Below are 57,671 nucleotides of genomic sequence, written 5' to 3' on the forward strand. Positions count from 1 at the left end.
CAAGGAGACCTTGGAGGCCCCTGTGACAAATCAGGCGACGGAATTCGCCTCCCTCAGCCTGTGCAGTTTCAGACTTGACCGTATACCTCAATTGCGATGGAGCCCTATAGATTATCACCAGCAAAGCAACTAGACACACAGCTACTATGGCGGCAAAGACACCGCGGTAACCGAGATGGTCTTTAAGTATTCCTCCCAGGACCGGGCCAAGGCTCAAGGCTCCGTAGAAGGAGATGTCGAAGGTTCCCATGACTGTTGAGCGCCTCCCTCGAGAACAACATCGGCCGACCAGACCGAAAATAATCGGCCTGAACATGGCGCAACTTACCCCTTGGAGAATCCGTAGCGCAGTGATGGAAGCCAAGTTGTCGGTCAAAAAGTAGCCGACGGAAACCAGCAGGTAGAGGAATAAGCTCATGACCACTCCCTCTACTCCCCCGACTCGGTCCGTCCACCTGCCAATTAGTGGCCCAATGAAAACCTTCGCGAGAGAATACAGCACGAGAGGCAAAGCGAGCAATGTACCTCGCGCTCCAAGACTAAATAAGTACATGGAAAAAAAAGCGTCGGCGATTCCAAAACCAAGCGTTATCAAAAAGTTGATAAGAAACAACCGCCAGAACATATTTCCCGCGTCCATGTATGCCTCCTAGGACATAAGGAAAGCTTCGAATGCTCGGTCGTGAAGCTCTATGTGCTTGAGCCAGAGGTGCCGCGCCTCGTCAAGGTTTCTCATAAACGCCGGATCAGAAACCGAGCGGTATCGAAGTTGGGCGGTATGAACGCAAAGAGATTGATGAATCTGCCTGTGTTCTGCAGCATGGGGGAAAGCAACTAAGTCCATAACGACGTCCTCGGTGGTGGTCAGCGTAAGCACCACACTTAGCAGGCCTTCTACCTCTCTTGCCACATCGTGCCGAGGCTGCCGTTGCAACTTCTCTCTCATCCCCTCCAGGCGGCGGATGATATGTTTGTAGCGGCTGTCTTCTCCTGCACTCAGAAATTCACCAAACGAGCATGGAGTGCGAAGTGCAGGAGACTGGTATTTATCACGTTGTTCATTTTTCATGACGGTCCTCGATTGGGCAAAAACAAGGAAGTACCGGCCTCAACTTCCTTTCCCCCGGTAGCACAGATGAACCTCTGGTGAGACCGGTCGCTCCAGTTGAGCGCAAAGTGCCCCCCCCCCGGCATTTGCACAAGGGGGGGGCTCAACAACTGCTTTAAAAGTAGTAGTACGCTGCCAAACGCACTATGTTTGCCTGCCCCTGATCATTCGTAGCACCAGTAGGCTTTACGCTGTAACCGGTAGTTGCGTGTTCGTATTCGGTTGCAACCCTCACGGCAGGATTCAGGTCGTATGCCACGTTGGCGTAGATCAGCTGATTGTACCGTTCACCAGGTGTGGCTGCTGATTGACTCAAACTGCTGTAATCCAAAGCCTGCCGCCTTTCAAAACCGCTAGTTATCCCGACGTTCTCAGTGGGATAGAAGATCACCTGCCCATACGCCCCGTAGCCGCGAGCAGCGTTAAGGTTGGGAGCAGAACCGACCAGAGAGGCGCCTGTTGCCTGCTGATCGCCCAGGCCCGCAGCCATATATGCCTGAGTTTCCAGTGAGACAGTCTTGCTCCTATCCTTACCGTTTGCCGATTTAACAACGGGAACGAAGGCGTAAATCCCGTACCCGTAAACATTCACCGAATCGCTCCCTGTCACTTTTTGGTTACCTGCTTCTCCAAAGAGACAGAACTGGAATGGTTTCATCCTCTTACCACCAATTCCCGGGGCTACACCCATCATGCTGTTTTCATAGGTGAGGCGGCCAGCGACGTTTACCGCGGGACCGTAGCTGTTCGGCGTAAGGGTACTGTATTCCTGCTGGGGGTTTTGCAGACCCAACATGAGGCTCCACTTATCGTTGTCACCGCTGTGGAGCTCTCTGGTTACCCGGACCTGGGGGATGCGTGGTGCGTTTGGAGTGCCAGTGAAGGCTCCATTGGAGAAGTCCACTGTGTTCGCAGCCGCAGGGCCGAAGATGTCCCATGTCTGCCCAAAGAGGACCTGAGTTTTCTCCCAGTCCAAAGTTCCGTAGGCGTGACGCATACGTAGGGTACCGGTTTCGTTGTTTACCGCCGAACCACCACCGTAAAAATCAAATTCGATGAGGGCGGCAGTCTTTGCTCCAGACAGATCCGGGCCGTTCGCCTTGAACCACAGCCTGGATTCTCTTGCGGTAAATATGGATTCATCTTTTCTTGCGTTCACAGTCCCGTCAGCCGGCATCTGGGGAGGCAGTTTGCCAGAGCCCAGCTTTACTGAGTTGTATGCGTAGTCAAGCTTCACGTACCCACCCATCGAAATATCAAACTTGCTCTTGACCGGTTCATCTGCAAAGGACGGCGAAGCAAACAATATGGCAACAGGGATGAGTTTCATGGATTGTTTGATTGTCATTTTCTTCCCCTTAGTCGTGTTGACTACTTTACTTTCACATCTATCTTGTGACAGCGGTTACACAGCATCGGCTCAGCCGGTTTCTTGTGCACGGTGTGACAATAGGTGCACCTCACCCGCCCCTGATGCGAGTCATGGATGGCCATTTCCCTGGTTCTGCCGCTTTCGGTGTATTTCTTTGTCTCTCCTTCGCCGTGTGCGTTCAGTTTGCCTCGGTAAGTCCCATCACCAGAGTCGTGGCAACGGATGCAGACGCTGCTCATGACTATGCCGTTTGGGGCTCCGGTGACATGGCAATCGGCGCAACTCAGACCATTGTCACGATGCTTCAGGGTGGAAACTATAGGGTGGTCGGACTCGGCGGCAGATATTCCGGCAAAAAGAAGCGACAACGCGATTAACCAAAATGATGCAACTACGTTCTTTTCCATTATCGTTCTCCGTTATTTAGAAAGTTTCGTTTTTACGATGTGTTCCGCAGCAAGCTTCCCGGAGGTCAATGCAAAGCCGCTGGCCGAACCTTCAAGTAACAGGTCGTAGGTGCTGTCATACAACCCGCCTATATCCTGACCTGTCACATACAGTCCGGGAATGACAGATCCGTCTTTGTTTATTGCCTGCATTTCATCATTTACTTTCACGCCGCCTAAAGTGAGGAAGAAGGCCCGTATCCCCTTGAGGGCGTAATAAGGTCCGGTCGAACTGAACTTGAAAAGATGCTCCGGCTTACGGTTGAACTCCGGATCTTTTTTCTGGTCGGCGTACGTACCGACTTTGGCTACCGTCTCCTTAAGGGCTTGCGGATCGACCTTGATCATTTTGGCGAGTTCATCGAGGGTGTCGGCCTTGAAGGCATAGCCCTCTTTAATCCCCTTCTCCAGGCCTTCCGGCAGCGCCGTCATCTTTTGCCCGACTACCACAATAGCGTTGAACGGGGTATAGGGGCCCTCGTTCACCAGCCGGTCTTTCATCTTTTCATCAAAGATGGAATACATGAGGCCACCGTTCGCGGTCATTGCATTGTAGGTATCAGTGAAGCTCGAGCCGGCAGATTCGTTGTAGAAGCGTTTACCTGCCTTATTGACCCAGAGGAATGGCTGGGACAACGCACAACGCATCTGCTTGAGATGATCCGGACCGTTGAACTGGTATATGGGAGGTTCCTGGTCGAGATAAGGGCTATTCCCTGCTAAGGCCCCCATCCCCTCAAGTTTTGCCCCGAGATCGGCGGCCATATTGATACCGTCGCCGGTACGCCCATCGATCAGCGGACCACGATACATAACGCGCTCGAGCATTCCTTCTGCATTGATGTCAGCTACATATTTTTTCAGCATCTCCTTGTTACTCTCAAACCCGCCAGTGGCCATAATCACCCCGCCCCTGGCCTTAACGACGAAGGTCTTGCCATCCCATGAGCGTTGCGCTACTACACCGATGACCTTGCCTGTGTTATCCGTAAGTAGATTCTTCACAGGGGTCTCTGTGTAAACTTCACCACCTTTAGCCAGGATGTTGTTGTAAAGCTTCTTAACTACGGCGGCGGCACCGCCTGTGTAGAGATGCCAGACGCCGAGGCTTTTTTCAGGAGGGTACATAGTCTTAATCCCCCTGAAAGTAATCCCTTGATCCTCGATCCAGTCGATAGTCCTTCCCGAGTTCGCGATCAGGGTGTGCAGAACCGATGCGTTAACACGCCAGTGATGGAACTCGACCCCCTTGGCAAAAACCTCCTCAACCGATTTGTAGCTGCCATGAGCTTTCTGATAGCGGGTGCCAACCCCGAGAGAGCCTTCCGGGTAGTTACCCGCGCCGCCGACACCCGGCAACTTCTCAAAGATTATGACCTTTGCGCCTTTTTCTACCGCAGTCAGACCTGCCGAGAGCCCTGATAACCCACCGCCCACAATAATCACATCGGTTTCCAAAACCTCTGTCGGAGTAGGCGCGGTTGATTCTGCATGGACGACTGCCGACATGCTTGCTAACAGCATTGTTACTACCAGCACTTTTAACCATCTACACGTGTCATTCATAAAAACCTCCTATTGTTTAACCAGCGGAGTAATATTCTTATTTTTTTTAAAATTGTCATATAAAGTTCTGCACAACTTTGTATCAACTGATACAGATATGTTGTATACAATTTGAAACCGTATAACACATGATATATAAACCAGCCTTTGTCACATGTTCACACTTGTATTTATCTATTAAATACTTGTGGTTGGAACTAAGAGATATATATCATGTGATACACAGACTGACCATTGGCACTGCTCTCTATATCACCTGATATAAAAGCTGAAACTTAACTGCACCATTGAAAGGCGTCATGTTGTATAATTAATAAACTCAACATAACAGGCAGAGGTACCTAAAATGAGAATTAGATACACAGCCTACCCATGGGTCAGATCTAGGGCGGAGAAAGAGGTACAAAGGGTTATTTTGGACCACGGGAACCTTCGGAGATTCCGGAAGGGGGATTTGGTCATCGAGGCGGGGAATTTCTATCCAAACATCGCTATTGTGATCAGCGGCATGCTAAGCAAATCGTTTGGAATAGAAGGAAATTCAAAGAACCAAGCGATGAGCATCCTGCTACCTGGCGCAATATTGGGGGCTTCCTTTTTCATGTCGCGTCGCTGTTCAAACTTGGCGGTTGAGGCCATCCGCGATAGTGCCATCATTGAAGTTAATCACCAGTTCCTAGAAGCAAGAATGTGCGCAAACCCTTCATTTCTAAGACTGATGATGAACCACTTCATGCTGGATATGGAATCTGATCTGGAGGGACTCGCAACTTTGATAGCACGCACGCATGAAGAATGTTTGCGACTTCTCTTCAAGATAATCATCGTACGGGAAAAGGTTCTGCCGGAAGACGGATGGTACCAGCTTCCAATCAATTTCAGCCACAACGAACTGAGCAAGATAATCTATACCACTCCCCTTACCGTGAACCGGTTCCTGCTTGCGTGGAAAAAGCAAGGGCTTTACTTCAGAAAAGGAACACAAAGATTCGTGCACCACCAGTTGCTGGAAAACATTTCCGACTGGAAGCACGAGACTGATTTCACCACCTGCGAAGCTGTCGAAACAAGCTGTTTTTAGATGATCGAATCCGCTCGCTCCAGAGGGGACGGGTATTTGGAGAATGGCTGCAGGTATTCGGGGATGGCAAGATCATGACGGCGCTGCCGTACAGGGGCACTCATCACTATGAAATCATCGAAAGCGGGAAGACTGATGGAGGATTAAGGCCAGGACAAGAAGTGAAAACTGCTACCTGGGATGGGGCAATTTCAAACGTCGATGGTGGATCAATTATCAAAGCGGCAGGTTCCTGCCATTTCGCCCTCCAAACAAAAACAATGTTAGTTATGCATATTCCAAACTATCACCGCGCGTAAGAATCCCATGGTACACAAATTGGTACACATGGAACGAAAAAAGGGGTTAGCCATTATGGCTAACCCCTTTGTGATTTTTTGGTTGCGGGGACAGGATTTGAACCTGTGACCTTCGGGTTATGAGCCCGACGAGCTACCAGACTGCTCCACCCCGCGTCATGAACAACTCAACCTTTATACAGTAACCGCCAGACCAAGTCAATGTAAACATTACCTTGACTGCTTTTTCCCAGAGAAGACTGCTTGAAGTGAACTGCCTGCGGCTGGGGCAAATGATTATTTGCCTCTACAGGACCTTCACTCAGTTACTTCTTCACTGTAAGCCTCTGACGAACGACCTCGAACAGGAAGATACCACCGGCTACGGAGGCATTCAGCGAGTTCACGCCTCCCTGAAGCGGAATGCTCACCACCTCGTCACACCCCTTCCTGACCAGCGGACGGATCCCCTCCCCTTCCCCGCCTATCACAAGAGCCACCGGACCGGTGAAGTCCTGCTGGTAAAGGGTGTGCTTCGCGGAACCGTCGGCCCCGTAAATCCAGAAGCCCGCTTTCTTCAGACTCTCAAGCGCTTGGGAGACGTTGGTCACCTGTGCCACGGGGACGGTCTCGGTGGCGCCTGCCGATGATTTCTCGACTACGGCGGTGACGCCTGCGGCGCGGTCCTTGGGGATGACCACGGCATGGGCTCCGGCACAGGCTGCGCTACGAATCAGGGCGCCCAGGTTGTGCGGGTCCTGCACGCTGTCGAGCACGAGAATGAGGCCGTTACCGACGCCCTGCAGTCCTTCCAGCACATCGTCGAGGTCGGCGTAAGGGAAAGGTTCCACTTTCAGGGCGACACCCTGGTGATGCTCGGTGCCGCACAGGCGGCTGAGATCGCCCTTATCGCGCTGCCGCACAGGGACCTTCTTTTCGGCGGCAAGCTTCAGCAGCTTCTCAAGGCGCTTGTCGGCGCTGGTGCCGGCTACGAACAGTTCGAAGATGCGCCTGCTGCCGCGCAGCGCTTCGGTGACCGGATTGAGGCCGTAGATGATTTCTTCTTTGGACATGGTTCCCTCAAAATAGGCGGAGCTTCCTCACATGATGGGGAAGCTCCTTCATTTCCGCTTACCGCCCCTCCGGGACGGGGTGGGTGCTGATTGTTTTTGCGAGCCGCTTCGCGCCCCCTCCCTGTCCCTCCCCCTCCGGGGGCGGGAACCTGACGGCGGCGGTGCCGGTGAAGCTTGGGGTTAATGTTTATTCGCCTCTACTGGTAAATCTGCTAGCCGGCAACGATCTCGTCGACGATCTTCTGGGCGGCTTCGGCAGGGTTTTCAGCGGCGGCAATGGGGCGGCCGATGACGAGATAGTCGGAGCCCGCCTTGACGGCTTCGGCCGGGGTCATGATGCGCTTTTGGTCGTCCGCGGAGGCGAAGCTCGGACGGACGCCGGGGGTGACCACGAGGAAGTCCTTGCCGCAGGCTTCACGGATGAGCCCAACTTCCTGCGGAGAGGCGACGACGCCGTCGACGCCTGCGCTCTTGGCAAGCTTCGCAAGCTTCACCACCATCTCGGGAACCGGGAGATCGATGCCGATGCCGCGCAGGGTTTCCTCGTTGGAGGAGGTGAGCACGGTGATGGCGAGGACCTTGGGGCGCGGGGTGCAGCCGCTGAAGTTCTTGTCGAGGGTCTCCATGGTCTTGTTCATCATCTCGTAGCCGCCCATCGCGTGCACGTCGCAGAGCTGGACTCCGAGGTGGCCTGCTTCGAGGGCGGCCATGGCGACGGTGTTCGGGATGTCGTGGTATTTCAGGTCGAGGAAGACCTCGCCGCCGCACTTCTGGATCATGCGGACCGCGGCGGGGCCGCAGGCGGTGTAAAGCTGCTTGCCGACTTTGAACATGCCGACGTGCTGGGAAAGGAGCTCGGCCCAGTACTGGACGTGGCTGAATTCTTTCACGTCCATGGCGAATATGATCTTCTTGATTGCTTCTTCTCTAGTCATAGTCAAAATCCTTTAAATCAAAACCACTAGCCACGGAGAAAATCTGAGGATATCTGAGAAAACCTAGAACCGAGAAAGGCTTTTGGGTTACCCCCAAAACGCTTTCTGACTTTCGCCTCTCTCCGATTTTCTCAGATTTTCTCCGTGGCCAATGGTCTTCGGTTTTATGCCTGCAATGCCTCTTTGACGGCGGCCTTTACCTTGGCTACGGCTTCGGCTATGGGCAGGATCTCCACCTCGCCGCCCCTTCTCTCTTTCAACTCGACCTTGCCTTCCGCCAGGGTCTTGGCACCGACCACGATCCTCAGCGGAATGCCGATCAGGTCGGCGTCCTTGAACTTGAAGCCCGGGCGCTCGTCGCGGTCGTCCAGCAGCACTTCCACGCCCGCTTCCATGAGCTCGTTGTAGATCTGCTCGGAGGCGGCCTTCACTTCGTCATCCTTCGCTGAAAGCGCGGAGACGATGCAGTGGAAAGGCGCGATGGGAATCGGGAAGATGATGCCGTTCTCGTCATGGTTCTGCTCGATGCAGGCGGCGACGGTACGGCCGATGCCGATGCCGTAGCACCCCATGAAGATGATCTGCTCCTTGCCGTTGGCGTCGAGGAAGCTCGCGTTCAGGGCCTTGGAGTACTTGGTCCCGAGCTTGAAGACGTGGCCGACTTCGATGCCGCGCCAGATCTCGAGCTTGCCGCTGTCGCAGCGCGGGCAGGGGTCGCCGATCACGACGTTCCTGATGTCGACGTACCCTTCCACGTTGAAGTCGCGCCCGATGTTGACGTTCTTCAGGTGCATGTCGGCGGCGTTAGCGCCGGTCACGAAGTTGTGCATCCCCTCGAGCGAGAGGTCGGCTACCACTTTCACCTTGCCGGCGAGGCCTACGGGACCTGCGTAGCCGGTGGGGGCGCCGGTCACCTTGAGGACGACGTCGTCCTCCGCCATCTCGATCTCGGCGGCACCCAGGTGGTTCTTCAGCTTGATCTCGTTCAGGTCGTAATCGCCGCGCAAAAGGGCGACCACCGGTTCGCCGTCGGCTACCAGCACGAGGGTCTTCACCACCTGGGTCGCGTTGACGCCGAGGAAAGCGGAGACGTCCTCGATGCTCTTTTGACCCGGAGTGGCGACGCGCTCCATGGGACGCGGGTCGGCGTGCTCGGCAGCGGCACTCTTCCTGGTCTCGGCCTTCTCCATGTTGGCCGCGTACTCGCAGCAGGAGCATGAGACGATGGCGTCCTCACCGGAGTCGGCAAGCACCATGAACTCGTGGGAGTAGTTGCCGCCGATGGTGCCGGTGTCGGCCTCGACGGCGCGGAACTTAAGCCCGCAACGCTCGAAGATGCGGCGGTAGGCCTTGTACATCTTCTCGTAGGAAACGTCGGCACCCGCCTCGTTCACGTCGAAGGAGTACGCGTCCTTCATGATGAACTCGCGGCCGCGCATGAGGCCGAAGCGCGGGCGGATCTCGTCGCGGAACTTGCCCTGGATCTGGTACAGGTTGATCGGCATCTGCCGGTAGCTCCTGATTTCCTTGCGGATCAGGTCGGTGATGACCTCCTCGTGGGTCGGTCCCATGCAGAACTCGGCGTCTTTTCTGTCCTTGAAGCGCAGCAGCTCTTTGCCGTAGAAGTCCCAGCGCCCGGATTCCTTCCAGAGTTCTGCCGGCTGCACGGCGGGCATGAGGAGCTCTATGGCCCCTGCCCGGTTCATCTCCTCGCGAACGATCTGCTCCACCTTGCGGATGGAACGCAGCCCAAGCGGCAGGTAGTTGTAGATGCCGGCGGCGAGTTTCCTGATCATGCCGGCGCGCAGCATCAGCTTGTGGGAGATGACCTCCGCGTCGGAAGGGGTTTCCTTGACGGTAGGGATGAAATACTGGGAATAACGCATTCGTTCGACCTCTGAGTGAATTTAAAAGCAAAAGACAAAACCGTTAGCCACGGAGAAAATCTGAGAACTTCGGAGAAAACCCAAAACGTGAGACGGGTTTTACCCCAAAAATCTTTTGCTTCTCTCAGATTTCCTCAGATTTTCTCCGTGGCCAATGGTTTAAGGTTTTAAAACTTCTTCTATCAGCGCATCGGCAAGCTTGTCCTGGGGGACTTTGCGCAGGATCTCGCCGTGCTTGAAAAGGAGCCCTTCTCCCCTGCCGCCGGCAATACCGAAATCGGCTTCGCGCGCCTCGCCTGGCCCGTTCACGGAGCACCCCATCACGGCCACGGTGATGTTCTTGTCCAGGAACGCCAGGCGCCGCTCCACTTCCTCGGCAACCGGGATGAGATCTATCTGGCACCTGCCGCAGGTCGGACAGGAGACGAAGTTGATGCCGCGCTGTCTGATCCCGAGCGACTTCAGGATGTCATAGGCGACGCGCACCTCGTGTACCGGATCGCCGGTAAGCGACACGCGCATGGTGTCGCCGATTCCCTGGTGCAACAGGATACCCAGGCCCACCGAGGACTTGATGGTGCCGGAGAAGACGGTGCCCGCCTCGGTGACGCCGATGTGCAGCGGGTAGTCGACCGCATCCGAGAGGAGCCGGTAGGCCTCCAGCGTCCTCAGCACGTCGGATACCTTGATGGAGATCTTGATCTCCCGGTAGTCGAGATCCTCGAGGATGCGCACGTGGCCAAGCGCCGACTCGACCATCGCTTCCGGGGTCGGGTGTCCGTACTTGACCAGGAGTTCCTTCTCCAGCGATCCGCCGTTCACGCCGATGCGGATCGGGATCTGTCTTTCGGCGGCCGCCTTGACCACCTCGGCGACCTTCCAGCGCTCGCCTATGTTGCCGGGGTTAAGGCGCAGGCCGTCCACGCCGGATTCGAGCGCCTGCAGGGCCAGCTTGTAGTCGAAATGGATGTCGGCGATGAGCGGCATGGGGCTGCCGGCCTTGATTGCTGCGAGAGCCTGAGCGGCATCCATGTCCGGAACCGCGCAACGTACTATCTCGCAGCCTGCTTCGGCGAGTCTGCCGATCTGTTCCAGTGTCGCGGCAACGTTCCGTGTGTCGGTGGAACACATGGACTGAACCGAGCAAGGAGCGCCGCCACCGATCGGCACGTTCCCTATCATGATCTGCCGGGTGAGTTTTTTCATAGCGGGACATACTAGCTAAATCTATGGGGAAAAGCAAGGAGGATAACCCCTCTGCTATTGCAGTGAAGGGGTTGCGACAGCCGGCAAATTCCCGCGCCACTTATCAGCGGAGGGACTATACTGTGCCTATTGGAGGTAAAAGACACAGGAGGTAGCTGTCATGAGTAAACTCGATCTGCTGAATCCAACAAACAGCACGGTCATCTTCATAGACTTCCAGCCTCAGATGACCTTCGGGGTTGCCAGCATAGACAGGCAAACCCTTATGAACAACGTGATCCTGTTGGCAAAGGCCGCCAGGATCTTCCGCGTCCCCACCATCCTCACCACCGTCGAGACCAAGAGCTTCTCGGGCAACATGTGGCCCCAGCTCCTGGACATCTTCCCAGACAACGACATCATCGAGCGGAGCTCCATGAATTCCTGGGATGATCCGAAATTCGTGGAAGCGGTGCAGGCCGCGGGGCGCAACAAGCTGATCATGGCCGCGCTCTGGACCGAGGTCTGCCTCGCCTACCCGACGCTCGATGCCATGAAGGCCGGGTTTGAAGTGTACGCCGTGGAGGATGCCTCCGGGGGGACCAGCGTCGTCGCCCACAACGCGGCGATGCGCCGCATCGAGCAGGCGGGGGCCGTACCGATGACGGCGTTGCAGGTGCTGCTCGAGTACCAGAGAACGTGGGCGCGCAAGGAGACCTACGACGACGTGATCGCGGCGGTGAAGGAGCATGGCGGCGCGTACGGCCAGGGGGTCGAATACGCCTACACCATGGTGCACGGGGCGCCGGCAAGCCGCACCGTTTCCTCGAAGTAATCAACGGCAGGCAAGGGATCACCCCCTTGCCTGCTTCTTTTTCGGGAGGTAACGCAGATGAAGGGACCTGACCTGATCATATATAACGCCAGGATCAGCACGCTGGACCGGCAACGTCCGGAAGCCTCCGCCGTCGCGATCAGCGACGGCAAGGTGGAGGCTCTCGGCGGGGAGGAGCTGATCGCTGATGCCGACGAACATACGCAAAGGATCGACGCCGCGGGAAGGCGGATCATCCCGGGGCTGAACGACTCGCATATCCACGTCATCCGGGGCGGGCTCAACTTCAACATGGAGCTGCGCTGGGACGGGGTGCCGTCGCTGCCCCTCGCCCTTGAAATGCTGAAGGAGCAGGCGAGGCGGACCCCGCCGCCGCAATGGGTGCGGGTGATCGGCGGGTGGACCGAGTTCCAGTTCAAGGAGCGGCGCATGCCGACCCTCGAGGAGCTGAACCTGGCGGCGCCCGACACCCCGGTCTTCGTGCTGCATCTTTACGACCGTGCCCTGGTGAACCGGGCGGCGCTGCATGCGCTGGGTTACGGCAAGGATACGCCCGACCCGCCGGGGGGCGTGATCGAGCGGGACAAAAGCGGCAACCCGACCGGACTTTTGATCGCGAAACCGAACGCCATGCTGCTTTACGCGAGCCTCGCCAAGGGGCCGAAGCTCGCCTTCGAGGACCAGATGAACTCGACGCGCCATTTTCTCAGGGAACTGAACCGGCTCGGGCTCACCAGTGCCATCGATGCAGGAGGCGGCTTTCAGAACTACCCGGACGACTACCGGGTGATCAACGAACTCGCCGGTCGTGAGGAACTGCCGCTGCGCATCGCGTACAACCTCTTCACCCAGCACCCCAAAGGGGAACTCGCCGATTTTTCGCAGTGGGTGAGCATGACGGGACCGGGACAGGGGAACGACTATCTGCGCATGAACGGGGCGGGCGAGATGCTGGTATTCTCGGCGGCGGATTTCGAGGACTTCCTGGAACCTCGCCCGGACCTTCCGTCGGCTATGGAGGGAGAGCTCGTGCAGGTGGTCCGACTTCTGGTCGAGAAGCGCTGGCCCTTCAGGCTCCACGCCACCTACGACGAGTCGATCACGCGTTTCCTGGACGTCTTCGAGGCGGTGCACCGCGTGGTTCCTTTCGCGGGGCTCCGCTGGTTCTTCGATCATGCGGAGACCATTTCGGCCGGGAATCTGGAGCGGGTCAGCGCACTGGGCGGCGGCATCGCGATCCAGAACCGCATGGCCTTCCAGGGGGAATATTTCCTGGAACGCTACGGCGAGCGGCTCACCTCACACGCCCCTCCCGTAAGGTCCATGCTGGAGATGGGAATTCCGGTGGGCGCGGGGACCGACGCCACGCGGGTCTCGAGCTACAACCCGTGGCTCTCGCTGTACTGGATGGTGAGCGGGCGAACCATCGGCGGAAGCGTCCTTTACCCCGAGAATAACCGGCTGAGCCGCATGGAAGCCCTCACCCTGTACACACGCGGGAGCAGCTGGTTTTCCCAGGAGGAGGGGAAAAAAGGTTCCCTCGCCCCGGGCGCGCTGGCCGACCTCGCCGTACTCTCGTCGGATTACTTCACGGTTCCCGAGGAGGAGATCAAGGGGATCGAGTCGGTGCTGACCGTGGTCGGCGGGAAGGTGGTGTACGGCGGCGAGGAGTTCGGCAACCTGGTCCCCCCTCTACCGGTGAGCCCGGACTGGTCGCCGGTAGGTCGGTACGGGGGGTATCACAAAGCGGATGTACAAGCCGACGCGCCCCCCCTGCATCGGGGGCACGCACACAGCTCGTTGCAGAGGGGATGGCACTTCCCGTCACCCGGGTGCGACTGCTTCGTGTATTGAGGCGTTACTTGTGCGCATAGAGACCTAGCAGCTCGGTCTGTGCCAGGATTTTCCCCCTCATGGCGAGGTCGAGCTCTTTTCTAGTGCTGTTGGAGGGAAGGTTCAAACGTTCGGAGAGAGCGTAGAGGCGGAAGTAATACCGGTGCTGCCCGGACGGCGGGCACGGGCCGCCGTAGCCTTTGCGCCGCCAGCTGTTCACCCCCTGCTCGGCCCCGCGGGGAACGCTACCCTGCGCGATTTCCCTGGCGGCCGGGTCGATGTTCCAGAGGACCCAGTGCACCCAGGTGCCGGCCGGTGCGTCGGGGTCATCCATGATGAGGGCAAGGGATTTGGCTTCGCCGGGTACTCCGGAGATGGCAAGCGGCGGGCTGGTGTCGGAGCCGTCACAGGTGAAGGCGGCAGGTATGCGGGCCGAGTGACTGAACGCGGAACTGGTCAGTTTCATCTGTGACATCTTTGCCTCCTTGGCCTGCAACGGCAATGCCGCGCACAACATCCCCACCACAAGGAACAGCAGCAGTTTTTTCAGGCCGGCCATGATCACCTCCAGGTTTAAATCTCTCTCGGTTCATCTCTCTCCGGCACAATGAGAGTAGAGCCAGCGTTAGTGTATCCCTCGGGGTCGCCTATGCAAGGGAGAACGGCAGCAATTCGGCGGTTGACACGGTTGACTTTTCAATCTATGAAAGAGAGATGAAAAATACCAGCAAACCAAAGCATTTCACCGAGAACTCAAAACCTTCCCGCATGGAAAGCACTCCCGCTCCGAAGACGAAGAAGCCCGCGGCCAGGCCGGAACGGGGAGCGGCAGTCCCTTCCCGCGCCGAGAAACCTGCCCGCCCCGCAGCAGGAAAGCCACGCGACCAGCGCGAGCAACCCGCTGGAAAAGCCTTCAAGAAGGCCGATGGCAAGGCGCCCGTGAAGCCGGCAAAGGGGAAACCGGCGCGTCCGGCCGGTGCCGGGGAAGAGCGCCGGCCTGCGCTGCGCAGCGGTCAGGTGCTGGAACTCCAGATTATTTCAACCAACGAAGAAGGGTTCGGCGTCGCCATCCACGAAGGGACCCGCGTTCTGGTAGCCGGCGGGCTTGCCGGTGAGACCATCGTAGGTAAGATCACCTACGTCGGGCGCAGGGAATCCTTCGCCAACATCATAAAGCTTTTGAAGCGGTCGCCCGACCGCGCCCCCTCCCCTGCCTGCACCATGGGGAAGGCCTGCGACGGCTGCGGTCTCATGCAGATGCGCTACCCGGCCCAGCTCGCCTGGAAAAAGGAGATGGTGACCCGCCAGATCCGCAGATACCCTTCCCTTTCCGACGCCACCATTCATGACGTGATCGCCTCCCCGAGCGAGCTGGGCTATCGCAACACGGCGAAGCTCGTTGTTGCAGGCAAGCACTCCGACCCTGTGATCGGGATTTACCGGCGCAACACGCACGACGTCTTGGAGATCGAGGACTGCGCGCTGCACCACCCGCTGATCAACAAGGTGGTTAAGGCCGCCAAGGCGGGGATCAAGAAGGGGAAGGTACAGATCTACAACCCGAAGAGCGAGATGGGGCTTTTACGCTACCTCGTGGTGCGCGTGGCGGAGCCTAGCAACCAGGTAATGGTGGTTTTCGTCACCACCGAGCAGGGCTACAACGAGATGCACCACCTGGCCAAGTTCATCCAGCAGGCGGTTCCCGAGGTTGCCGTCGTGGCACAGAACATCAACACCTCCACGGGGAACGTGATCTTCGGCCACAAGGACCGCTCCATAACGAAGGCGCAGAGCCTGAAGGCCTTCATCGGGGAGAAGAGCTTCAACCTGTCGCCGCACTCCTTCTTCCAGGTGAACAGCGGCGCCGCCCGCATCATCTACGAGAAGGTACGCGAGTTCGCGCGCCTCTCCGGCAAGGAACGGGTGATCGACCTTTACTGCGGCATCGGCGGGATCTCGCTGTTTTTGGCGGATAAAGCCCGAGAAGTGGTCGGGATCGAAGTGGTCGACGCCGCCGTCGCCGACGCTACCGCCAACGCGGCGATGAACCGCGCCGACAACTGCAGTTTCGAGGCGGGCGACGCCGTGCACCTCATCGACGAGATCGGTGAGGAAGGTGGCGCCGACCTGATCGTACTGAACCCGCCGAGAAAGGGTTGCGACGAGAAGGTGCTGAAGAGCGTCGCCGCCATCAACCCCGGCCGTATCATCTACGTCTCCTGCTCACCGGAGACCCTCGCGCGCGACCTGGACGTCCTGTCCCGCCTTGGGTACCGGACCCTCGAGGTGCAGCCGGTGGACATGTTCCCGCAGACGGTGCACGTCGAGGACGTGGCGCTTTTGGAAAAGGCCAAAGAGATACAGGCTTAACGCAAAGGCGCATAGACTCCAAGACGCAAAGAGACCATCACCCCCTCTCCCGCTGGGAGAGGGTGGCCGAAGGCCGGGTGAGGGAGCTTGCAGATGCAACATCGACTCTTCGTGGCGACGCCCTCACCCCGCCCTCTCCCGGGGGGAGAGGGAGAGCCTTTAATCCTTCCGAGGGTCCATTGGAAGAGATGATCTCAAAACTCAAGAAGTTCTTCCCCCTTAAACTGCACCCTGGCATTTTCATGGTCGGCGGTATGGTACGGGACGTGCTCTTGGGTGTGCAATGCCAGGATGTGGACTTGGCGGCATCCGTACCAGCCGAGGAACTGATCGCGCTGGGATTTCGCCTCGTCGAGTCAAAGAGCACTCCCAACATCTATTTCCGCTTCAAGGAACCCTTCGGGAAGATCGAAATAACCTGGCTCCCGTCGCTCGATGCGCTCCCCGAAGATCTCTCCCGGCGCGACTTCACCGTGAACGCCATGGCCATGTCACTGGAGGGACGGCTAGTCGATCCCCTCGGCGGCAAGCCCGACCTCGAAGGCCGCGTGCTGCGCTGCTGCTCCCCCGAAAGCCTCACGGACGATCCCCTGCGCATCCTGCGCGCCTTCCGGTTCGAATGCGAGGGTTGGCGGCTCGATGCCGAAGCGGAGCTGATTCTGAAGGGACGCGACTGGACGGCATCCCTGCAGCGCATCCCGGTGGAACGGTTTTCCCAGGAGATGCTCAAGGCGCTGACCAAAGAAGATCCCTCCCGATTTTTCCGCCGCATGCTGGAGTTCGGCATCGGCGTCAACTTCCTTCCCGAAATATTCAGGATGGCGGAGATACCGGCAGGCCCGCCGAAGCACCACCCCGAGGGCGACCTCTTCACGCATTCCCTACAGGTGCTGGAACGGATGGCGCGACTGACACCGGAACCCGTCGCCCGTTTCTGTGCCCTCTTCCACGATCTCGGCAAGCTCTACACGCCGCAAGAACTGCATCCTAAGCACCACGGGCACGACACACTGGGGGCCGAGCAGGTACCCGCGTTCTGCAAAAGGCTGAGGCTGCCGGTCGCAGTGCAACGTGCGCTGCAGGCGACGAACCGGCTGCACAACAACGCCAATCGTTGGGAGGAGCTGCGGGACTCGACGAAGATACGTCTCGCGCTGGATGCCATCAAGGGGGGGATTCAGGAGTTCCTGCCGTTGCAGGTGGCGGCGGACTTTCATGCTTCCATGCCGGGATGGGAGGTGGCGCTTGAGGTGGCCAAGTTGAACGCGGCGCAGCTGGGTATCGATCCGGCGCTGCTGGACGGTAAGGAGGCGCCGCCGGAGAAGTTGCAGCAGATCATCATGCAGCAGAGGGTGAGTAAGTTCAGGGCACGGATGGGAGGATAACCCCTCCCCACCCTACTTCGATTCTGCCGGGGTCACGACCCGGTCCAGGCCCAGTTTCAGAATCGAGCTGTCGTAGATCATCTCGAACATGTGCTCGATTCTGAAGAAGGCGGCGAGTGCGGCCGGGTCGAAATGAGCTGCCGGGTTGATCCGATCATCGCCGTTTCGGAATACAGCGAGGGCCTCCTCGTGGGTCATGGCACCCTTGTAACTGCGGCGCGATCGGAGCGCGTCGTACACGTCGGCTACCTTCACGATACGCCCCGAGATGGGAATTCGCTCCCCCTTTAGCCGCTTCGGATACCCCGTGCCGTCCCAGTTCTCGTGATGCGATAGCGCAATCTCTCTGGCGATCCGAAGCCGCGGAGAATCGCCGATGATCTCGGAACCGTAGGCGGGATGCTGGCGCACCAGTTTCATCTCACGCGGTGTCAGCCTTCCTTCTTTGAGCAGGATCTCGGTGGGGATGCGTATCTTACCCACATCGTGCATCTGCGCCGAAATGGACATGTCGTTTACGAACTCGTTGTTGAACCCCATGTTGGCGGCAAGCGCGCCGGCGTAGCGGTTCACGCGCACGATGTGGCGGCCGGTGTCCGGTTCGGCGGCCTCGCAGGCCCGCGCGAGCGCATGTATCGTGTAGGTGAAAGCGTGCTCCGTCTCACGCATCCCGTTGGAGACGGTCAACAGCGAACCGATCATGACGGCGGCACTGCGCAGCACATCCGCGTCGTACTCGGTTACCCGCCCTTGATAGTTGAAGGCCTCTATCACCCCCTTCACGTCGCCGCTGATCCGGCAACTCACGAAGTTGAGGATCGGCTCCCCCATGGCTTCGAGCACCTTCGGATGAAAGAAGGATTGGAATTCCTCGATAGTCGTGCAGATGTCGTTCCAGTTGAGCGCCACCACTTCGGCACCACCTTCCACGAGAAGGAGGCTCCCGGCGTAGCTCGAGCCCGGCTCGATGGTTATCGGCTCGGAGCGTTCCAGCAATCTTTCATCGCGCAGATGAAAAACCTGGCCGTTGCAGCAGGCGGCCTCCGCTGTTTCATTGGCGATGAGGATGCCGGAGGGACCGCGGCGACCGTTGCCCCCGAGTAGTTTTCCCAGGACTTCGTTGTATAGTTCGTCGCTGCTGAACTTGCGGCGGGTGAGATCGCGCAAGGTGTTATCGGTGAGGGTAATCAGATCGAGGGTCTGTCTCAGCGCTAGTTGACACAGTTCCAGGGGCATGCGGGGATCCTCTCAGGCTTTGCTTTGTTAACTGGGATTCTAGCTTATGAGTGGCATTGTGCAAGATTATGCGCCTGCGACCATCTGACTGGTCTGACTGGTCGCACTAGCGCACTGGCGGATGTGTCATCCCGGGCAGCCTGCACCGGAAGGCTTTCTAAAAAAAAAGGCCCGGCGATTACGCCGGGCCTTTATGTGTTGCAGAGGTGGTGCGATTAGGCCTTGGCTGCGATGGCCTTCTCGTAACCCAGCTGGAACGCCTTCTTGTTCAGTTCCATGAAGGCTTCCGGAACACGGGCGAGAACCGCCTTCTCCGCCCCTTCCTTGCTGACCACGCCGGTCAGCGCCACCATGGCGCCGAGCGCCACGATGTTGGCCACGATCTCACGACCGACTTCGTTCTTGGCGGTGTTGATGATCGGGAAGGAAACGGTCTTGAAGTTCCCCTGGGGAAGCTTGGTCACCAGGTCGGAATCGACCAGCAGCACGCCGCCTTCTTTCAGGTCGTGGGAGTACTTGTCGCAGGCTTCCTGGGTAAGCGCGAGGAGCGCGTCCACAACGGTCGCCTTCGGGTAGTCGATCATGGAGTCGGAAACGATGACTTCCGACTTGGATGCACCGCCCCTTGCCTCGGGACCGTAGCTCTGCGACTGAACGGCCTGCTTGCCGTCGTAGATGGAAGCGGCTTCCGCCATGATGACGCCGGCGAGGATGAGACCCTGCCCGCCAGCCCCGGAAAATCTGATTTCATATCTCTGAGACATCTGAGGTTCTCCTCCTTTTTATTTCTTGGCGCGCTCGATGACTTTCGCGTATTCGTCGGTGTAGTTCGGACGCTCTTCCTTGTACAGGACACCGGTAAGGATCTTGCCTTCGAGCTGCTCGGCAGTCATCTTCTCGGCGGCCTTCACCGGAACGGCGATGTCCTTAAGACGGTTCATCATCTCGATGACGGACTTGAACTTGTTGCGGCGACCGTAGGTGGTCGGGCAGTCGTCCAGGATCTCGACCACGGAGAAGCCCTTGTGCTGGATGGCTTCCGCAATCAGCTTGTCGATCTGGGTCGCATGGTACGCGGTGCCGCGGGCAACGAAGGTCGCGCCTGCGCCGATGGCGAGCTTGGCGACGTCGAACGCGGGATCCGGGTTGCCGTACACGGTAGTGGACGCCTTGGCACCGGTCGGGGTGCACGGGGAGAACTGGCCGCCGGTCATCCCGTAGATGTTGTTGTTCATGATGATGTAGGTCATGTCGATGTTGCGGCGGCAGGCGTGGATGAAGTGGTTGCCGCCGATCGCGGTACCGTCGCCGTCGCCGCCCACGAGGATGACGTTCATCTCGGGCTTAGCCATCTTGACGCCGGTGGCGAAAGCGGCCGCGCGGCCGTGCGCGGTGTGCAGCGTGCAGAAGTCCATGTAGCCGGGAAGACGCGAGGCGCAGCCGATACCGGAAACGATGGCGGTGTTGTTCTTCTGAAGACCAAGGGTGTCGATCGCGCGGATCAGGCCCTTCATGACAATGCCGTGACCGCAGCCCGGGCACCAGATGTGCGGCAGCTTGCCGGGACGGATGTACTTATCGTAATCAAAAGACATGTTACTTAACCTCCTTGATCTTTTCGAGGATCTGCCCCGGGTTGATCGGCTCGCCGTCGACGCGGAAGATGCCGTGGACGCTCGCTTTGCCTTCGGCGCAACGCTTCACTTCGCCGGTGCACATGCCGAGGTTCATCTCCGGAGTGATGAACGCCTTCACCTTGCCGGCGAGTGCTGCGATCTGCTTGTCCGGGAACGGCCAGAAGGTCTTGATCCTGAAGAGACCGGCTTTGATCCCCTGCTTCCTCGCCTCGTTAACTGCGAAGCGGGCGGAACGGGAAGTGGAGCCGTAAGCGATAACGGCGACTTCCGCATCGGCCAACTCGTACTCCTCGAAGGTCACGATGTCGTCGACGTTGGCTTCGACCTTGCGCACCTGGCGCTCTTCTTCAGCCTGAACCCAGGCGGCCTTGGTGGTCGGGAAGCCGTCCTGCCCCTTGTTGAGGCCGGTCACGTGGAAACGGTAGTCGCTGCCGAAGGCTGCGAGCGGCGGCACATCGCCGAAGCTCGTGTCGTACGGCTTGTACTCTGCCGGCGAAACGCTCGGAGCGGTCCTGTTGATGACTTCCAGCTCGCCCGGTTCCGGGAACACGATGCGCTCGCGCATGTGGGCCACGATCTCGTCGGGCATGACCATTACCGGGGTGCGGTACTTCTCGGCCAGGTTGAAGGCGCGCACGGTCTCTTCGAAGAGTTCCTGCACGGAGGCCGGGGTGAGGCAGATCGCCGGGTGGTCACCGTGGGTGCCCCACTTGGCGCACATCACGTCGGACTGGGAAGGGCCGGTCGGCATACCGGTGGAGGGGCCGCCCCTCATGACGTTGACGATGACGCAGGGGGTCTCGGCGATGCAGGCGTAACCGATCAGCTCCTGTTTGAGCGAGAGGCCCGGACCGGAGGTCGCGGTCAGTACCTTGGCGCCGGTAAGGGAAGCGCCGATGACGGAAGCCATGGCACCGATTTCATCTTCCATCTGGATGAATTTACCGCCGATCTTCGGAAGCTCGACAGACATAACCTCTGCCACCTCGGTGGAAGGTGTAATAGGATAACCGCCGAAGAACGTGCACCCGGCGTAGAGTGCCCCCTGTGCGGCAGCTTCGTTCCCCTGAAGGAATGCAACTTTTTTAGCCACTTTCTTACCTCCTAAGATTGTTTACGATACTTTGATTGCAAAGTCAGGGCATCTAAGCTCGCACTGCATGCACTTGATGCATGCCTCAAGGTTCTTGACGCTTGCCACAAAACCCTTCATTTCCAAGACCTTGGTGGGGCAAAACTCCACACAGATGTGGCACCCCTTGCAGTACTTCTCGATGATCTCGATGTTAGCCGGTGTTTTCTCCATCAACGTAGCTCCTTTGACAAATGTGCCCTTGCAGGCTGTGCAAATGTGGGTTTATAACACATAGTGTATACAAAATGCAAGTGCCCGAATTTACGCCTAAACACTTCGTTTTTGTAAAAAGAGGGTAGAGAGGGGAAACCTCCCTACCCCCTGGTAGTACCTGCTGCAGTTACTTCTTACTTCATGGAACCAACGAGTTCCTTAACCGCGGCGACGGACTTGTCCATCATCGCCTGCTCTTCTGCGTCAAGTTCGAACTCGAGGATCTGCTCTACGCCGTTCTCGCCGAGGACGCAGGGAACGCCGACGTAGAAGCCTTTCACGCCGAACTCGCCGTTCAGGTATGCGCAGGTCGGGAGAACGCGCTTCTGGTCCTTGAGGATGGACTCTGCCATGCAGATAGCGGAGGAAGCCGGGGAGTAGAAGGCGGAACCGGTTTTCAGCAGGGCGACAACCTCGCCGCCTGCACCGCGGGTCCTCTTGACCATGGCGTCCATGACTTCCTTGGCCTTCGCCTTGTCCTTGTATTTCTTCTCGAGGAGTTCCATGACCGGGATGCCGTTAACGGAGGCGTAACGGACCAGCGGTACCATGTCGTCGCCGTGGCCGCCGAGGGTCATTGCGTTCACGTCCTTCACGGAAACGCCGAGCTCCCAGGCGATGAAGGTCTTGAAGCGTGCGGAGTCGAGAACGCCGGCCTGACCGATGACGCGGTTGTAGGGGAAGCCGGTGATCTTCTGGCACAGGGTCACCATCGCGTCGAGCGGGTTGGAGATGACGATGACAAAGGAGTTCGGTGCGTGGGCCTTGATCCCTTCCGCGACGGAGGTCATGATCTTGGAGTTGACCTCGATCAGGTCGTCGCGGCTCATGCCCGGTTTGCGGGGAAGACCTGCAGTGACGATGACGACGTCGGCGCCCTGGATGTCCTCGTAGCTGTTGGTGCCCTTGAGGCAGCAGTCAAAGCCGTCGACCGAACCGACTTCGGCGATATCGAGCATCTTGCCCTGCGGAAGGCCTTCCACGATGTCGAACATCACCACGTCACCCAGTTCGCGCAGAGCTGCGAGCTGTGCAAGGACGCCGCCGATCTGACCACCACCGATAAGTGCGATTTTCTTACGTGCCATGTTTTCTTCCTCCGTTAATAGAATGTGATTATCTTCCGGTGAAGCGAAACCTACGTTTACGCTTGTTAGGCGATCGAGTCAATGATCGCGTTCAGGGTCGCACTCGGACGCATAGCAGCTTCGGTCTTGGCATCGTCCGGGTGGTAGTAGCCGCCCATGTCGACCGGCTTGCCCTGCGCGCCGATCAGTTCGGCGTTGATCTTCTCTTCGTTTGCCTGCAGGTCCTGCGCTACCTTGGCGAACTTGGCGGCAAGCGCTGCGTCCTTGGTCTGGGCGGCGAGAGCCTCGGCCCAGTACATGGCCAGGTAGAAGTGGCTGCCGCGGTTGTCGATCTGGCCGACCTTACGCGCCGGGTTCTTGTTCTGATCGAGGAACTTGGTGTTGGCGGTGTCGAGGGTCTCGGCGAGGAGAGCCGCCTTCTCGTTCTTGAAGGTAGCGGCCAGGTGCTCGAGGGAGACCGCGAGGGCAAGGAACTCACCCAGGGAATCCCAGCGCAGGTACCCTTCCTGCTGGAACTGCTGCACGTGCTTCGGAGCGGAACCGCCCGCACCGGTCTCGAAGAGACCGCCGCCCGCGAGCAGCGGAACGATGGAGAGCATCTTCGCGGAGGTGCCGAGTTCGAGGATCGGGAACAGGTCGGTCAGGTAATCCCTGAGCGCGTTGCCGGTGACGGTGATGGTGTCTTTGCCCGCCTTGGCCCTCGGGAGGGTGAATTTCATCGCCTCGACCGGGGACATGATGTGGATCTCGAGACCGTTGGTGTCATGGTCTTTGAGGTAGGTGTTGACCTTCTCGATCATCTGGGCATCGTGGGCGCGGTTCTTGTCGAGCCAGAAGACGGCCGGAGCGCCGGTTGCGCGGGCGCGGGAGACGGCGAGCTTGACCCAGTCGCGGATCGGGAGATCCTTCGCCTGGCAGCCGCGCCAGATGTCGCCCTGCTCTACCTGGTGCTGGAGCAGCACTTCGCCGGAGGCGTCAACTACGCGCATGGTGCCGTTGAGCGGTGCGACGAAGGTCTTGTCGTGGGAGCCATACTCCTCGGCTTTCTGCGCCATGAGGCCGACGTTGGAGGTGGCGCCCATGGTGGTCGGGTCGAACTGGCCGTTTTTCTTGCAGAAGTCGATGCACTCCTGGTACCACTCGGAGTAGCAGGTGTCCGGGATGACGCACTTGGTGTCGGCGAGCTTGCCGTCCGGGCCCCACATCTTGCCGGAGTCGCGGATGACGACCGGCATGGAGGCGTCGATGATGATGTCGTTGGAGGCGTGCAGGTTGGTGATCCCTTTGTCGGAGTCGACCATGGCCAGCGGCGGCTGCTTGGCGTAGGTAGCCTGGATGTCGGCCTCGATCTCGGCCTTCTTGCCTGCCGGGAGCTTGTCGAGCTTCTTGTAGAGGTCGCCAAGGCCCAGGTCCGCGTTGACGCCGATCTCCTTGAAGGTCGCCTCGTGCTTCTCGAAGACGTCCTTGAAGTAGACGGAGACGAAGTGGCCGAAGATGACCGGGTCGGAGATCTTCATCATGGTCGCCTTCAGGTGCACCGAGAAGAGGATCCCTTTCGCCTTGGCGTCGTCGATCTGCTCCTGGATGAACTTCCTCAGGGCACGCACGTTCATGAAGGAGCCGTCCAGCACCTCGCCTGCCTGCAGCGGGAGCTTCTCTTTCATCACGGTCACGTTGCCGAGGTTGTCGACGAACTCGATCTTGGCGGTGGTGGCCTCCTTCAGGGTGACCGACTTCTCGCTGTGGTAGAAGTCGCCTGCGCTCATGTTGGAGACGTGGCTCTTGGAATCGGAAGCCCAGGCGCCCATCTTGTGCGGGTGCTTCTTGGCGTATTCCTTGACGGCTTTCGCGACGCGACGGTCGGAGTTGCCCTCACGCAGAACCGGGTTTACCGCGGAGCCGAGCACCTTGGCGAAACGTGCGTGCAGCGCCTTCTCTTCGTCGGTCTTGGGCTCTTCCGGGTAGTTGGGGATGTTGTACCCCTGGCTCTGGAGCTCGGCGATGGCGGCTTTGAGCTGCGGGATGGAGGCGGAGACGTTGGGGAGCTTGATGATGTTGGCTTCCAGCTTCTGGGTCAGCTCACCGAGGTAGGCGAGTTCGTCGGCGATCTTCTGCTCCGGGGTCAGGTTCTCCGGGAAGTTCGCGATGATCCTGCCGGCCAGCGAGATGTCCCTGGTCTCTACCTCGACGCCTGCCGCCTTGGTGAAGGCGTTGACGATGGGGAGCAGGGAGTAGGTTGCCAGTGCGGGGGCCTCGTCGATCTTGGTCCAAACGATCTTTGCATTAGTTGTCATGATCTCTCCTTGGTTTTTATGCAATGCACAAATACAAAATGGTGGGCAAAGCCACGCTGCATCGCCCGACATGGTGTTTTATCCGTCTGCGGGAGCCCGTCAACCGCCTGCCATCCGGGGCAATTGCCTCCCCTTCGCGGCGTCTCGCAAAATATGTGAAGGATTATGGGATGTTAGCAGGATAACTTTGGATTTCAAATTTTGTATACAGTATACAAAACGTTTTTCACTGTCAAGGGAAAATCTGGAAGGAATCTCGTGAAGAAGTAAATGGGGTTCGGCGTGAAAAAGGGAGGGTGGTAATAAGCGGAGGCCGCAGCGGGCCCACGGGGAAAGCCCCTTCATTACAGGTACTTGCGCGGGCGCCCGGGCGAGCGGGCGCCAGAGGTTTCCATAAAGGATGTGCGGAGTTTCTCTTTCCTCTCCGGCACTAAGCGGCCGTCAGGAATCGCCTTTTTTTGGTAGCGACGAAATACCGTTTAAAAATATCGTCCTACACGGGGTTGGATCAGTGCAGCGGGTGCTCCTGGGCGTAGTGCCTCGCCTCGGCGTAATCGTCACGCCCGAGGTTTCTGGGCACCCTGAGGATCTGGCCGGGCCAGATGTGCCGCGGGTCGCGGATCTGGTCGCGGTTGGCGCGATAGATCAGGGGCCAGAGGTTGCGGTCGCCGTAAACCTCGGCGCGTGATGCGATAAGGGGAAGCGATTCCCCCCGGCGCACCGACCAGGATGGGACGAGTACCGGCTCCTTGACCGGCGGCTTTGCCTTCTTCCGCTCGGCCTCGGCGGCCTCCTTCTGGGCCTTTTCGAGCGCCCGCGCCTTGGCGAGCCGCTCCTCCTCCAGCTTGGCGAGCCGCTCCAGCTCGGCTTTTCGCTCCTCTTCGGCAAGCCGCGCCTTTTCCTCGGCCAGAAGGCGTGCCTTCTCCGCAGCCACCTCCCGGGCCAGGAGATCCCCCTTGAGGAGGGTGAGCTGGAAGTAACGATCCGCCTCCTTGGACTCATCCTCCATCATGTAGGCGTCCCCCTTCAGGAACGCCTGAAGCACGCTGGCGTACTCGGCGGGGTACAGACGCTCTCCACCCTCGAACTTGAGCTGGTCGAGCTTGGCCGCTGCTTCCTCACGAAACCGCGGCGGCTGCGTTGCGCAGGCCGCCGCGGAGATGAGAAGCAGCAGGGTTATCAGTCGGGCCAAAAGCCTCAATGGCGCCCCTTTTTACTGTTTGACGGCGAGACGGATACCCAGGTCGCGCAACTGCAGCGTGTCGACGCCGGAGGGGGCTTCGGACATGAGGCAGGCGCCCTTCTGGGTTTTCGGGAAGGCGATGACGTCGCGGATCGAATCCGAGCCGGTGATGAGCATCATAAGACGGTCGAGGCCGAAGGCGATGCCGCCGTGCGGCGGGGTGCCGTACTCGAGGGCGTCCAGAAGGAAGCCGAACTTGCCGCGCGCGCTCTCCTCGGAGAGGCCGAGCATCTTGAACATCAGGGACTGCACCTCTTCCTGATGGATCCTGATGGAACCGCCGCCGATCTCGTTGCCGTTCAACACGAGGTCGTACGCCTTGGCGCGGCAGCGGCCGGGATCGCTCTCGACGTACTGCAGGTCCTCGTCCATCGGCGCGGTGAAGGGGTGATGCACCGCGGCCCAACGCTTCTCTTCCTCGTCCCACTCGAGCAGCGGGAAGTCGGTGATCCAGACGAAGCGGTACTCGTTCGGGTCGGTGAGCCCCATCTTGGCGGCGAGGTGGTTCCTCAACTTGCCGAGGGAGTCGTTGACCACCTTCGGCTTGTCCGCCACGAAGAGGAGCAGGTCCCCTTCCTGCGCGTCGAACGCCTTGTCCATGGTGGCGATCTCTTCCGGGGTGAAGAACTTGGCGATCGGGGACTGCCACCCTTCCGCAGTCATCTTCACGTAGGCGAGACCCTTGGCGCCGTAGATCTTGGCGAATTCGGTGAGGTCGTCGATCTCCTTGCGGCTCATGGAGCCCGCCCCCTTCACGTTCATCCCCTTGACGATGCCGCCGCCGTTCACCACGTCCGCGAAGACCTTGAAGCCGGAGTTCTTGACGATGTCGGAGAGCTCGACGAGCTCGAGGCCGAAACGCAGGTCCGGGTTGTCCACGCCGAAGCGGCGGATCGCCTCCTGGTAGGTCATCCTCTGGATCGGGAGCTCGACCTTCACGCCGCGCGCCTCGGTGAAGATGCGGGCCATGAGCCCCTCCATCACGGTGATGATGTCTTCGCGGTCGATGAAGGACATCTCGCAGTCGATCTGGGTGAACTCGGGCTGACGGTCGGCGCGCAGGTCCTCGTCGCGGAAGCAGCGCACGATCTGGAAGTAGCGGTCGAAACCGGAAACCATGAGGATCTGCTTGAAGAGCTGCGGGGACTGCGGCAGGGCGTAGAACTCACCCTTGTTGATACGCGAAGGAACCAGGAAGTCGCGGGCACCCTCGGGGGTGGACTTGGTGAGGAACGGGGTCTCGAGCTCGAGGAAGCCGTTGTCGGTCAGGTACTGGCGGGTCAGCTGGGCGACCTTGGAGCGCAGGATCAGGTTCTGCTGCAGCTGGCCGGTCCTCAGGTCAAGGTAGCGGTACTTGAGGCGGATGTTCTCGTTCACGTCGACGAAACCGTCCAGCGTGAACGGGAGCGCCTTGGAGGGGTTCAGGAGCTTGCACTCCTTGACCAGCACCTCGATCTCGCCGGTCTTCATCTTCGGGTTCACGGTCCCTTCCGGGCGTGCCGCCACGGTCCCCTTGATGGCGAGGACGTATTCGTTCCTGGCGCCCTCGGCTTTTCCGTGTGCATCGGCGTTTCTTTCCGGGTCGAAAACCACCTGGGCGATGCCGTCCCTGTCGCGCAGGTCAACGAAGATGAGACCGCCGTGGTCGCGCCGCTTGGAGACCCACCCCATCAGGACCACATCCTGACCGATGTGCTCGGCCCTCAACTCGCCGCAATAACTGGTTCTCTTCCAATCGCCCAGAAAATCTATCATGTAAACCCTCCTTGGTTTTATCTGCAGGGAAATAAATCGCGTAACTATAACTAAAAAGAAAATTTGCTTCAACCAAAAAGGAGCCCGCGGCAAGCCCTTTTACAGGCATGACACGCATCGCTCGAAGCATCGAAGCCGGATGCAGAGGCAGAAAAGGCCCGGCAGAGATCTCTGTCGGGCCTTAAAAGTGGTTCGGGTAAAGGTCTATTCGGAGCCGCGCATCGACACGTAGGCGGAGCAGCGCTTCTGGGCGAAGTCCAGGTGCTCGAGCATGGCGCCGCGGGCGCCGTCGGCGTCCCGGTCCCGGATCATCTCGTAGATCTTCAGATGATGGTTGAAGAGCAGGCGCTGATCCTCCTCGGTCAGGTAGACGGCGCGCCAGACATCCCGCTGGAATTCCTGCATCGCCTCGAAGATGCTCTGCATCATGTGCGACCAGACCACATTGTGCGTGGCGCGGGCCACCAGCATGTGGAAATGGGCGTCGAAGTCCTCGGAGTGCTTCAGCTCCTCCAGGTTCTTCCTCATCCCGTCGATCACCGCCTCGAGACGCCTGATGTCCTCGGGGAGCGCACGGGTGGCTGCATACCAGGCGGTCCAGGATTCCATCCCCTTGCGCACCTCGATGACGTCGAGGGCACGGTCGCCGTCGATGCGGATCAGTTCGGTGAGCGGCATGGCCGCCGTATTCTCCACCAGTGAGCGCACCAGGGTTCCGCCCCCCTGGTAGGTCTCGACCAGGCCGGAGGAGGTCAGGATGTTCAGCGCCTCGCGCACCGAGGGGCGGGATACCCCGAACATCTCGGCCAGTTCACGCTCGGGAGGAAGCTTCTCTCCCGGGTTGAATTCACCCGCCAAAATGGAGCTGCGGATCTGCTCGGCGATCTGCGTCGATACCTTTTTGGGTTTAATCGGCGTAAATTTCATGAAGGCACCGATACTACATTAGGTAAGCTAAGGCAACATAATTTTTGGGCTCTGGACGCGCCGAGGGCGTCAAATTGACGCACCCGGCGGCGCCTTTTGGAGCCGGCTTCCACCCCTCTCTCAGGCGTCCATACTCATCTGCAGGAGTTCGGTCAGATGAATCACCCTGACCGGCGGGGTCGCCTCTGAGAGGGCCTTTTTGAGCTGCAACAGACAGCCGGGGTTGCTCGTCACGAGGTAGTCGGCGCCGGTCTTTTGTACGTTTAAAACCTTGCGCGAGAGCACCCGATCCGACATCTCCGGCTTCTCGATATTGTAGGTGCCCGCCGACCCGCAGCAGGCGTCGGCCTCCGGGAGCTCGCGGAAGTCGATGCCAGGAATGAGGTTGATGAGGGCGCGCGGCTGGCTTCGGATCCCCTGGCAGTGCGCGATGTGGCACGGGTCGTGGTAGGTCACCTTGAGCGGGAGCGGCTTCAGGAGTTCCTTAAGGGCGCCCGCCTCGCCGGCCAGTACCTCGGAGATGTCGCGCACCTTCGCGCTGAAGGAGGTGGCCCCCTCCTCCCCGTCCAGGTGGTGACCGTACTTTTTGAGTTCCGCGCCGCAGCCGCCGCAGTCGGTCACCACGAAGTCGAGTTCATGCGACTCGAAGAGGTCGGTGTTGAAGCGGGCCGCGTCCTTAAGCCCCTCCATGTCGTGCCCCAGCATGTTCGGGGCGCCGCAGCATTTCTGGTCCTTGGGGGTCACCACCTTGTACCCGAGAGCGGAAAGGAGCGTCACCGTGGCGAGACTCGCCTCGCTGAAGATGAGGCTCATGACGCAGCCGAGGAAGAAGCCTGCCGTCCCCTTCTCCTGCCCCACCGCAGGGGTTACCTCGCTTATGGTCTGGCGCAGCGGCGCAGCGGGGAGCTTCGGGAGGAGCCCCTCCATGCGTCCCAACGCCTCGGGGAACATCTTCAAAAGCCCAAGGGAGCGGACCACCTTCTGCATGCCTGTTTTCTGGTAGAGCCGAAGCGGCGCCGTTGCCGCCTCGAGGCGGTCCGGGTGCGGCACGAGCTTTCTAAGGACCATGTCCTCCATCATGGAGAGTCCCTTCTCGTTCTTCCGCTCGCAGCGGAACTCGGCCACCAGTTCTCCTGCATTGACGCCGCAGGGGCAGGCCGAAGCGCACGCCTGGCAATCAAGACAGAGCGATACGTACTCGAGGAACTTCTCGCTCTCCACGAGCTCCCCTTCCTGGAACTTGCGCACCAGCGCCACGCGGCCGCGCGGCGAGGCGGTCTCCAGGAAGGTCTCCTTATAGGTCGGGCAGTGCGGCAGGCACATGCCGCAGCGCATGCAGTTGATGAGTTTTACGTAATCCATGATGCCCTCTTTGTTAATGGTGCGTGGCGGCAGTCTGACTTGTCTGACTGGTCGCGCCGGCGTCCGCCTAAAAGATCTTACCGGGGTTCAGGATCCCCCTGGGGTCAAACGCCCCCTTGATGCCGCGCATCACGCGCAGGCCGGACTCGCCCACCAGCTTCGGCAGGTAGTTCTTCTTGGCCACCCCTACCCCGTGCTCTCCGGTGATGGTCCCCCCCATGGCGATGGTCGCCTCGAAGATCTCACCGAAGGCCTGGTGCGCCCTCCTGATCTCGTCCGGGTTCCGCTCGTCGGTGAGGCAGGTCGGATGCAGGTTCCCGTCGCCGGCGTGACCGAAGGTGCCGATCAGCAGGTCGTACTTCTTCGCGGTGTCCTGGATCAGCTTCACCATCGGGGCGATGCAGCTCCTAGGCACGGTGGCGTCCTCAAGGATCGTGGTGGGACGCACGCGGGCCAGTGCGGAGAGCGCCACCCGGCGGGCGGTGGCGAGTTTCAGCGCCTCCTCGGGACTCGCCGCGGTCTGGAAGAAGGAGCAGTGGTGCCGCTCGCAGATTTCCCTGATCCCCGCGGCGTCCTCCTCGACCTGTGCCGGGTGACCGTCCACCTCGATGAGGAGCACGGCGTCCACGTCCAGGGGAAGCCCTACCTTGGCGTAGTCCTCGACGCACTTGATGGTGGTGCGGTCGAGAAACTCGAGGGTCGCCGGGATGATGCGCGCCGCGATGATGTGCGAAACCGTGAGTGCCGCCTGCTCGAGCTGCGGGAAGTGCACCAGCATGGTCTTCTTGGTCTGCGGCTTGGGGATCAGCTTCACGGTGACCTCGGAGAAGATCCCTAGGGTCCCCTCGGAGGAGACGAGGAGCTGATTCAGGTTGTACCCCGCCACGTCCTTCACCACCTTTCCGCCGGTCTTCAGGATGTCGCCGTTGGCAAGGACGGTCTTGAGCCCCATGACGTAATCGTCGGTTACGCCGTACTTGAGCCCCCTGAGTCCCCCGGAGTTCTCGGCGACGTTCCCCCCCATGGTAGAGATGTTCATGCTCCCCGGGTCGGGCGGGTAGAAGAGACCTTTCGCCTCCACCTCGCGGTGCAGGGCCGAGGTGATCACGCCGGTCTCGACGGTAGCCGTCAGGTTCTCCTCGTCGATCTCGAGGATGCGGTTCATCCGGCTGGTCTGCAGGATCACGCCGGCGTCAAAGGAAATCGAACCGCCGGAGAGGTTGGTGCCGGAGCCGCGCGGCGTCACCCGGACGCCGGCACCGTTGCAAAGCGCGACAACTCCAGCGATCTCCTCAGTGCTCTTGGGAAGCACCACGACTCCCGGCCTGCTCTGCAGCTCCGGCGTAGAGTCGTAGCCGTAGCAGGCAAGCGATTCTGGGTCCGAAAGGGTATATTCCGCTCCGACTATCTCGGCGAGCGCCTTGATGAAATTGTTTTCCATGGCAATCGTTCCTTTCTTGCCGGGACCGCCCGAGGGCTTCAGTCCCCGTTTTGTGGTGAACCGTCAGAACCTGCCGTCAGCGCAGGAAAAGAGGCAGATAGTATGGCGCGACGAGCGCGGTGAATACGGCAGCGATGGCCATGGCGACGCCCCCCATCGCCCCGGCCGTTTCGCTCTCCAAAAGGGCCACGGCGGTCCCCTGTCCGTGGGAGACCGTGCCGAGGGCCAGGCCACGGGCTACGGGGCTTTTCACCCGGCACAGCGACAGAAGCGACGGCCCCATGATGGAGCCGATCATGCCGGTTGCCACCACGAAGGCGGCGGTGAGACTCGCCTCGCCGCCGGTCAGGCGTGATATTTCCACGGCAATGGGCACTGTTACCGACTTGGGCCCGAGGGAGAGGAGCACGCCGCCGTCAAGCCCCATCACCCTTCCCGCGAGAAGGGCCGCGGCCATGGTGGTGAGTGATCCGGCGATCACGCCGGAGAGGACAGGAAGTGCGTGGCTCTTCAGGACCCGGCGGTTGTGGTAAAGCGGCAGCGCCAGTGCGACGGTGGCAGGGCCAAGCAGATAGGTCATGACGTCCTTCGCCGGCCGGTACTCCTCCAGGGTGAGCCCGGTGGCCTGCAGGAAGGCGATGAGGGCCACGGTGCTGAGAAAAACCGGGTTCAAAAGCGGATGCCGGTAAGCGAGAAAGAGCCAGCGCGTCGCCAGGTAGGCCCCGAGGGTGAGCACGACGAAAAGGGCGAAGAGAGGGAGGTTGTTCACGGCTCCCTCCTCTTTTGCAGCAGTTGTACGGACATCCCGGTGACCGCCGCGCCGATCGCGGCGCTCGCCGCCAGGATGACGAGGAGCGCCAGACCGCTTTGGCGCATAAGCGAGCCAAACGACATGAGCCCGACCGAGATCGGGATGAAGAAGAAGGCGAAGTGCTTCAGCAGGAACCCGCTCGCGACCTCGATGTAGCGGGGTTTGACGGCACCGGTTGCAAGCAGGGCGAACATGATCAGCATCCCGGCCACGTTCCCGGGAAGAGCCAGGTGCAGCGCCCCTACCAGGTACCCGCCAAGGCGAAAGACCAGCCACAAGAGCGCGGTCTGCCAGATTATGTTCAGGAAGCTTCTAGCCATCGGGAGCGGGCCTTTTACTCGGGGTCTTCTTCCCTCGCACCGACACGGTGGTCCAGCAGGTGCTCGTGGGCGAGGGACGGGGTGCCGGCGGCTACGCCCGGCACCGGGAAATCCCCGGGAGGGGGTACCTCCCGGGGCTACGGCAACTTCTTAGGGGATCATCCAGGGGAATACGTAGGCCTGCAACGCCACGATGCAGCCCATCACGGTGGTTAGGAACAGGGCGTGCTTCAGGGTGAAGCGGAACAGGTTCCCCTCTTCGCCGACGAGGCCGGTGGCGGCGCAGGCGACGGCGATGGACTGCGGGGAGATCATCTTGCCCATGACGCCGCCGCTCGTGTTGGCCGCGCCGGTCAAAAGCGGGTTCATGCCGAGCTGCTCTGCAGTCACCTTCTGCAGTCCCCCGAAGAGGACGTTGCTGGAGGTGTCGGAGCCGGTCAGGAAGACGCCCAGCATGCCGAGGAACGGCGACAGGAACGGGAAGAGCGCCCCGGCCTTGGTGAAGGACATCCCCATGCTGGTGGTCATGCCGGAGGCGTTCATCACGAAGGCCAAGCCGACCACGGAGGCGACGGTGACTGCGGGCCAGCGCATGTCGTACAGGGTCTTGCCGAGCACGCGGAAGAAGTCGGCGATACCCACACCGCAGATGAGGGCGGAGATGATGGCCGCTATGAGAATCGCGGTACCGGCCGCGGACATGAAGTTGAAGGTGAACTTGGCGGCGACCTTGGCGGGAAGCTGGTCGGTGAGTGCCTTGTCGAGCGCCTTGAACTGCGCCTTGTCTACCGCTTTGGATTCTAAGAGATCCTTCTGGAGTTTCTGCAGGTCTTTCTGCTTCTTATCCACCGCGTCGAAGGCGGCGAGGCGCTCGGAGGTCAGCACCGCTTTCCCCGCGGGAAGGCTCTGCTCGACCACGAGGAGTTTGTCCTCCAGGCTCTGCAGCTCGGTGAGACCGGCGGCGAGGGCTGCCTGCTTGGCATCGGCGGGAGAGAGGGAGGCGGCCTGTTTGGCGGCTTCCTCCTTCACCGCTGCGACCTTCTTCACCCCGTCTTCGGGCTTGGACACCTTCTTCACGATGGCGTTATCGAGACCGGCGATCGGAATCACCACCTTGCTCTTGTCGAGGGAGGTCTTGAGCGACGGGATGCCCCAAACAAGCACCATGATGGTCAGCACCAGGTAAGGAGCCCAGGCGCGGAAGACCTCTGCGCCGGTGTAGTCGTGGCTTTCCTTGCCGGCAAACTCCGGCTCATGATCGAAGGTCCAGACCGTGGGGGGCTGCCAGAACTTGAGCAGGATGACGAGGGCGGCCAGGGTGGCAAGCGATGCGGTCACGTCGGGGAGGTAGGGACCGAGGTAGCTCGCGGTGCCCCACTGTACCCCGGCGAAGGTGACGCCGCAGACGATGATCGCCGGGAGCACCTCGAGGGTCTTTTTAAGGCCGCACATGATGACGATCACGTAGAACGGTATGAACACGGAGACGAAGGGAAGCTGACGCCCGACCATGGTGGAGAGTTTCATCAAGCCGCCGTCGTCGTACCCCATGACGCCGGCAAGCGCGACGACCGGAATCCCGATGGCGCCGAAGGCGACCGGCGCGGTGTTGGCGATGAGACAGACACCCGCGGCATAGAAGGGACGAAACCCGAGGCCGACAAGCGTTGCGCCCGCGATGGCGACCGGGGTGCCGAAGCCGGCCGCCCCTTCGATGAAGGCGCCGAAGCAGAAGGCGATCAGGAGGGCCTGCAGACGGCGGTCACCGGTCAACCCTGCCAGCGAGGCACGGATGACTTCGAACTGTCCACCTTTCACCGTTATGTTGTAGAGGAGGATCGTCGTGATCACGATGTAGAAAACTGGGAAGAGACCGAAGGCGGCGCCGTGGAAGGTGGCAAGCCCGGCCAGCTTGGCCGGCATCTGCCAGACGAAGATGGCAATGGCGACAGCCGAGGCGACAGCCAGCGGCCCCGCCTTGTGCGCCTTCATCTTGAAAACGGCGAGACATACGAAGATGACGACCAGAGGGATGGCGGCAACCAACGCCGACATCGCGAGACTTCCCGCTACGGGAGTGTAGCTTTGAATCCATGGCATGACTGTAGTTCTCCTTTGATTCGTGATGCTGGTATGGGTGGCAAAAAGATTGCGATTACGGTTGCATAAAAATCATCAAATCAGCACGGCAGCGTCGGTGCGGACAAGGGACCCAGCGCCTGGAAGCCAGGAGAACCGGCCAATCAAACTAGGTTATACGTTTTGGTCAGGCCAATTAACCACCTTTTTATAACAGTGTCAAGTTTTTTCGTATTCAGCGACTAAATGGCTTTACTTACGCTTTTTTTTGGACTAAAGTACATTGGCCTTTTGGTAATATCAGTTATTTCATATGCCTTTTACAGGGGCTCCCGATCGAACGTATGACACAATAACAGAACAGCGTAGTGACAATTTAAAACGGTTTTAGCGACGTGGCGTCTGTGAGGCTGCCATACCAGGAGACCCCAGAGGCAGGCAGAGAACAATTCAGATGGAGGGAAGTCAGCATGTTTGAGCAATTCAAGACCCGGGCGACAGGGGTCGGCGCCGAAGTGCATCGAGTAGGCACCTGCAGTGACGCCGTCGACTTCATCCTCGGCTTCATGAAAAAGGAAGGGGTCTCCGAAGTCCCCGGCAGCTATGCCGTCTGGGCCGACGGACCGTTTCTGCGCGGCGTGGCCCGCGAGCTTCTAAAACAGGTCCCCGGGCTGTCTACCGAGGTGACCAGGGAACGCGCGGCGCAGGCGAAGATCGGCATAAGCGAGATGAGTTTCGCCGTGGCCGATACCGGTTCCCTCGTGCAGGACCAGACCGCAATCGACCAGCGCCTCGCTTCCTCCCTGACCGGAATCCACCTGGCGATCGTCCCCTCCGCGAACATCGTCAGCGACAAGACAGCTCTCTTCTCCCGCATCTCTCCGAAGACCAGCCGGTACATCGCCTTCATCACCGGCCCGAGCCGCACCGCCGACATCGAGCGCGTGCTCACCATAGGCGTGCACGGCCCCGAGCGGCTCATCATACTCTTTGTCGACGAACTGGGAGGTGCGGCGTAATGAAGAAGGAATTCAAGGCATCCATCAACCGGGCGCTCAACGACGCCAACCTCACCGGCGCACTGGGCAAGTTTTCCGAGGCCTACCGGGTGAACCGGGCGAAGGCGTACGAGGGGATCGACTTCGAGGCACTGCGCGGCCGCATTGCCGAGGCGAAATCCTCGGCGGCGTGCCACCTGGACGAGGTGGCGGAAGTTTTCAAACAAAACGCCGAAGCGCTCGGCGCCAAGGTCTACCGGACCAGCGACCCGGAACAGGTCAAGGAGTACATCCTGCAGGTCGCCCGCGACAACGGCGTAAAGAGCGTGGTCAAGTCGAAGTCGATGGCCAGCGAGGAGATCCACCTGAACAAGGCACTCCTCCAAGCCGGCATCTCGGTGGCCGAGACCGACCTCGGCGAATGGATCATCCAGCTCGCCGGGCAGACGCCGTCGCACATGGTCATGCCTGCCATTCACCTGACCAAGGAGGAGGTGGCCGAGATCTTCAGCAAGGAGGTCGAGGAACGCCTGGACAGCGACATCCCGCGTCTGGTCAAGGTGGCGCGAAACGAGCTCCGCCCCAAGTTCCTCGCCGCGGACATGGGGATCTCGGGGGCGAACATAGCCGTAGCCGAGACGGGTAGCATCGTGCTCGTCACCAACGAGGGGAACGCGCGGCTTACCACCACCCTCCCCCGCATCCACGTGGCCCTTGTCGGGGTGGAGAAGCTGGTCGAGAAGTTCGAGACGGTGATACCGGTCCTGGACGCGCTTCCCAGGAGCGCCACCGCCCAGCTTCTCACGAGCTACGTCTCCATCATCACCGGCCCGTCCCCGAACGACGACGGCTCGCTGAAGGATCTGCACATCATCCTGATGGACAACCGGCGCACCGAGATGGCGCGAGATCCCAAGTTCAAGCAGGCCCTGCAGTGCATCCGCTGCGGCTCCTGCCTGAACGTCTGCCCCATCTTCCGTCTGGTGGGTGGGCACGTATTCGGCAAAATCTACACCGGCGGCATCGGCACCATCCTCACCGCCTGGTTCGACGAACTGCAGAAATCCGAGGAGATCCAGGGGCTCTGTATCCAGTGCGGCAACTGCACCGAGGTCTGCCCCGGGAAACTCGACATCCCCGAGATGATCCTCGAGATCAGGCGCCGCCTCGTCCTAGAGAAGGGACAGCCCCTGGCACAGAAGGCGATCTTCAGCGTGGTCAACAACAGAAAACTCTTCCACGGGATGCTGCGTGCCGCCTCGGTGGCTGGTAAACCGTTCACCTCCGGGAAGTTCATCCGCCACCTGCCACTCTTTCTTTCCGATCTGACCGACGGCAGGAGCCTCCCCGCCATCGCGGAGAAACCGTTCCGAGACCTCTTCCCGGAAATCCGGCAGCCAAAAGGGGGAGAGAAGGCGGTGTTCTATGCCGGCTGCCTGATCGACTTCGCCTATCCGGAGACCGGCATCGCCCTTGTAAAGCTCCTGAACAAGGCCGGGATCGAGGTCATCTTCCCGCAGGAACAGACCTGCTGCGGAGCACCCGCCCTGTACAACGGTGCCTACGAGGTCGCAGCCCACAACGCGGTCGACAACATCAAGGCACTCCTGGAGGTGGAGGCCAAATACGTCGTGTCCGCCTGCCCCACCTGCACCGTCGCACTGGCGCACGATTTCGCGAAGACCCTGCAGGACCAGGGGCGCAGCGAGTGGCTGGACAAGGCAAAGGAGCTCGCCGAAAAGACGGTCGACCTCTCGACGCTTGTGAAACGTCTTGTGGAAGAGGGAAGACTCAGTTTTGCGGAAGGGGAAGACCTGGGCAAGATCACCTATCACGACTCCTGCCATCTGAAGAGGACGCTGAAGGTATCGCAGGAGCCGCGCGAACTGCTGCAAAAAGCGGGTTACGAACTGGCCGAGATGTACGAGTGCGACATGTGCTGCGGCATGGGGGGCTCCTACTCGATGAAGCTCCCCGAGATCTCCGCCCCGATCCTGAAGCGCAAACTGCACAACATCAAGGAAACCGGCGCCCCACTGGTCGCCATGGACTGCCCCGGTTGCGTGATGCAGATCCGCGGCGGATTCGACCAGGACGGCGAGGCGGTTCGTGTCCGGCACACCGCCGAGCTCCTCGCGGAGCGGCTCAAATAGAACCGCAAGCAGCCGGAAATGGAAAAAGCCGCTCGAAAGAGCGGCTTTTTTTCGTTACAGCGGAGTGCGAGACGTTCACCCTTTAATCTTGGCTTCCTCCGGTTTCGCGAAGATGGCTTTGACCGCGCCGATCACCAGCATGGCTGCGGGCACCAGTTGACCGGCTACGATAACTGCGGCAAACCCCATGAAGGCCCAGACCAGGAGGCCAGGCTCATCCGCTTGGGCACCGTTGGCGGCAAATGCCGTTGTTGCCGTTGCGGCTGTTGCGATGATCGTATTGATATATGTTCTCGCTCTCATGACATCCTCCCTTTTGGACCTGTCGTTTTCTGCTGTCTTACGTTTAGCATCAAACATGCCAGGCCTTCCAAAAGAGAGAACCGAGAGGAAAATGCATTTAAAAACAACTGCTTGCGAGTTAGCGGAGCACATCAGCCTCAGAACGACTGAAAGGTCACTTGTATGTTTTTTCCATACACCTCGCACAGCCCCGGAAGGCCTTATACCGGTCATCCAGCGTAAGTAACCGGGATGACATGCGAATCATGCTGACAGGAGGGTGTATATGCGCCGCATGCGGGGCGGTTGTCGGTGCAGCAAAAACGCCCCTGACGTGTCCCGATCTCCGTCTACTTCGCCTTCACCATTTCCACCTCGATATTGATGGTGACCTCGTCGCCTACCGCGACACCACCGGCCTCAAGCATCTTGTTCCAGACCAGTCCGTAATCCTTCCTGTTGATCGTCGTCGTGGCCGAGGCCCCTCTTCTGACATTGCCCATCGGGTCCTTGATCTCACCACTGAGCCCCTCCACCTGCAGCACAACCGGCCTCGTGACGCCATGCAGGGTAAGGTTTCCCGCAAGCTTGAACGCACCGCCGGATCCCTTCATGACGCCGGTGGACACGAAGGTCATGGTCGGATATTTGGCCACGTCCAGAAAATCAGGGCTTTTGAGGTGGGCGTCCCTTTTGGCAACGCCGGTATCAATCGAGGTGGTATCTATGGTCACAGTGGTAGAAGACTTCGTGATGTCCCTGTCGTCGACGTTGACCACGCCTGAAACCTTGCCGAAGCCCCCCTTGACGTTCGATACCATCAGGTGCCGCACTTTAAAGCCGACGTTGGTATGTTCCGGGTCGATGTTCCAGGTCGACGCCATGGCAAATACCGGTGCCATGATGAGAAACGCTGCGGTAAAGAACCCCGCCACTCTTTTCATAGCTGTTCTGTGCATTGTTTTCCTCCTCTAGAACGAACTGACTTTGACACACAATGCAAAGAATACCATTTCGATCCTATTTGTCCAAATGAAAGAGAAGAGAGAGTGGCTCTGAAGAGAAAGCGGGGGCGATCCGGCGGGGAGGTGATACTGGCTTAGCTGCGTCAGTTTGCGGCTTCAGCGAAGGTCAGGCGGTGCCGGCCCTTCTTTCCTCGCCGCTGTACATCGTGTTGCGCTGTGAGCGTACGGGGTCGACACCGATGCGGACCCAGCCGGATCTACGCCGGAACCGGGTTATGGCGCCGCTCTTGATCAGGGGCTCCAGCATGAAGTCTTTTACGTAGTCGTACCTGTCATCGTTGTAGCTCACCTGAATGAGCATAACGGCCTCCCATGTGAGGAAAAGTCTGTCATCGTTCGGCGATGCGCGCTGCGGGAAATCCTGACCGTGCCAGGGGAACTTTTAACACGGTTTGGTAAAAAAGTCCAAATTTACCGTATCAGGATTAACGCAGATGCACCGAATGCCGCACCGTCGGAAACGACAACAGGGGAAGATCATTGATCTTCCCCTGCCTTTTATCGGAACCGCACCTACAACCTTTAAAGAAAACTCTTCTATTCTCCCAGGTATGTGTAGGACTGCAGCGTCTTGTCGAGAAGCTCGAGGAAATGGCTGCTCTCCTCGATGGAAACTTTCTGCAGCGAGACATCCTTCTCCAGGTTGTTCCTCACCCGCTTCAGGATCTCCTGGGCGTCGTACTGCACGTACTTCAGACTCTCCCAGGTCGCGTCGCCGGTAATGACCGTGTCGATCTTGTAGTTGGTCTTCTTGTTGAAGGTGATGTGCACGGCGTTGGTGTCGCCGAACAGGTTGTGCATGTCGCCCAGGATCTCCTGGTAGGCGCCGATCAGGAAGAAGCCGATGTAGTACTGCTCGTCTCCCTTGATCTTGTGCAGCGGCAGCGCCTTGGTCCTGCCGTTTTCGCCCACGAAGCTGGTGATCTCGCCGTCGGAATCGCAGGTGATGTCCGCGATGGACGCGAGGACGTCCGGCTTCTCATCCAGGCGCTGGATCGGCACGATCGGGAAGAGCTGATCGATGGCCCAGGAGTCCGGGATGGACTGGAACAGCGAGAAGTTGGCGAAATAGGTCTGCCTCAGGCTGAGCTGGAAGTTCTGCAACTCGTCCGGGATCGGCTTCATCTTCTCGACGATGGAGTTGATCTTCCTGATGATCTTCGAATAGATCCACTCCGCGTTGGCGCGCTCGGCCATGTTCAGGTAGCCCAGGTTGAAGAGACTCACCGACTCCTGGATCAGCTGGATGGTGTCGTGGTAATCCTCGCGCAGGGAGTGCTTGTCGATGCTCTTGTAGATATCGACGAGCTTTTTGACCGTAGGAGAGAGTTTCTCCGTCTCGGTGAGAATGAACTCGAAGTCCGGCATGAGCGTCTGGGTGTTGTTGTTCAGGACGTCGGTGATCAGCACCGAGTAGTGCGCGACGGTGGCGCGCCCCGACTCGGAGATGATGTTCGGGCAGGGGACGCCGGCATCTTCACAGATGTTCTTCACCTGGTAGATGACGTCGTTCGCGTACTCCTCGAGCGAGTAGTTCACGCTGGAGAAGTAGCTCGACTTGGAGCCGTCGTAGTCGACCCCGAGGCCGCCGCCGATGTCCAGGAACTCGAGATCGACGCCGAGTTTGCGCATCTCCGCGTAGATCCTGGTTCCCTCGATGAGCGCGTTTTTGATCTTGTCGATCTTGGTGATCTGGCTCCCGACGTGGAAGTGCAGGAGCTTCACCGTGTTCAACATGTCGTTTTCACGAAGCATGTCGATCGCGGCGATGATCTCGGAGATGCGCAGACCGAACTTCGCGTCCTCGCCGCCGGAGGTGGACCACTTGCCGATCCCCTTGGAGGAGAGTTTCACGCGGATGCCGAGCTTCGGGGTGATCCCGGTGCGCTTGGCCACCTCGACGATCTTCTCCAATTCGAAGAGCTTCTCCACCACGATGGTGATGTCGTAGCCTACGCGGGTGGCGAAGAGGACGGTCTCGATGAACTCGGTGTCCTTGTAACCGTTGCAGATGATGGGAAGGTTGCTCCCGGTCACCATGGAGATGGCGGCGACGAGCTCCGGTTTGGAACCGACCTCCAGGCCTATGTTGTACTTCTTGCCGAAGTTCGCGATCGCCTCGACCACCTGGCGCTGCTGGTTCACCTTGATCGGGTAGAAGGTCTGATACCGGGCCGGATAGTTGTTGTCGTGAATGGCGTTTTTGAACACACGGCTGATCGAGGCGATGCGCCCTTCCAGGATGTTCATGAAGCGCAGAAGGATCGGCGGCTTGATCTTCCTCTTGATCAGGTCGTCGACCAGCACCTTGAGATCGATCGAGTATTTGGAATTGGGGGTCGGGTGCACGCAGACGTTACCCTTCTTGTTGACCGAGAAGAGTTCGGCGCCCCAGTTATCGATGTTGTAGGTCTTGGAGGAATCGTTGATGGTCCATTTAGCCATTTTCAGTTCACCATGTGCAGCAAAGTGGAGTGTTGACAGTCATCAAGACAAGCGGTTCTTGAAATCTTCATAGCCGAAGCTGCGCACGACGCGCAGTTCCCCGGTTTCCGGCTCATAGGTGCAGATGTGCGGCAGTTGGATGCCGTTGAAAGTGGTGGTCTTCACCATCGTGTAGTGCGACATGTCCAGGAAGGCGAGTTTCTCCCCCGGGACGAGCTTATGGTCGAAGGACCAGTCGCCGATGACGTCGCCGGCAAGGCACGAGGGGCCGCCCAGGCGGTAGTCGTGCTCCTTCTCACCGGGAAGGTACCCTTCCCGGATCTCGGGACGGTAGGGCATCTCCAGGATGTCGGGCATGTGGCAGGTGGCCGAGACGTCCAGAACCGCTATGTCCACCTCGTTGTGCACGACGTCGAGCACCTCCGAGACCAGGATGCCGGTCCCGATGGCGATCGCCTCACCCGGCTCGAGGTAGACCTCGAGGTCGTACTTCTCGCGGTAGTAGCGCACCAGTTCCACAAGGGCGTCGATGTCGTACCCCTCGCGGGTGATGTGGTGCCCTCCCCCGAGGTTCAGCCACTTCATCTGCGGCAGGAACGCGCCGAACTTCTCCTCGAAAACCTTGGAGGTCCGCTCCAGGGGCTCGAAGAGCTGCTCGCACAGGGTATGGAAGTGCAATCCTTCGACACCGGCCAGGGATTTGCCTTCGAACTCCGAGTGCAGGATCCCCAGGCGCGACTTCGGCGCCGCCGGGTCGTAGATCGGGGTGTGCCCCTCGGAATGCCCCGGGTTGACCCTGAGCCCTACCGAGACACGGCCGGCGTACGGCTCCCACATGGGGCGGAAACGCTCCAGCTGGTTGAAGGAGTTGAACACCAGGTGGTTCGAGGTGGTGAGGAGCTCCGCGACGTCGCTCTCCTTGAAGGCGGCGGAAAAGCTGTGCACCTCACCGCCGAATTCCTCGCGCCCGAGGCGCGCCTCCCAGGGAGAACTCGCGCAGATCCCGTGCAGCGTCTGCGCGATGATCGGGAAGACGCTCCACATGGAAAAAGCCTTCAGCGCCAGAAGGATCTTCGCGCCGCTGCGCTTTTGCACCTCGTCCAGTATGGCCAGGTTGTGGCGCAGCCGCCCCAGGTCGACCACGAAGGCCGGGGACGGGGCGAGCCGCGTCATCTCTTCTACGTGCAGCTTGGTCACTTACAGTTCCGCCCAATCGCCGCCGTCGACTACGACGGTGGGAAGGCCCATGGGGCCGAGAGTCTCGATGAACGCTTCCGGATCGAACTGCTCCATGTTGAACACGCCCTCGCCGCGCCACTTGCCGGTCAGCATCATGATGGCGCCGACGACGGCGGGAACGCCGGTGGTGTAGCTGATGGCCTGGCTCTTCACCTCGCGGTAGCACGCCTCATGGTCGCAGATGTTGTAGATGTAGACCTGCTTTCTCTTGCCGCCCTTGATGCCGCGGGCGATGACGCCGATGCAGGTGCGCCCCTTGGTGAGCGGACCCAAGCTCCCCGGGTCCGGCAGCACCGCTTTAAGGAACTGCAGCGGAACGATCTTCTGGCCGTTGAACTCCACCTCGTCGATGCGGGTCATGCCGACGTTTTGCAGCACCTCGAGGTGCTTCAGGTAGTTGTCCGAGAAGGTCATCCAGAACTGCGCCTTCTTGATGGTCGGGATGTGCTTCACGAGCGACTCCATCTCCTCGTGGTACATGCGGTAGATGTTCATCGGACCGATGCCGTCCGGGAAGTCGAAAACGCGCTTGGTGGCAAGCGGGGCGGTCTCCACCCAGTCACCCTTCTCCCAGTGACGGCAGGGAGCGGTCACCTCGCGGATATTGATCTCCGGGTTGAAGTTGGTTGCGAAGGGCTGGCCGTGGTTCCCCGCGTTGGCGTCGATGATGTCGATCTCGTGCACCTCGTCCAGGTATTTCTTCGCTGCAAGGGCGGTGTAGACGTTGGTGACGCCCGGGTCGAAACCGGAGCCCAAAAGCGCCATGAGCCCCTTTTCCTTGAAGCGGTCCTGGTAGGCCCACTGCCAGCTGTACTCGAACTTCGCGGTGTCAAGCGGCTCGTAGTTGGCGGTATCCAGATAGTCCACGCCGGTGGCGAGGCAGGCGTCCATGATGGTCAGGTCCTGGTACGGCAGCGCCACGTTGATGACGAGCTTGGGCTGCTCGCGCTTGATCAGCTCGATCAGTTCAGGCACGTTGTCGGCATCCACCTGCGCGGTGGCGACCGGGAACTCTATCTGGTCCGCAATGGCGCGGCACTTGGATTCGGTGCGGGAAGCGAGGGTAATGCCGGTGATAACGCCGGTTGCCTGAGCGCATTTGTGGGTAACTACGCCTCCTACGCCGCCTGCTCCGATAATCAATACTTTGCTCATTTGACTTGCTCTCCTTGGTTCAATAGTAAAACGTTGGGGGTGTCACAACCCAGAGCAGCTTTGCCGCGCTCTTTCCTACATTCTTCACAGCATGTTTGCGGTCAGAGGAGAAGTAGAAGCACTCTCCCTTGTCCACCGTGTACAGCTTGTCATCGAGCCGCAACTGCACCTTGCCGGAGATGACGAAGCCGAATTCCTCACCCTCGTGGATGGGCTGTTCGTCCATCTCACCGCCGGGATCAAGCGTCACCAGCACGGGGTCCATCTCGCGGTTCTGCGCCCCCGGCACCAGGAGCTCGACTTTAACGCTGTCGCCATCGTCCGTTGCCTGCACGCGGGCTTCCTTGCCGAACACGATATCCTGGTCCGGCTCGTCACTGAAGAACTCCTGCATGCTGATGCCCAAGACATCCACGATGTCTTTGAGAGTCGCGATGGACGGCGACGTAGCGTCGTTCTCCAGCTGAGATATGAAGCCCTTGGTCAGATCCGCTCGGCTGGCCAGCTCTTCCTGAGTCAGCGAATTGGCCATTCTGAGCCTCTTCAACCTCTCACCGATTTTCAAGCAGCCTCCCCGGTTTAGTAACAGTAAACCTTTTGTATTTTGGCAATGTATTTCGTTGCCCGAGTTTTGTCAACAAAAAGTTTAGTAATGGTATACTTCCTGTTTAACATTTAATGTTCATTAATTTTACCGCCACGCTAACATACCGATTTATCGAGAGTAAACATATAAACATGCCCTGCCACACACGTATACAGGAAGATTAACGGTCACAATTGAGCCAAGGAGAACACCCGCAAACGGTCCAAACGTCGCGCGCACTTTGGTTGCGGCGCGCCTGCTTTGGTACCACCTGGCGCCTGATTCGGCACCAGAGTGCCAAGAAGCGCCCCTCGTTTGACGTATACCGAGTCGCGCTAACCAGCTGTTGAGCCGCGACTTTTTTTGTGCTACTACTCGATGATCCCCCCTCCCCCCTCCCTGCGCGGACACCTTCAAGACAGAGGAAACAGCATGAACCTTTTAGACGGCAAGAAATGCGCTGACAGTCTCATCGCGGGCATAGCAAAGCAGGTCGCACGTCACGTAGACGCCGGACTCAGAAAGCCCCACATGACCGTGATCCTGGTCGGCAACCACGCCCCCAGCGAATCCTATGTAAAATCGAAAATCACGACCTGCGCGTTATCCGGTTTTGACAGTAACCTCATCCGCCTTCCGGAAACCGTCACCGAGAAGGAGCTTCTCGCCCTGATCGCAGAGATCAACGAGGACAACTCCACCGACGGCGTCATCGTGCAGCTCCCGCTTCCCAAACAGATAAACGCACAGCGCGTCATCAACGCCATTTCCCCCGACAAGGATATCGACGGCTTCCATCCCACGAACTTCGGCAGGATGGCGCTGGGGCAGAAGGCCTTCCGCCCCGCCACCGCCTACGGCATCTGCAAGCTTTTGCAGTTCTACCAGGTCCCGGTGGCGGGCAGGCATTGCGTGGTGATCGGGCGCTCCAACATCGTGGGCAAGCCGATCTCCATCATGCTTTCCAACGACTTCGACATCGGCAATGCGACCGTCACCCTCACCCATATCGAGACGCCGCGCGAACTGCTCCTCGAGGAGACGCGCCGCGCCGACATCGTCATCGTGGCGGTCGGTATCCCAGGCTTCATCACCCCGGACATGGTGCGTGACGGAGTCACCCTGATCGATGTCGGTATCAACCGTCTGGAAAACGGCAAGCTCGTCGGCGACGTCGCCTTCGACGCGGTCGCCCCGAAGTGCGAGTGGATCACCCCGGTCCCCGGCGGCGTGGGGCGCATGACCGTCGCCGCGCTCATGATCAACACCTTGGCCGCCTACCAGAACAACTTCGAACTGGCTTAAAACCGGTTCTACGTTCTATGTTCTACGTTCTATGTTGAAAACGAAAAGGGCCCCGGCATTTCCGCCAGGGCCCTTTTTCTGTAACAGCAACCGTTAATTGTTGTTTATCCTGCCGTTATCCCTTTTATCCCCTTTATCCCTGTTAATCGCCTTAGAAAATGAATTGCGAGATGGTGTAGGCGACCACGGTGGAGACACCCACGCCGATCAGTCCGGGAATCATGAAGCTGTGGTTCAAGAGGTACTTCCCGATCCTCGTGGTGCCGGTGCGGTCCATGTTGATGGCGGCGAGGTCGCTCGGGTAGAAGGCGAAGAAGAAGTATGCGTAGCTTGCCGGCATGAGCCCGAGGAGCAGCGGGATCGGCAGCCCCAGTGCAAGCCCCAGGGGAAGCGTGATGGCAAGGGTCGCGGCCTGGCTCTTCACGAAGGCGGAGATGCAGAAGGTTGCGATGGCGAAGGTCCAGGGGGCCAACTTCACCATGATGCCGATGTTGTCGACCAGGTACTTCTTGTTGGCGCTGATGAAGGTATCGCTCATCCAGGCGATGCCGAAGATGGATACGACGGCGATCATGCCGGCAATGAAGACGCTGGAATGGGCTATGTCTTTCGCTTTCACCTTGGCGGCGAAAAGGATGAAGGCACCGTAGGCGAGCATGATGAACTGCACGACGGTGGTCATCGGGATCGGCTTCTTGTCTGCGGCCAATGGGAGCAGCCACGGGCAGCTCGCCATGAGGATGATGGTACCGACGCCGGCGAAGAAGAGCGCTACGGAGACCTTGGCGACGGTGGAGATCTTCTTGTCCAGCGTGGTTACCTCGGCGTCAAGCCCTTTGCGGAATTCAGGATCCTGCAGACGCGCCTGGAATTCCGGGTCCTTGTCGAGCTCGAGACCACGGTTGAAGCTCCATGCGGCCGCGGCCAAAACACCGATGATGCCTGCGGGCATGGTTACCGAGATGATGTCGATGAGCGTGACCGGGTGCCCCGCTTTTGCGGCGAAGCCGAGGAAGAAGGTGACCGCAGCGGCCACGGGGCTCGCGGTGATGCCCATCTGGGAGGCGACGCTGGAGATCGCCATCGGGCGCTCGGGGCGGATCTTCGTCTTGATGGCGACGTCGGAGATGACCGGCAGCAGGGCATAGACGGCGTGCCCGGTGCCGCAGCATACGGTCAGGAAGAAGGTACAGAGCGGGGCGAGGATGGTCACGTACTTAGGATGGGCACGCAGCAGCTTCTCGGTGAGCTGTACCAGGTAGTCGAGCCCGCCGGCCACCTGTAGCGTAGCCGACGCGGTGACGACGGCCAGGATGATGAGCATAACGGCGATCGGTGGCTCGGACGGGGCGCTACGGAAACCGAGCACCAATACCGACACGCCCAGGCCGCCGATCAGCCCGAGTGCCACGCCGCCTTTGCGGATGCCTATGAGCACCGCACCGAGGACGAGTACGAATTGGATCCAAAACATCGCTGCCATGACAACCTCCTTTGTTGCACCAGGTTAGCTGTTGCGCGAAGCCGTCTCCGGCGCCGCGTTCGTTATCTAACCCTGGTAGAGCAGGCTTGATGCCAAGATCCATGTTTTAGTCATCTATCTGTAATCACGAGTGAAAATGCTTAGCGGCAGAAACAGGACAACAAAAAATGCCATAACCTTAGGCTATGGCATCTTCGACCACCCGACAAAAATTTCTGTAATTTCAGACAGATACGAACACGATAACGTATTCTATCATTATAACCGCAGGTTATGCCTGTTCATGAGAGCAGCAATCAAAGCACAACCGGCTGCTCTTACAAAGGATTCAGGAGCCGATCAATCCCCCTCTCCCTCCGGGAGAGGGTGCCCAACGGGCGGGTGAGGGCGTTGCCACAAAGAGAGAAGTTGCAACTGCCGACGCCCTCACCCTGGCCCTCTCCCAGGGGGAGAGGGGATGTGAACGTTAGGCAGCGGAGGATAATGACTGATCCGGTTTAGGAATGCATCATCTTGAGCCGTTTGCTGAGGGCCGGCTGCGAGATGCCGAGAAGGCGCGCGGCGAGGGTCTGATTGCCGTTGGCGCGGGCAAGTGCCTCCTGCACCAGGAAAGCCGCGGCATCACTGAAGGTGGGTAGCTCATCGAAGCCGCTGAACGGGTTTTGCCTGGAAGGTGCCGCTGTCGAGGGACCTGCCTCGGCCTGTGCGGACTCGACCGACTTCACGAAGCTGTCCATGGAGAGCATCCGGTCGCGGTGCACGCTCACGGCATCATAGACCATCGCCCTCAACTCCCTCACGTTCCCGGGAAAGCTGTACGTGGAGAGAAACTGCGCAAGTCCCTTGGGAGGGGTCGGCTTCTTCTTCCCGAGCGCCTCAGCCGCCTCGGCGAGGAAGTGATCCAGCAGCAGTGGGATGTCGCCGCGCCGTTCCCTGAGCGCCGGGATCTGCACCCGGTGCGTGCGCAGCCGGTAGTAGAGGTCGCGACGGAATTTCCCCTCCCCCTCCTTCGCCTGGAGGTTCTGGTGCGTCGCCACGACGACGCGCGCCCTCAGCCGCTTCGGAAGGTCGCACCCAAGCGGGAAGTACTCACGCTCCTGCAAAAGCCTGAGGAGCTTCACCTGGGAAGCGATGCTCAGGTCTCCGATCTCGTCGAGAAAGAGTGTCCCGTCGGCCGCCTCCTCAACCATGCCGCGCCTCGCCTGGTCGGCACCGGTGAAGGCGCCGCGCACGTGCCCGAACAGGGTGTCGGCGAAGACGGTATCGTCGAGCCCCGCCACGTTGACGGTAACAAGCTTGCCGCGGCAGCCGCTCAGACGGTGCACCGCCTGCGCGATCAGTTCCTTCCCCACCCCGCTTTCTCCCGTGATTAATAGAGGCTGCGGGCTCTTCGCCACCGCCTCGATGTAGGCGAACACGTCCAGCATGGAGCGGTCACCGGTCACGATGGCGGAAAAGGCCTCCGGGTGCGAGAGCTCGCGCGTGATGAGACGGTTCGACACCTCCTGGAACTCCGCCTTCATCTCCACCATCCGGACCGCGCGCAACACGCTCCCTACGATGCGCTCCTCCTCGTCGGTCTTCACGCAGTAGTCGAAAGCACCAAGCCTCATGCAGCGTACCGCCGTCTCCAGTTGGTTCAGCCCACTCAGGATGATCACCGCGGTGTCGGGATAATGCTCCGCGATCTGGGCCAGCACCTCCTCGCCCGAGAGGTGCGGCATGGTGAGGTCCAGCATGACCAGCCCGATGCGCTTCTCCCCCAGTATGGAAAGCACCTGGCGGCTGTCGCTGCAGGTGATGATGTTGCTGATCCCCCCGGCGGTTTCCAGGGTGAGCGTCAAAGAGCCGAGCCAGTCGGGCTCGTCGTCGACTAGAAGGACTCCGAAATCGGGGTAGAGAGTCTCGCTCAAGCGTTTTCCTCCTTCTGATAGGCGGGAAGGGTCAAAGTGACCGTGGTGCCGCTGCCGTCCGACTGGAACTCGAGGGTACCGCCGTGCTCCTTGACGATGCCGGCGGAAACGGAGAGCCCGAGGCCGGTCCCCCCCTGGTTCTGTTTCGTGGTGAAAAACGGGTCAGTCAGGCGCGACAGGTGCTCGGGCGCGATGCCGGTCCCCTCGTCGCGCAATTTTAGGACCACGGCGTTGCGGAATGCGTCGTGCCAGGTGACGAGCTCGATGCCGCGCTCGGAATCGGGCAGCGCCTGGCAGGCGTTCAGGATGAGGTTGACCAGCACCTGCTCGATGCGCTGCCGGTTGCCGCGCACCCGAGGGAGCCCCTTGCGGTAGCCGACACTGAAATTGCGGGTGGCCTTGCGTATGGTCGGTTCCACGAGCCGAACCGCCGCCTGTGCCGCCTGGTTCAGGTCGATGACCTCATTGCCCCCCTTCGTGTCCTGCCGGGCGAAATCCTTGAGGTCGTCCACGATCCTCTTGATGCGCTTGCCGGCATCCTGGATCTTCGCCAGCGACTTGGGCACCTCCTGGCGCATCCTGGAGTACGGCAGCCCCCCGCAGGTGAAGTCGCCGTTTTCCTCGTAGTAGCGCTCCAGGATCTTTGCGGCGTCGGTGTGGAAGCGTTTCAGGATAGGGGCCTCGAGGAGGATGATGCCGGTCGGATTGTTGATCTCGTGCGCCACGCCGGAAACAAGGACGCCGAGGGCCGCCATCTTGTCCGCCTGCACGAGCTGCTGCTGGTTCAGCCGCAGCTCCTCCTCAACCTGGCGCCGCTCGGCGACCTCACGGGTGAGGTCTGCGGTACGCAGCGCCACCTGCCGGTGCAGCGTTCGGGACCAGAGGGCGAAGCCCCCCAAAAGCAGCACGAGCGGGACAACTACCACGGCTGCGGATTTCATTATGGTCCACCAGTCGATGGGGACCGTATCGACCACCCCAAGCCACTTGTTGTGAATGGCATCGTACTGGCCGGTCTTCTTCAGGATGGCGAGTCCCTCGTTGAAGCGCGACAGGAGCTCGACGTTCCCCTTGTCCACGGCGTAGCAGTAGCGCTGCGTGGCGACGTTACGCACCACCGGGACCAGGTTGGTGAGCTTCAACTCCCGGATCATGTACATCCCGGGGACGATGGCAACCACGGCGTAGTCGATCTTCCCGGATGCGACGAGGCGCATGGCATCCGCCGGTGTCTCGGTCAGGGTGAGCCGGGCACCGACCCCCTTGCGGGTCAGGTAGTCATGCATGATCCCGCCGCGGTGCACCGCCACGGTCTTCCCCTTCAGTTCCTCCAGGGTGTTCACCGAGGCGTTGTCCTTCCGACCGAAGATGGCGTGGTTCACCACGGCGTGGGGGACCGAGAAGTCCACTTCCCTCAAGCGCTCCTCGGAATAGGACATCCCCTCCAGGACGTCGACGCGCCCGGTCTGGAGCGCGTCGCGCATCTCCGCCCAGCTCCCGAGCCGGAACTCCACCTTCATCCCCATTACCTCGGCGATGGCGCGGGTCAGGTCAACGTTGTAGCCTGCGGGCTGACCGGAACGGTCGATGAACTCGTAGGGAGGGTAATCGCGGTCCCCGCCGACCACCACGGTGCGGGTGTGCGCGGCGGAGGCAGTCCCTGCTGCGAGGAGTGCGGTGGGGGCGGTGAGAAGACAGAGGGTGAATACGGCAAACATCAGGCAACTCCACCCCAGCCGGTTTCCGGGGAGGAGTCGCCTTAATTCGGCAGGCATGCGGCTTGTCCTAAGCGGACGTCGTTCCATGGGCTCATTCCGGCACGATCGGTGCCTGTTGGTGCTCTGCCCCGACTTCGATCCCGGCGAAACGAAGCAGCTCCGCCTCGACATCCTCCGGGGTTCCGGGTTCCTCGAAACTGATGCGTCCGGCCTTGCCGGCGCGCAGCTCGCGCAGGAAGGTTTCCGCGGCGCGGTGCACGTCGACGACGCCGCCGCTCATGATGCAGCCAAGGCAGCGCCCCACCGCATCGACCACCTCGTAAGGGGTCTCCGGGAGCTCGGCCAGCTTGTAGCGCTCCTTCACCAGCTCGGGGTAACGCCGCATCATGTATGCTGCGGCGAACACGCCGACGTTCGTGTAGTCGAGGGCGTTGGCACCGATGGCACCGCTGGCGGCCAGCCGGTACGCGCCACCCTGGTCGTCCATCGCGGGCCAGAGCAGCCCCGGTGTATCGAAGATCAGGATGCCGTTGTTGAGCGGGATCTGCTGCGGGCGCATGGTCACCGCCGGGCGGTCACCCACCTTGGCGATGCTCCTACCCGCGAGTGTGTTGATCAGGGTCGATTTCCCCACGTTCGGGATGCCGACCACCATGGTGCGGATCGGGTAGCCCGGGTTGCCTCGATGCGGCACGAGCTGCTTGCACAGTTTGATGAGGCTCTTCACCTCAGGGATATTCTTCGCGACAAGCGGCAGGGCGCGCACGCCCGCGCTCTTCTGGAAATGCTGCACCCACGCCTTGGTGACGGCGGGGTCGGCAAGGTCGTTCTTGTTCAGCACCTTGATACAGGGCTTGTTCCGGCGCACCTGCTCCAGCAGGTGGTTGGAGCTTGAGTAAGGTAGGCGGGCATCGAGCACCTCTATGATCAGGTCTATCTTGCGGACCAGTTCCGAGATCTGTTCGAGCGCCTTGCTCATGTGGCCGGGGTACCATCTAATCGTCATCTGCACTTCCCTTGAAAATCAAAAATCACGACACAAGGCGACAACATAGCACAGGTGCCGCTCAAAATGCCATAACCGCTTAGGCAAGGCGCGCCTTCTCATGTGTGCCGCCACTCTTCCGCATTAATATTAACCCGATTGACTGCAGTTGCCAGCGAGGCTAGCATTGCCCTGGTTAAAAACGACCAATCCTGTAGAAAGGAGCAGGTTTACCGGCGGCGCAGGACGCCGCAGCGGGAGAGAAAGCGATGAGAGAACTACTGGCGGAGGCGGTCAGGCTCGTGGTGGGCGTTGAAAGAAAGAGCGAGACGCTGTATCGAAGAGGCGCCATGGCGGCGGAGGATCGCCACCGGAGCTTTTTCCAGCGGCTCGCGGAAGAACAGGCGCGGCGCATCGAGGCCCTGCTGAGGCAGCTTCCCGAGGCGGAGGCGGCGGCGCATGAGCCGGGGGTGCCCCCGTCATGCCTTGCCGGCGACCACCTGCACCAGGCCATGCTCGACAAGCGTTTCAGCATCGACCTTTACGCCACCTTCTGCCGATGCTTCAAGGAGCCCGGCCTGTGCAGGCTTTTCGAGACGGCGCTGGTGGTCGCACGCAGGGAATTCAGGGTGATCACCGCCGAGTACCTGAAAGGAGGATGTCGCAGCGACGCGACCGCGACATCCCGTCCTCAACGACGCAACCACCAGCGCGGCGAACTCCCCAACCGCGCACCCAACCGCCACTCGCCGCTATTCTTCGCCATGCAGGACAGCGGCAGGCCCTCCCGTATCGGTTGACGGTCAGGCTGCCTCGGGAGCAAGCCGCGGCAGCCTCCTACCGTTGATCCGCAGTACCAGCCCCGCCGCGAGCAGGCAGATCACCCCGGACAGCAGGAAGGCAACCATGTAGTCCCCCAGATAGGTACGCACCGTGCCGGCAAAGGTCGCGGCGAGGGCGGCTCCCACCTGGTGACTCGCAAAGATCCAGCCGAACATCACCCCGACGTTCTCCCTGCCGAAGGATTCTGCGGTGAGGCGCACCGTGGGGGGCACGGTGGCGATCCAGTCCAGCCCGTAGAAGATCGCGAAGGCCGAGAGGCTCCACTGCGGGCCGGAGAGGGCGAAGGGAAGCCCCAGCAGCGAGAGCCCGCGCAGACCGTAATACCAGCGGAGGAGGTAGCGGCTGTTGTAGCGGTCGGAGAGCCACCCGGAAAGGGTGGTGCCGAAAAGGTCCAGGATCCCCATTAAGGCTAAGAGTCCAGCGGCGGCGACCTCCGGAATGCCGTGGTCGACGCAGGCGGGAACCAGGTGCGTGCCGATGAGGCCGTTGGTGCTGGCGCCGCAGACGAAGAAGCTCCCGGCGAGGAGCCAGAAGTCGGTGCTGCGGATGCCGCGCTGCAGACCGCCTATGGCTACCCGGAACGGGTTCTCCCCCGGGTCGTGTTGCGTAGGAGCCGCCTCATCCTCGGCGCCGTAGCGTGACACCCCGACCTCGTGCGGGTGGTTGCGCATGATGAGCAGCACCAGAGGGAAGACCACGAGGGCCGCGGCGGCGGTGGCAAAGGCCGCGGAACGCCAGCCGTGGTGGTGTGACAGCCGGGCCAAAAGCGGCAGAAAGAGGAGCTGTCCGGTCGCGGAACTCGCGGTCAGCACCCCGAGCACCGTCCCCTGGGACTTGTGAAACCAGCGGTTCACCACGGTGGCGCTCAGGCTGTAAGCGGTCATCCCGGCCCCGCACCCGACCAGCACGCCCCAGATGAGCACCATGTGCCACGGGCGCGTCATCAGCGTCGTGGCGCTCACCCCGAGGGCCAGGAGAAAGAGGGCGATGGCCATGGTCCGGCGCACCCCGATCCTGTCGAAGAAGGCGGCGGCGAAGGGACCCATGAGCCCGTACAGAAGCAGGTTCACCGATACAGCCAGCGAGATGGTCGCCCGCGACCAGCCGAACTCGTGCTCGAGGGGGACGATGAGGATCCCCGGCGTGGACCTGATCCCCGCCGTGACGAGCAGGGTCAGGAAGGTCACCGCCATGATGAGCCAGGCGTAGTGAAACTTTCGTGTTGCGGCCATATCTCCCCCCTTACCCGGTCTCGCCGAACTCATCGTCTGCCGCATCGCTCCCGGCACTTCCCTCCAGAGCAAGCGCCAGTGCGCCCAGTTGCCGCACACCTTCGGCGCCGAGCTTTTCCTCGATCAGTTGCTGCGCCTGCAGCCAGTACGGCTGAGCCTTGGCAACCGCGGCACGCCCGGTTTCACTCAGGCTCACCCCGCGCTCCCTCGGGTCAGGAGAAGGAGCTCCCTCGACGAACCCCGCCTGCTCCAGCGCCTTGAGGTTTCTGACCAGCGTGGTCCGGTCCAGCGTGAGCATCCTGGCCAGGGCGCTCACGCTCACCGCACCGGCGCGCGACAGGTTGGCCAGTACCGAATACTGGGTCACCTTGAGCCCGGAAGGCTCCAGGGTTTCGTCGTATATCCTCGTGATGGCGCGCGAAGCGCGGCGCAGGTTGACGCAGCTGCAGACGCTCGCCTTGTCACTCGCCCGTCGGTTCTCTTTCATGGCTCTCTCCTTGCCGCACCCCTCGCATGCGTGCATATACACGGATATATCATCGGTGCAAAAGCCAGGTCAAGCTTTCTTCTTCCGGCGCACGCCGTTCTTCGTCCGGGGGGGCCGTGAGAGCCCTTCTTCTTTGCGGCGGCGCCCCGCCACCGGCTGAAAACATGGTAAAGTTAAACCCTTTGCGGCCCTGTCAAGGGGTGCGCCGCAACCTGTAGCGATGCTTCAAGACTCAATGCCCTATTCAGCACGGAGAAGAGACCATGTCGACCCTGGCCGATCATTACCAGCCGCTTCCCGGAACCGAGGAGCTCCCTCCCCCGCCGTTCGAGGCCATCGAGCTGCTGCGCCTGCGCCGGGCCCCGTCGTACCGCCCGCGCACCCGTCATCTGCTTCCCGGCGGCTGGGCGAAGTACACGAACCGCCTCTTCCTGGAGACGAGCCCATACCTGCTGCAGCACGCGCACAACCCGGTGAACTGGTTTCCCTGGGGGGACGAGGCCTTCGAACTGGCGCGGCGGCTGAACCGGCCCGTCCTGGTCAGCATAGGCTACGCGACCTGCCACTGGTGCCACGTCATGGAAGAGCTCTCCTTCGAGGACGAGGCGATCGCGCAATACCTGAACCGCAACTTCATCGCCGTCAAGGTCGACCGCGAGGAGCGCCCCGACGTGGACACGGTCTACATGACCGCGGTACACGCCATGGGGCTGCAGGGGGGATGGCCGCTGAACGTCTTCGTCGCCCCCGACCGCAAGCCGTTTTACGGCGGCACCTACTTCCCCCCCGACGACTACCCCGGCGGGCTCGGCTTTATGACCCTGATACGCCGGATCAGGGAGAGCTTCGACGCCGCACCGGACCGGGTGGCCCGCGCCGGAATCCAGCTCACCGAGGCGATCAGGAACATGCTCGCCCCGCCGGAGGGGGAGCCCTCCCGGCAGGAACTCTCCCTCGAGCGGGCGGTCACGCTCTACCGGGACCGTTTCGACGAACGAAGCGGCGGGCTGACCGGCGCCCCGAAATTCCCAAGCTCGCTACCGCTTAGGCTTTTGCTGCGCCACTACAAAAACAGCGGCGACAAAAATTTTCTCGCCATGGTCGAACTGACCTTGAGACGCATGGCCGCCGGCGGCATCTACGACCAGGCCGGCGGGGGCTTTCACCGCTACGCCACCGACACGGCATGGCAGGTGCCGCACTTCGAGAAGATGCTCTACGACAACGCCCTCCTTACCTTCAGCTACCTCGAGGGATACCAGGCGACCGGGGATAACGCCTTCGCAGCCGTGGCGCGGGACATCCTGCACTACCTGGAGCGCGACATGCTCGCCCCCGGCGGCGCCTTTTACAGCGCGACCGACGCGGACAGCCTGAACGCCGGCGGGCACCGGGAGGAAGGGGCTTACTTCACCTGGACCCCGGACGAGCTGGAAGAAAGCCTGGGAACCGAGCGCGGTCTCCTCGCGGCGTACTGCTTCGGGGTGACCGCGGGGGGGAACTTCGAAGGGCGCAGCATCCTGCACCGGGACAAGGAGCTCCCGGAACTCGCCAGGGAGTTGAAGATTCCCGAGAAGGAACTGGCGTTGACGCTTGCCGACTGCCGGGAGGCGCTCTACCGGGCGCGCAACAAGCGGCCGCTCCCCTTGCGGGACGAGAAGATCCTTGCCTCCTGGAACGGGCTCGCGATCTCCGCCTTCGCACGCGGCGGCGTAATTCTGGACAACCCGGAACTGGTGCGGAGCGCGGAAAAGGGGGCCGGGTTCGTGCTCGAGCGGATGACCGTCGACGGCTGGCTGAGCCACGGCTTTCAGGAAGGTGAGGCGAAAGGTGAAGGGTTCCTCGACGACTACGCCTTTTTCATCGCGGCGCTCATCGACCTGTTCGAGGCGGGGGGTAATCCGCGCTGGATCGAGCGGGCGCTCGAGCTCACGGCAGCGGTGCGGAAGGAGTTCGAGGACGGTGAAAGAGGGGGCTTCTACATGACCGGACCGCGCCACGAGGCCCTCATCTCCCGGGAGAAACCGGCGTACGACGGGGTGGTCCCCTCGGGAAACTCGGTGATGGTGATGAACCTCCTGCGGCTGCACACGATGACCGGCGACGGCACCTTGCTTCAAGGGGCCCGCCGCGCGTTGGACGCCTTCGCGACGCAGCTCGAGAACGCGCCGACCGCCCTTTCCGAGATGCTCCTCGCCGTGGACTACCTGCGGCAAACGCCCAAGGAGATCGTGATCGTAGCGCCGCAGGACAGGCCCTATGCCGCGGCCCCTTTGCTGGCCGCGCTCAGGCGCGCCTTCGTGCCGAACCGGGTGGCTATCGTCACATGCGAGGGGGAAGACTTCGAGCGTGCGGCGCAGCTCGTGCCGCTTCTGGAGGGAAAGAAGGCGCAGGGGGATCAGGCGGTGGCGTATCTGTGCGAGAACCGCAGCTGCCGCCGTCCTACGAGCGACCCCGAAGAGTTCTACCGGCAACTCGCCCAGGGCCAGATCAACCCTTCTTCCAGTAGGGAGCCTTGATCGGCATGATCCAGCGCACCCCGCCCCTTGGGTCCTCGGTGTCTCCGAGGTACCTCGGGATAAGGTGGATATGCAGATGCATCACCGTCTGCCCCGCCGCGACGCCGTCGTTGATGCCGACGTTGAAGGCGTCCGGGCTCCGCTCGGCGATCAGGTGCTCCCGTACCCGCCCAAGCAGCTCCCAAAGGGCCGCCTGTTCTTCCCCCGTCACCTCGAAGAAGGAGCTTACATGCCGTCTGGGCACGACGAGGGCGTGCCCCGGAGTCACCGGGAAACGGTCGTAGAAGGCGACGGCATGGTCGTTCTCGAGAAGGATCTCGGCGGGGTCGAGGCTGCAGAAGGGACAGGCTGTTTTTTCGGGCATGGGCATGGGATGAAATGAGGGGAAGCCCCTCGGCAGGTGCATGAA

The 57,671-nt window shown here is 60.3% G+C and carries 50 protein-coding genes and 1 tRNA gene (1 of these 51 cut by a window edge); 11 read left to right on the top strand and 40 right to left on the bottom strand.

The window, feature by feature from the left end; all coding sequences use genetic code 11:
* From D6Z24_RS10255 to D6Z24_RS10275, 5 genes are all read right to left on the bottom strand, one after another.
* A protein-coding gene (locus tag D6Z24_RS10255; RefSeq protein ID WP_129126485.1) for an MFS transporter crosses the window boundary here: on the bottom strand, positions 1-640 show its 5' portion. It extends 554 nt beyond the left edge of the window; only the first 640 of its 1,194 coding nucleotides appear in the window; the start codon lies at positions 638-640; the stop codon falls past the left edge of the window.
* Between the two features lie 9 nt (positions 641-649).
* Entirely contained in the window at positions 650-1,069 is a 420-nt protein-coding gene (locus D6Z24_RS10260) for a hemerythrin domain-containing protein (RefSeq protein WP_129126486.1), read from the bottom strand.
* A gap of 154 nt (positions 1,070-1,223) precedes the next feature.
* The gene (locus tag D6Z24_RS10265) at positions 1,224-2,456 is read right to left on the bottom strand and encodes a hypothetical protein (RefSeq protein WP_129126487.1); all 1,233 of its coding nucleotides are present in this window, start codon (positions 2,454-2,456) and stop codon (positions 1,224-1,226) included.
* Between the two features lie 23 nt (positions 2,457-2,479).
* Positions 2,480-2,887 (bottom strand): cytochrome c3 family protein, encoded by a 408-nt coding sequence (locus D6Z24_RS10270; RefSeq protein WP_129126488.1) that lies wholly within the window; start codon positions 2,885-2,887, stop codon positions 2,480-2,482.
* Between the two features lie 12 nt (positions 2,888-2,899).
* Entirely contained in the window at positions 2,900-4,492 is a 1,593-nt protein-coding gene (locus D6Z24_RS10275; RefSeq protein WP_198419536.1) for an FAD-dependent oxidoreductase, read from the bottom strand.
* A 346-nt stretch (positions 4,493-4,838) separates the two neighbouring features.
* Between D6Z24_RS10275 and D6Z24_RS10280 the strand changes: the two genes are divergently transcribed.
* Positions 4,839-5,573 carry a Crp/Fnr family transcriptional regulator gene (locus D6Z24_RS10280; protein ID WP_129126489.1) on the top strand — a complete coding sequence of 245 codons (735 nt, stop codon included), beginning with the start codon at positions 4,839-4,841 and terminating at the stop codon, positions 5,571-5,573.
* 74 nt (positions 5,574-5,647) lie between these two features.
* A complete protein-coding gene (locus D6Z24_RS22075) occupies positions 5,648-5,872 on the top strand; it encodes a hypothetical protein (RefSeq protein ID WP_129126490.1) in 225 nt (74 codons plus the stop codon).
* Between the two features lie 79 nt (positions 5,873-5,951).
* Here the strand turns inward: D6Z24_RS22075 and D6Z24_RS10290 are convergent.
* From D6Z24_RS10290 to ispG, 5 genes are all read right to left on the bottom strand, one after another.
* A tRNA-Met gene (locus D6Z24_RS10290) sits at positions 5,952-6,028 on the bottom strand.
* Between the two features lie 149 nt (positions 6,029-6,177).
* Complete coding sequence (gene rlmB, locus D6Z24_RS10295; RefSeq protein WP_129126491.1) at positions 6,178-6,924, bottom strand: 23S rRNA (guanosine(2251)-2'-O)-methyltransferase RlmB; 747 nt, start codon at positions 6,922-6,924, stop codon at positions 6,178-6,180.
* 212 nt (positions 6,925-7,136) lie between these two features.
* Positions 7,137-7,859, bottom strand: coding sequence for an orotidine-5'-phosphate decarboxylase (gene pyrF, locus D6Z24_RS10300; RefSeq protein ID WP_129126492.1), 723 nt, complete (start codon positions 7,857-7,859; stop codon positions 7,137-7,139).
* Positions 7,860-8,023: 164 nt separating this feature from the next.
* Positions 8,024-9,745: a proline--tRNA ligase gene (locus tag D6Z24_RS10305; protein ID WP_129126493.1), complete on the bottom strand. Its 1,722-nt coding sequence runs from the start codon at positions 9,743-9,745 to the stop codon at positions 8,024-8,026.
* A gap of 159 nt (positions 9,746-9,904) precedes the next feature.
* Complete coding sequence (ispG, locus tag D6Z24_RS10310; protein ID WP_129126494.1) at positions 9,905-10,951, bottom strand: flavodoxin-dependent (E)-4-hydroxy-3-methylbut-2-enyl-diphosphate synthase; 1,047 nt, start codon at positions 10,949-10,951, stop codon at positions 9,905-9,907.
* A 160-nt stretch (positions 10,952-11,111) separates the two neighbouring features.
* Between ispG and D6Z24_RS10315 the strand changes: the two genes are divergently transcribed.
* Both D6Z24_RS10315 and D6Z24_RS10320 read left to right on the top strand, forming a co-directional pair.
* The gene (locus tag D6Z24_RS10315; protein WP_129126495.1) at positions 11,112-11,765 is read left to right on the top strand and encodes a hydrolase; all 654 of its coding nucleotides are present in this window, start codon (positions 11,112-11,114) and stop codon (positions 11,763-11,765) included.
* A 57-nt stretch (positions 11,766-11,822) separates the two neighbouring features.
* Entirely contained in the window at positions 11,823-13,619 is a 1,797-nt protein-coding gene (locus D6Z24_RS10320) for an amidohydrolase (RefSeq protein WP_129126496.1), read from the top strand.
* A 4-nt stretch (positions 13,620-13,623) separates the two neighbouring features.
* On the opposite strand, the gene D6Z24_RS10325 is transcribed toward D6Z24_RS10320, so the two are convergent.
* Positions 13,624-14,157: a YbhB/YbcL family Raf kinase inhibitor-like protein gene (locus tag D6Z24_RS10325; RefSeq protein ID WP_129126497.1), complete on the bottom strand. Its 534-nt coding sequence runs from the start codon at positions 14,155-14,157 to the stop codon at positions 13,624-13,626.
* Between the two features lie 155 nt (positions 14,158-14,312).
* Between D6Z24_RS10325 and rlmD the strand changes: the two genes are divergently transcribed.
* Both rlmD and D6Z24_RS10335 read left to right on the top strand, forming a co-directional pair.
* Positions 14,313-15,968 carry a 23S rRNA (uracil(1939)-C(5))-methyltransferase RlmD gene (gene rlmD / locus D6Z24_RS10330; protein ID WP_129126498.1) on the top strand — a complete coding sequence of 552 codons (1,656 nt, stop codon included), beginning with the start codon at positions 14,313-14,315 and terminating at the stop codon, positions 15,966-15,968.
* Between the two features lie 188 nt (positions 15,969-16,156).
* Positions 16,157-17,353 carry an HD domain-containing protein gene (locus D6Z24_RS10335; RefSeq protein WP_246014636.1) on the top strand — a complete coding sequence of 399 codons (1,197 nt, stop codon included), beginning with the start codon at positions 16,157-16,159 and terminating at the stop codon, positions 17,351-17,353.
* A 12-nt stretch (positions 17,354-17,365) separates the two neighbouring features.
* On the opposite strand, the gene D6Z24_RS10340 is transcribed toward D6Z24_RS10335, so the two are convergent.
* The 15 genes from D6Z24_RS10340 to D6Z24_RS10410 form a co-directional block, all read right to left on the bottom strand.
* Positions 17,366-18,589, bottom strand: coding sequence for an HD-GYP domain-containing protein (locus D6Z24_RS10340; protein WP_129126500.1), 1,224 nt, complete (start codon positions 18,587-18,589; stop codon positions 17,366-17,368).
* Between the two features lie 215 nt (positions 18,590-18,804).
* The gene (locus D6Z24_RS10345; protein WP_129126501.1) at positions 18,805-19,353 is read right to left on the bottom strand and encodes a 2-oxoacid:acceptor oxidoreductase family protein; all 549 of its coding nucleotides are present in this window, start codon (positions 19,351-19,353) and stop codon (positions 18,805-18,807) included.
* An 18-nt stretch (positions 19,354-19,371) separates the two neighbouring features.
* Positions 19,372-20,184: a 2-oxoacid:ferredoxin oxidoreductase subunit beta gene (locus tag D6Z24_RS10350; protein WP_129126502.1), complete on the bottom strand. Its 813-nt coding sequence runs from the start codon at positions 20,182-20,184 to the stop codon at positions 19,372-19,374.
* 1 nt (position 20,185) lies between these two features.
* Complete coding sequence (locus tag D6Z24_RS10355; protein WP_129126503.1) at positions 20,186-21,319, bottom strand: 2-oxoacid:acceptor oxidoreductase subunit alpha; 1,134 nt, start codon at positions 21,317-21,319, stop codon at positions 20,186-20,188.
* Between the two features lie 21 nt (positions 21,320-21,340).
* Positions 21,341-21,532 (bottom strand): 4Fe-4S binding protein, encoded by a 192-nt coding sequence (locus D6Z24_RS10360; protein WP_129126504.1) that lies wholly within the window; start codon positions 21,530-21,532, stop codon positions 21,341-21,343.
* A 176-nt stretch (positions 21,533-21,708) separates the two neighbouring features.
* On the bottom strand, positions 21,709-22,662 hold the full coding sequence (mdh, locus tag D6Z24_RS10365) for a malate dehydrogenase (protein WP_129126505.1): 954 nt from the start codon (positions 22,660-22,662) through the stop codon (positions 21,709-21,711).
* Between the two features lie 65 nt (positions 22,663-22,727).
* Positions 22,728-24,956 (bottom strand): NADP-dependent isocitrate dehydrogenase, encoded by a 2,229-nt coding sequence (locus D6Z24_RS10370; protein ID WP_198419537.1) that lies wholly within the window; start codon positions 24,954-24,956, stop codon positions 22,728-22,730.
* A 508-nt stretch (positions 24,957-25,464) separates the two neighbouring features.
* Entirely contained in the window at positions 25,465-26,148 is a 684-nt protein-coding gene (locus D6Z24_RS10375) for a LysM peptidoglycan-binding domain-containing protein (RefSeq protein ID WP_246014628.1), read from the bottom strand.
* Between the two features lie 21 nt (positions 26,149-26,169).
* Positions 26,170-27,954, bottom strand: a complete 1,785-nt coding sequence (gene aspS / locus D6Z24_RS10380) for an aspartate--tRNA ligase (protein WP_129126507.1) — start codon at positions 27,952-27,954, stop codon at positions 26,170-26,172.
* A 204-nt stretch (positions 27,955-28,158) separates the two neighbouring features.
* Positions 28,159-28,881, bottom strand: coding sequence for a FadR/GntR family transcriptional regulator (locus D6Z24_RS10385; RefSeq protein WP_129126508.1), 723 nt, complete (start codon positions 28,879-28,881; stop codon positions 28,159-28,161).
* Positions 28,882-29,001: 120 nt separating this feature from the next.
* Positions 29,002-30,243: a (Fe-S)-binding protein gene (locus tag D6Z24_RS10390; RefSeq protein WP_129126509.1), complete on the bottom strand. Its 1,242-nt coding sequence runs from the start codon at positions 30,241-30,243 to the stop codon at positions 29,002-29,004.
* Between the two features lie 67 nt (positions 30,244-30,310).
* Complete coding sequence (locus tag D6Z24_RS10395; RefSeq protein ID WP_129126510.1) at positions 30,311-31,684, bottom strand: FAD-binding oxidoreductase; 1,374 nt, start codon at positions 31,682-31,684, stop codon at positions 30,311-30,313.
* 76 nt (positions 31,685-31,760) lie between these two features.
* On the bottom strand, positions 31,761-32,453 hold the full coding sequence (locus tag D6Z24_RS10400) for an LrgB family protein (protein ID WP_129126511.1): 693 nt from the start codon (positions 32,451-32,453) through the stop codon (positions 31,761-31,763).
* On the bottom strand, positions 32,450-32,815 hold the full coding sequence (locus D6Z24_RS10405) for a CidA/LrgA family protein (RefSeq protein WP_129126512.1): 366 nt from the start codon (positions 32,813-32,815) through the stop codon (positions 32,450-32,452). The genes D6Z24_RS10400 and D6Z24_RS10405 overlap by 4 nt, the downstream gene beginning before the upstream one ends.
* 150 nt (positions 32,816-32,965) lie before the next feature.
* Positions 32,966-34,915 carry an L-lactate permease gene (locus D6Z24_RS10410; RefSeq protein ID WP_129126513.1) on the bottom strand — a complete coding sequence of 650 codons (1,950 nt, stop codon included), beginning with the start codon at positions 34,913-34,915 and terminating at the stop codon, positions 32,966-32,968.
* Positions 34,916-35,364: 449 nt separating this feature from the next.
* Between D6Z24_RS10410 and D6Z24_RS10415 the strand changes: the two genes are divergently transcribed.
* Complete coding sequence (locus tag D6Z24_RS10415; RefSeq protein ID WP_129126514.1) at positions 35,365-35,913, top strand: lactate utilization protein; 549 nt, start codon at positions 35,365-35,367, stop codon at positions 35,911-35,913.
* Positions 35,913-38,045, top strand: a complete 2,133-nt coding sequence (gene ldhH / locus D6Z24_RS10420; protein ID WP_129126515.1) for an L-lactate dehydrogenase (quinone) large subunit LdhH — start codon at positions 35,913-35,915, stop codon at positions 38,043-38,045. The genes D6Z24_RS10415 and ldhH overlap by 1 nt, the downstream gene beginning before the upstream one ends.
* 75 nt (positions 38,046-38,120) lie before the next feature.
* On the opposite strand, the gene D6Z24_RS10425 is transcribed toward ldhH, so the two are convergent.
* The 7 genes from D6Z24_RS10425 to D6Z24_RS10455 all read right to left on the bottom strand — a co-directional run bounded on the left by D6Z24_RS10425 (position 38,121) and on the right by D6Z24_RS10455 (position 44,756).
* Positions 38,121-38,348 carry a hypothetical protein gene (locus D6Z24_RS10425; protein WP_129126516.1) on the bottom strand — a complete coding sequence of 76 codons (228 nt, stop codon included), beginning with the start codon at positions 38,346-38,348 and terminating at the stop codon, positions 38,121-38,123.
* A gap of 329 nt (positions 38,349-38,677) precedes the next feature.
* Positions 38,678-39,286, bottom strand: coding sequence for a YceI family protein (locus D6Z24_RS10430; protein WP_129126517.1), 609 nt, complete (start codon positions 39,284-39,286; stop codon positions 38,678-38,680).
* Between the two features lie 172 nt (positions 39,287-39,458).
* Positions 39,459-39,653: a GSU3473 family protein gene (locus D6Z24_RS10435; RefSeq protein WP_129126518.1), complete on the bottom strand. Its 195-nt coding sequence runs from the start codon at positions 39,651-39,653 to the stop codon at positions 39,459-39,461.
* Between the two features lie 236 nt (positions 39,654-39,889).
* On the bottom strand, positions 39,890-41,797 hold the full coding sequence (gene speA / locus D6Z24_RS10440; RefSeq protein WP_129126519.1) for a biosynthetic arginine decarboxylase: 1,908 nt from the start codon (positions 41,795-41,797) through the stop codon (positions 39,890-39,892).
* A gap of 42 nt (positions 41,798-41,839) precedes the next feature.
* Positions 41,840-42,970, bottom strand: a complete 1,131-nt coding sequence (nspC, locus tag D6Z24_RS10445; RefSeq protein ID WP_407925416.1) for a carboxynorspermidine decarboxylase — start codon at positions 42,968-42,970, stop codon at positions 41,840-41,842.
* Between the two features lie 24 nt (positions 42,971-42,994).
* Entirely contained in the window at positions 42,995-44,191 is a 1,197-nt protein-coding gene (locus D6Z24_RS10450) for a saccharopine dehydrogenase family protein (RefSeq protein WP_129126521.1), read from the bottom strand.
* Between the two features lie 19 nt (positions 44,192-44,210).
* Complete coding sequence (locus D6Z24_RS10455; protein WP_129126522.1) at positions 44,211-44,756, bottom strand: helix-turn-helix domain-containing protein; 546 nt, start codon at positions 44,754-44,756, stop codon at positions 44,211-44,213.
* Positions 44,757-45,209: 453 nt separating this feature from the next.
* Between D6Z24_RS10455 and D6Z24_RS10460 the strand changes: the two genes are divergently transcribed.
* The gene (locus D6Z24_RS10460) at positions 45,210-46,082 is read left to right on the top strand and encodes a bifunctional 5,10-methylenetetrahydrofolate dehydrogenase/5,10-methenyltetrahydrofolate cyclohydrolase (RefSeq protein ID WP_129126523.1); all 873 of its coding nucleotides are present in this window, start codon (positions 45,210-45,212) and stop codon (positions 46,080-46,082) included.
* A gap of 151 nt (positions 46,083-46,233) precedes the next feature.
* Here the strand turns inward: D6Z24_RS10460 and D6Z24_RS10465 are convergent, their stop codons facing one another.
* The 4 genes from D6Z24_RS10465 to ylqF form a co-directional block, all read right to left on the bottom strand.
* Positions 46,234-47,565 carry an anaerobic C4-dicarboxylate transporter gene (locus D6Z24_RS10465; protein WP_129126524.1) on the bottom strand — a complete coding sequence of 444 codons (1,332 nt, stop codon included), beginning with the start codon at positions 47,563-47,565 and terminating at the stop codon, positions 46,234-46,236.
* Positions 47,566-48,062: 497 nt separating this feature from the next.
* A complete protein-coding gene (locus D6Z24_RS10470) occupies positions 48,063-49,478 on the bottom strand; it encodes a sigma-54-dependent transcriptional regulator (RefSeq protein ID WP_129126525.1) in 1,416 nt (471 codons plus the stop codon).
* Complete coding sequence (locus tag D6Z24_RS10475) at positions 49,475-51,196, bottom strand: transporter substrate-binding domain-containing protein (RefSeq protein ID WP_129126526.1); 1,722 nt, start codon at positions 51,194-51,196, stop codon at positions 49,475-49,477. The genes D6Z24_RS10470 and D6Z24_RS10475 overlap by 4 nt, the downstream gene beginning before the upstream one ends.
* A 91-nt stretch (positions 51,197-51,287) precedes the next feature.
* Positions 51,288-52,202, bottom strand: a complete 915-nt coding sequence (gene ylqF / locus D6Z24_RS10480) for a ribosome biogenesis GTPase YlqF (protein WP_129126527.1) — start codon at positions 52,200-52,202, stop codon at positions 51,288-51,290.
* A 248-nt stretch (positions 52,203-52,450) separates the two neighbouring features.
* Between ylqF and D6Z24_RS10485 the strand changes: the two genes are divergently transcribed.
* Positions 52,451-52,981, top strand: coding sequence for a hypothetical protein (locus D6Z24_RS10485; protein ID WP_129126528.1), 531 nt, complete (start codon positions 52,451-52,453; stop codon positions 52,979-52,981).
* Positions 52,982-52,984: 3 nt separating this feature from the next.
* Here the strand turns inward: D6Z24_RS10485 and D6Z24_RS10490 are convergent, their stop codons facing one another.
* On the bottom strand, positions 52,985-54,256 hold the full coding sequence (locus D6Z24_RS10490) for an MFS transporter (protein WP_129126529.1): 1,272 nt from the start codon (positions 54,254-54,256) through the stop codon (positions 52,985-52,987).
* Positions 54,257-54,266: 10 nt separating this feature from the next.
* On the bottom strand, positions 54,267-54,743 hold the full coding sequence (locus tag D6Z24_RS10495) for a MarR family winged helix-turn-helix transcriptional regulator (RefSeq protein WP_129126530.1): 477 nt from the start codon (positions 54,741-54,743) through the stop codon (positions 54,267-54,269).
* A 263-nt stretch (positions 54,744-55,006) separates the two neighbouring features.
* On the opposite strand from D6Z24_RS10495, the gene D6Z24_RS10500 reads away from it, so the two are divergent.
* Positions 55,007-57,262, top strand: a complete 2,256-nt coding sequence (locus tag D6Z24_RS10500) for a thioredoxin domain-containing protein (RefSeq protein WP_129126531.1) — start codon at positions 55,007-55,009, stop codon at positions 57,260-57,262.
* On the opposite strand, the gene D6Z24_RS10505 is transcribed toward D6Z24_RS10500, so the two are convergent.
* Complete coding sequence (locus tag D6Z24_RS10505) at positions 57,234-57,668, bottom strand: HIT family protein (RefSeq protein ID WP_246014629.1); 435 nt, start codon at positions 57,666-57,668, stop codon at positions 57,234-57,236. The genes D6Z24_RS10500 and D6Z24_RS10505 overlap by 29 nt on opposite strands.
* Positions 57,669-57,671 lie beyond the last annotated feature (3 nt).

It is taken from the genome of Geomonas oryzae (assembly GCF_004117875.1).
GTDB lineage: Bacteria > Desulfobacterota > Desulfuromonadia > Geobacterales > Geobacteraceae > Geomonas > Geomonas oryzae.

Bases quoted from the DNA above. Each gene is read 5' to 3' on its own strand.
- pyrF (WP_129126492.1), bottom strand. From the start codon at position 7,859: ATGACTAGAGAAGAAGCAATCAAGAAGATCATATTCGCCATGGACGTG.
- D6Z24_RS10350 (WP_129126502.1), bottom strand. From the start codon at position 20,184: ATGTCTTTTGATTACGATAAGTACATCCGTCCCGGCAAGCTGCCGCAC.
- D6Z24_RS10495 (WP_129126530.1), bottom strand. From the start codon at position 54,743: ATGAAAGAGAACCGACGGGCGAGTGACAAGGCGAGCGTCTGCAGCTGC.
- D6Z24_RS10425 (WP_129126516.1), bottom strand. From the start codon at position 38,348: ATGAGAGCGAGAACATATATCAATACGATCATCGCAACAGCCGCAACG.
- D6Z24_RS10410 (WP_129126513.1), bottom strand. From the start codon at position 34,915: ATGCCATGGATTCAAAGCTACACTCCCGTAGCGGGAAGTCTCGCGATG.
- D6Z24_RS10390 (WP_129126509.1), bottom strand. From the start codon at position 30,243: ATGGATTACGTAAAACTCATCAACTGCATGCGCTGCGGCATGTGCCTG.
- D6Z24_RS10415 (WP_129126514.1), top strand. From the start codon at position 35,365: ATGTTTGAGCAATTCAAGACCCGGGCGACAGGGGTCGGCGCCGAAGTG.
- D6Z24_RS10395 (WP_129126510.1), bottom strand. From the start codon at position 31,684: ATGGAAAACAATTTCATCAAGGCGCTCGCCGAGATAGTCGGAGCGGAA.
- D6Z24_RS10275 (WP_198419536.1), bottom strand. From the start codon at position 4,492: ATGAATGACACGTGTAGATGGTTAAAAGTGCTGGTAGTAACAATGCTG.
- D6Z24_RS10325 (WP_129126497.1), bottom strand. From the start codon at position 14,157: ATGGCCGGCCTGAAAAAACTGCTGCTGTTCCTTGTGGTGGGGATGTTG.
- rlmD (WP_129126498.1), top strand. From the start codon at position 14,313: ATGAAAAATACCAGCAAACCAAAGCATTTCACCGAGAACTCAAAACCT.
- speA (WP_129126519.1), bottom strand. From the start codon at position 41,797: ATGGCTAAATGGACCATCAACGATTCCTCCAAGACCTACAACATCGAT.
- D6Z24_RS10460 (WP_129126523.1), top strand. From the start codon at position 45,210: ATGAACCTTTTAGACGGCAAGAAATGCGCTGACAGTCTCATCGCGGGC.
- D6Z24_RS10505 (WP_246014629.1), bottom strand. From the start codon at position 57,668: ATGCACCTGCCGAGGGGCTTCCCCTCATTTCATCCCATGCCCATGCCC.
- D6Z24_RS10315 (WP_129126495.1), top strand. From the start codon at position 11,112: ATGAGTAAACTCGATCTGCTGAATCCAACAAACAGCACGGTCATCTTC.
- D6Z24_RS10450 (WP_129126521.1), bottom strand. From the start codon at position 44,191: ATGAGCAAAGTATTGATTATCGGAGCAGGCGGCGTAGGAGGCGTAGTT.
- D6Z24_RS10500 (WP_129126531.1), top strand. From the start codon at position 55,007: ATGTCGACCCTGGCCGATCATTACCAGCCGCTTCCCGGAACCGAGGAG.
- D6Z24_RS10405 (WP_129126512.1), bottom strand. From the start codon at position 32,815: ATGGCTAGAAGCTTCCTGAACATAATCTGGCAGACCGCGCTCTTGTGG.
- D6Z24_RS10335 (WP_246014636.1), top strand. From the start codon at position 16,157: ATGATCTCAAAACTCAAGAAGTTCTTCCCCCTTAAACTGCACCCTGGC.
- ylqF (WP_129126527.1), bottom strand. From the start codon at position 52,202: ATGACGATTAGATGGTACCCCGGCCACATGAGCAAGGCGCTCGAACAG.
- D6Z24_RS10385 (WP_129126508.1), bottom strand. From the start codon at position 28,881: ATGAAATTTACGCCGATTAAACCCAAAAAGGTATCGACGCAGATCGCC.
- D6Z24_RS10305 (WP_129126493.1), bottom strand. From the start codon at position 9,745: ATGCGTTATTCCCAGTATTTCATCCCTACCGTCAAGGAAACCCCTTCC.
- nspC (WP_407925416.1), bottom strand. From the start codon at position 42,970: ATGACGCGGCTCGCCCCGTCCCCGGCCTTCGTGGTCGACCTGGGGCGG.
- D6Z24_RS10320 (WP_129126496.1), top strand. From the start codon at position 11,823: ATGAAGGGACCTGACCTGATCATATATAACGCCAGGATCAGCACGCTG.
- D6Z24_RS10490 (WP_129126529.1), bottom strand. From the start codon at position 54,256: ATGGCCGCAACACGAAAGTTTCACTACGCCTGGCTCATCATGGCGGTG.
- ldhH (WP_129126515.1), top strand. From the start codon at position 35,913: ATGAAGAAGGAATTCAAGGCATCCATCAACCGGGCGCTCAACGACGCC.
- D6Z24_RS10465 (WP_129126524.1), bottom strand. From the start codon at position 47,565: ATGGCAGCGATGTTTTGGATCCAATTCGTACTCGTCCTCGGTGCGGTG.
- rlmB (WP_129126491.1), bottom strand. From the start codon at position 6,924: ATGTCCAAAGAAGAAATCATCTACGGCCTCAATCCGGTCACCGAAGCG.
- D6Z24_RS10270 (WP_129126488.1), bottom strand. From the start codon at position 2,887: ATGGAAAAGAACGTAGTTGCATCATTTTGGTTAATCGCGTTGTCGCTT.
- D6Z24_RS10265 (WP_129126487.1), bottom strand. From the start codon at position 2,456: ATGACAATCAAACAATCCATGAAACTCATCCCTGTTGCCATATTGTTT.
- D6Z24_RS22075 (WP_129126490.1), top strand. From the start codon at position 5,648: ATGACGGCGCTGCCGTACAGGGGCACTCATCACTATGAAATCATCGAA.
- D6Z24_RS10345 (WP_129126501.1), bottom strand. From the start codon at position 19,353: ATGTCTCAGAGATATGAAATCAGATTTTCCGGGGCTGGCGGGCAGGGT.
- mdh (WP_129126505.1), bottom strand. From the start codon at position 22,662: ATGGCACGTAAGAAAATCGCACTTATCGGTGGTGGTCAGATCGGCGGC.
- D6Z24_RS10280 (WP_129126489.1), top strand. From the start codon at position 4,839: ATGAGAATTAGATACACAGCCTACCCATGGGTCAGATCTAGGGCGGAG.
- D6Z24_RS10485 (WP_129126528.1), top strand. From the start codon at position 52,451: ATGAGAGAACTACTGGCGGAGGCGGTCAGGCTCGTGGTGGGCGTTGAA.
- D6Z24_RS10360 (WP_129126504.1), bottom strand. From the start codon at position 21,532: ATGGAGAAAACACCGGCTAACATCGAGATCATCGAGAAGTACTGCAAG.
- aspS (WP_129126507.1), bottom strand. From the start codon at position 27,954: ATGATAGATTTTCTGGGCGATTGGAAGAGAACCAGTTATTGCGGCGAG.
- D6Z24_RS10370 (WP_198419537.1), bottom strand. From the start codon at position 24,956: ATGACAACTAATGCAAAGATCGTTTGGACCAAGATCGACGAGGCCCCC.
- D6Z24_RS10475 (WP_129126526.1), bottom strand. From the start codon at position 51,196: ATGTTTGCCGTATTCACCCTCTGTCTTCTCACCGCCCCCACCGCACTC.
- ispG (WP_129126494.1), bottom strand. From the start codon at position 10,951: ATGAAAAAACTCACCCGGCAGATCATGATAGGGAACGTGCCGATCGGT.
- D6Z24_RS10260 (WP_129126486.1), bottom strand. From the start codon at position 1,069: ATGAAAAATGAACAACGTGATAAATACCAGTCTCCTGCACTTCGCACT.
- D6Z24_RS10430 (WP_129126517.1), bottom strand. From the start codon at position 39,286: ATGCACAGAACAGCTATGAAAAGAGTGGCGGGGTTCTTTACCGCAGCG.
- D6Z24_RS10435 (WP_129126518.1), bottom strand. From the start codon at position 39,653: ATGCTCATTCAGGTGAGCTACAACGATGACAGGTACGACTACGTAAAA.
- D6Z24_RS10340 (WP_129126500.1), bottom strand. From the start codon at position 18,589: ATGCCCCTGGAACTGTGTCAACTAGCGCTGAGACAGACCCTCGATCTG.